This window comes from Rhizorhapis sp. (assembly GCF_035276005.1).
GTDB lineage: Bacteria > Pseudomonadota > Alphaproteobacteria > Sphingomonadales > Sphingomonadaceae > Rhizorhapis.
On record NZ_DATEMB010000056.1, the window covers coordinates 1 to 55897 of the forward strand.

Genomic DNA, 55897 nt, shown 5'->3' on the forward strand with positions numbered 1-55897 from the left:
AAGTCGAATGCTTCTTCAACAAACTCAAACGCTTCCGACGCATCGCCCTGCGGTGCGAAAAAACTCTCACCGCCTTCATGGGCTTCGTCCATCTCGCCTGCGCCATGATCTGGCTACGCTGAATGCAGACAGCACCTAGGGCACCCGTCGTCCCTGCGCAGGCAGGGACCCTGCTGCCTTATAGCGGGAGGGCCTGCCTTGCAGGCGGTCGAGGGTTCGACACGGACGGAAAATAAAAAGGCAGGAAATGTCAGGCAGCAGCCCCGACAAGCCGCTGCGTGGCCAGATGGGCAGGCCGCGCGATGAGCTGCTCGAAGGCGCCCTGTTCCACGATCCTGCCGGCCTCCATCACGGCGACCCGGTGACATAGCCGCCGCGCTGCAGCGAGGTCGTGGGTGACGAAAAGCAGCGATAAGCCCTTGCTCCGCTGCAATTCAGCCAGCAGGGCCAGAATGTCGCCCCCCGCCAGCACGTCGAGCGCCGATGTGGCTTCGTCGAGCAGCAGCATGTCCGGCTCCGCGGCCAAGGCCCTTGCAATGGCGACGCGCTGGGCCTGGCCCCCGGAAAGCGATCGCGGGGCGCGTTGGGCGAAGCTCGCGTCCAGACCCACCTGGCCGAGCACGGCGCTGACGCGCGCGCTCCTGTCCGTTCCAAGCATATCCGGCTGAAGGTGACGGAGCGGCTCGGCGATAATGCTGCCGACCGTCCAGTGCGGGTCCAGACTGGCGAGGGGGTCCTGGAATACCGGCTGGATGAGGCGGCGTTCGGCCAGCGTCCGCCGATGGGACGGCGCGAGCGTCGTCCCTTGCCATGACAGCATCCCTTCATCCAGTGGCCCGATGCCTGCCATGGCGCGGGCCAAGGTGGATTTTCCCGATCCCGAGCCCCCGACCAGCGCCACCGCCTCGCCCCGATGGATGGTCAGGCTCACATTATCGACGGCCTGGATGCGGCCTCGCCGCCAACCCGGCCTTCGGAAGCTGACGGAGAGCGAGTGGCCCTCCAGAACGGGTTCACCAATAGGGGGAAGGATGGGCGCAGCTTCGCTGAGGCGCGGGGTTGCTGCCATGAGCCGTCCTGTATAGCGTTCGGCGGGCTGATCGATGACCCGGCGGGACGGCCCGGTTTCGACCATTTGTCCCGCATCCATCACTATCAGGCGGTCCGCATGCGCCGCCACTGAAGCCAGATCATGGCTGACCAGCAGGAGGCCGAGCCCTTCCTCCCTGCGAAGCCGGTCGAGCAGTGCCATGATTTCCGCCCGCAACACGGAATCGAGCGCGCTGGTCGGCTCATCGGCAATCAGCAGCCTTGGCCGATGCGCGATGGCGGCGGCGATCAGCACGCGCTGCCGCTCTCCGCCTGACAAGCGATGGGGGAACTGGTCCAGCCGCTCGTCCGGCCGGGACAGGCCCACCCGCTCCAGCATGGCGGCAAGGTCCCGCCGAGCGGGACGCGGAGCACCCCCCTGCATCGCGGCCTCTGCTAGCTGGCGGCCCACCGTCAGATGAGGGGTGAGCGCCGTCAGCGGCTGCTGGAACACAAATCCGGCCTTCCGGCTGCGCAGATGCCGCAGGGTCTTTTCCGGCCTGCCGACCAGCTCCTCTCCCTCGAGCAAGGCCGAACCGGAAGCCTCCCCCGCCGACAGCCCGAACGGCGTCATGCAGCTCAGGCTCTTGCCAGAGCCCGATGCGCCCACAAGCGCCACGCATTCTCCCGCCGCGATGCTGAAGGACAGCCCCTCGACCAGCCGCTTTCCGTCTATGCCGACCGACAGTTCGCGCACGGCGTAAAGGGTCATGCGAAGCGGTCCCGCAGCCGCTCGCCGGCATAGGTGAGGCAGACAAGGATGGTCACCAGCACTGTGCCGGGCAGCAGCAATCCAAAGGGGGCGATGTCCATCTCATCGGCGCCCTCCTTCACCAAAATACCGAGCGAGGTCAGCGGCTCCTGCACGCCAAGTCCGAGGAAGGAAAGGAAGCTTTCCACCATCACGACCTGCGGCACGGTGAGCAGCAGATAGGCGATGGCGATTCCCGCCACATTGGGCAGCATATGTTCAATGACGATCCGGTGCGCCGGGGCTCCCGCCGCGCGCGCGGCCAGGATAAAGGGACGTTCCTTGAGCGCCATAACCTGCGCCCTGATGATCCGCGCCATGGTCAGCCATTCGACGGCGCCAATGCCGAGGAAGACGAGCAGGATCGACCGGCCGAAGAGAACCATCAGCAGGATCACGACGAACATGAAGGGGAGGGCGTAAAGCGCATCGACGACGCGCATCATCGCCTCGTCGACGCGTCCGCCGCACCAGCCCGCAATCGCGCCCCAGGCGACGCCGATCAGGAGCGCCACCAGCGCCGCGGCCAAGGCCACGGCCAGGCTGATCCTCGTCCCGATCAGCAGCCTTGCCAGCCTGTCCCGGCCGATGCTGTCGGTGCCGAGCAAATGACCTTCGCTGAGCGGCGGCAGGCGAAGGCCGTTCCAGTCGATGGCGTCATGGCTCCACGGAAGAAAGGGCGGAATGGCGATGGCGGCGGCCGCTATCAGCGCAACGATGACGAGCGGAACAATGCCTCTCCTCATCCGCGCATCCGGGGATCAAGCCAGCCATAGATGAGATCGGCAGCCAGGTTGAAAAGGATGATGAGCCCTGCATAGAGCGTGACCACGCCCAGCACGAGCGGATAATCGCGGTTGAGCGCGCCCTGGACGAAATAGCGCCCAAGGCCGGGAAGGGCGAAGATTGTCTCGATGACCACCGCTCCGGTCAACAGGCCCGCCGCCGCAGGGCCGATATAGCTCGCGACGGGAACGAGGGCGGGACGGAGGGCATGGCGCAGCAGGATGGTGGCGGGCGCAATTCCCCGCGCGCGCGCCGTGCGGATATGGTCCTGTGTAAGCGCGGCGGCGAGCCCCGCCCTGGTGAGCTTGGCAATGGCTCCAGCCACCGGCAAGGCAAGGGCAAGGACCGGCAGCACCAGATAGACCGCCTCTCCGTCTCCCAGGCCCGACACCGGAAGCCATCCGGCCCAGAGGCCAAAGATCAGCACCAGCAGCGGCCCGGTGACGAAAGTGGGCAGTGCGGTCGTCAACGTGGCCCCCAGCATCAGCGCTTCGTCCAGCCATCCACCCGCGCGCACCGCCGCGAAAAGGCCAGCGGCAATGCCAAGGATCAGAGCCAGAACCAGGGCGAGGCCGCCCAAGGTCAAGGATATGGGAAGGCCCTGCCGCACAAGTTCGGTAACCGTGAAGTCGCGATAGACGAGGCTGGGGCCGAAATCGCCCTGCAGCAGCCGTCCCACATAGAGCAACACCTGATCATGCAGCGGCCGGTCAAGGCCATAGCTTGCCTGCAAGGCCTGTCTGGTTGCCGGATCGAGCGGCCGTTCCCCGTCAAAGGGGCCGCCCGGCGCCACCCGCATCAGCAGGAAGGAAAGGAGGATCACGCACAGCAACGTCGGAAGGGCAGTCATCAGGCGACGAAGCAGCAGGGCGAGCATGTTGCTGTCATGGCGGAATTTCCCTTGCCCGTCATCCCGCAATTCCCCGACCCGGCGGCGAGGGAGAAAGCAAAGCGTTCCGTCGTCCCGGCGAAGGGGGAAGCTTTGCATGAATCCCATTGCCCCCGCCGGCGCAGGGGACGACGGCTTTTTCCTTTTATGGCAGCAAAAGGCCCGTAGCTTCCTAACCGCAAGCCATTTTTATCCAACCTCTTGGTCTTCCTTTCCCCATCCTCTATGCAGGCGCAAATCGCTGGGGAAAGAGCCTTGATCGAAACCTTGCTTGCCGCCGCCGTGGCCCATGTCCGTTTTGAGAATCTGGGTCTTGACCCGGTCGCCATCGACCTCGGCTTCTTCACTATCAAATGGTACAGCCTAGCTTATCTCGCCGGCATCCTGATCGGCTATTGGTATCTGCTGAAGCTGATCGCGCAGCCGGGCTCGCCCATGGCGCGGCGTCATGCGGACGACATGATCTTCTATGCGACGCTCGGGATCATCCTTGGGGGCCGGCTGGCCTATGTCTTCTTCTACCAGCCTGCGATCCTCCAAAATCCGCTCGACATCTTCAAGCTGTGGGAAGGCGGCATGTCTTTTCATGGCGGCGTGATCGGCGTCTCGCTCGGCATATTGTACCTTGCGCGCAAGAACGGGCTCAGTTGGCTGAGGGTCCATGATTATGTCGCCTGCTGCGTCCCTTTCGGCCTGTTCTTCGGCCGCCTCGCCAATTTCGTGAACGGCGAGCTGTGGGGAAAGGCGAGCGATGTGCCCTGGGCCATCGTCTTTCCGACCGGAGGCGAGGTTCCCCGCCATCCGAGCCAGCTTTATGAGGCGGGACTTGAGGGGCTGGTGCTGGGCCTCATCCTCTGGTTTGCCTTCTGGAAAACGCGGGCACGTTACCAGCCGGGCATGCTCGTCGGCATTTTCCTGCTGGGCTATGGCGTTGCGCGCTTCACCGTCGAATTTTTCCGCGAGGCAGACGCGCAGCTTATGGAATTTGCCGAGCGGACCGGGCTGCACATGGGACAGTGGCTGACCTTGCCCATGATCCTTGGCGGTCTTTATCTTATCCTCACCGCCCGCAGCCGCGCCGGGCGGGTGGCGGCGCCGGACGGGAGCGCGCGTGCCGGCTGACGACCTGCCGCTCGCCGACCGCCTTGCGCGCCAGATCGATGCGGGCGGACCGATCTCCGTCGCGCATTTCATGGCGGAGGCGAACGCGCATTATTATACCAGCCGGGACCCCCTTGGCGCGGCGGGCGACTTTATCACCGCGCCTGAAATCAGCCAGATGTTCGGCGAGCTGGTGGGCCTCTGGCTGGCCGACATCTGGATGCGCAGCGGGCACAAGGCCAATCCCCTTTATGTCGAATTGGGGCCGGGCCGGGGCACGCTGGCGGCGGATGCGCTGCGCGCCATGCAGATGGCGGCTCTCGCGCCCAAGGTTCATTTCGTCGAAACCAGCGAGACGCTGCGCGACCGGCAAAAGGCCAATGTGCCGCATGCGGTGTGGCATGATGATCTGGATACCCTGCCGCTGGGCGGCCCGATCCTGGCCGTCGCCAATGAATTTTTCGATGCGCTTCCCGTCCGGCAGATGGTGGCGACGCCAAAGGGCTGGCGAGAAAGGGTCGTGATCCGCGCGCGGAACGGCCAGCCCGGCTGTTTCGAGCCCATGGCCGGCTTCCGCCCGATGGACAGCGCGGTTCCGCCCAGCCTTCGCCACGCGCCGGAGGGAGCGATACTCGAAAGCTCACCCGCCAGCGCCACCATTGCCTATGCACTGGCACTGCGCATAGCAAAGCAGGGCGGTGCCGCGATCATCATCGACTATGGCTATGAGGGCCCGGCGCTCGGCGATACCTTGCAGGCGGTGCGCGGGCACAAGGCGGCCAATCCCTTCGCCGGTCCGGGCGAAAGCGACCTCACCGCCCATGTCGACTTCACGACGCTCGGCAATATGGCGCGGCAGGCGGGGCTCAGGGTGTTTGGGCCGGTGGGCCAGGGGGGGTGGCTCAAGGCGCTTGGCATTGATGCGCGGGCGGCAATGCTGGCGCAAAGCGCTCCTGAACGCGCGGAAGAGATTGAATCTGCACGATCCCGGTTGACCGCAGAGGATCAGATGGGCACCCTTTTCAAGGCGATGGCCCTTGTTCATCCGGACTGGGCATCGGCAGAGGGGTTTAACGAGTGATTGAGATTTTGCGCAGCGGCGCCCTGGGCGAGGTGCCGCACGGCTTTCTCGGGCGGCGGGGGGGCGTGTCCATCGGCCTTTATGGCGGCCTCAATGTCGGGCTTGGCTCGGCCGACGACCGTACGGCCATAGCGCAGAACCGTATCCTGGCGCGCGAAGCGGTGATGGCGGGTTCCACGCTGGTGACGGTGCACCAAGTGCATTCGCCCGACGCCATCACGGTAACGGAACCTATAGCAGAGGACGCCCGGCCCAGCGCCGACGCGATGGTGACTGCCCGGCCGGGTTTGCTGCTTGGCATCCTGACCGCCGACTGCGTGCCGGTGCTGTTCGCGGACAGTCAGGCGGGGGTGGTCGGCGCGGCTCATGCGGGGTGGAAGGGGGCGCTGGCGGGCGTCACCGATGCCGTGCTCGCGGCAATGGAAAAGCTGGGCGCCCGGCGCGACCGCATCGGCTGTGCGGTCGGTCCCTGCATTTCGCGTGCTTCCTATGAGGTCACGGACGAGTTCGCGGCCAACTTCCTGCGTGCCGATCCCGACAATGAGCGCTTCTTTTCCGCCGGGCGGCCCTTTCACCAGCAGTTTGACATAGAGGCCTATGTGGTGGCGCGGCTCGCCCAGGCCGGCATCAGCCGTATCGAGGCGCTGGGAGAGGACACCTATTCCCAGCCCAGCCGCTTCTACAGCTATCGCCGTTCCTGCCACCAGGGTGAACCGGGCTATGGGCGGCAGATTTCCCTTATCGGCCTTTCGGCGGAATGACCAAAAGGCTGGGCCTTTGGGGCGGCCTGATAGCCTTTCTTGCGCTGCTCGCACTGCCTGCTCCAGCGGGGATGAGTGCGGATGCCTGGCAAATGGTGGCTCTCATCGTCTTGATGGCGTCATGGTGGATGACAGAAGCGCTGCCGCTGACCGCGACCGCGCTCCTGCCCTTTCTCCTCATTCCGCTAATGGGCATGATGACGCCCAAGGAAATTGCCGCGGCCTATTATTCGCCAATTCTCTTCCTGGTGCTGGGCGGCGCCTTTCTGGCGCTTGCGATCGAGCGGACCGGCCTGCACCGCCGTCTGGCGCTTGCCGTCGTGACGCGGGGCGGGCGGACGCCGGGCGGCTTGCTCTTTGCCTTCATGACCGCAACGGCGATCATCAGCTTCATCGTCTCCAACACCGCAACGACCCTGATCATGATGCCTATCGGCCTCGCGGTCATTGCAGCGGCGGGGATCAAGGAGGGGGAAAGTGAGGGTTTTGCCGGAGCGCTCGCCATGGGCATCGCCTTTGCGGCAAGCATCGGTGGCCTTGGCACACTGGTCGGATCGCCGACCAATGCCATTGCGGCGGGCCTGATTGAACGGCTTTTGGACTATCATGTCGATTTCCTGACCTGGGCCAGCTTTGGCTTGCCGGTGGTGATCATAGGCATTCCGATTTGCTGGTGGATCCTGATGCGAGTGCAAAAGGTCCATGCCGAAACTTTTGACGGCCGCACCCTTCATGCCGCCATAGGTGCGCCCGGGCCCTGGTCACTGGCTGAAAAGCGGCTGGTGCCCTTGCTGATCGCCGTGGTTGCCCTGTGGGTGCTGCTGCCGGTCCTGCCCTCTGGGCTGCTGAACGAGCGGGTGGAGGATGGCTCCATTGCAATCGCTGGCGCATTGCTGCTTTTCGTCATTCCCGATGGAACGGGACGCCCCCTGCTCAATTGGCAGGAGGCCAATCGCGCACCTTGGGGCGTGATCATGCTATTTGGTGGCGGGCTGGCGCTTGCCGAAGGGGTCACCGCCTCGGGCCTGGACATATGGCTCGGTTCCGCGCTCAAGCCGTTGGGCGGGGTGCCGCCAGTCTTGATTGCCCTTGTTCTTGTGGCGCTTGTCATTCTGGTGACGGAATTCGCCTCCAACGTCGCTTGTGCCAGCGGCATGCTACCCGTGGTGGCGGGCCTTGTGGCCGCGACGGGAACCGATCCCGTCACGCTCGCCCTTCCGGCGGCCTTTGCCGCAAGCTGGGGCTTCATGCTTCCATCCGGCACCGGTCCCAATGCCATCGCCTGGGCGACAGGGCATATCGCGCTGCCGCGGATGTTGAAGGCAGGGCTGTTGCTGGACGTGGTCGGCGTAGCCCTTATCGTGCTTACCATCTTTGTCTTGGCACCTGTGGCGGGGTAAAGTGTTCCCATAGAGACAGCCGCGAGATTCAAGCGGTTGCAGCCAAAGGAACGACATATGAGCGGTGAAAAGAAGGACTCCGTCCACCACACGACTCCGCGCCGGCGTCCCAAGCCAGACATTTTAGAGATCAATGGACGGCGGCTGAAGCCGTCCACCTTGATGATGGGCCATGGCTTTGACCCCGGCCTTTCGGAGGGCGCGTTGAAGCCGCCCATTTTCCTGACCTCCACCTTCGTCTTCGAAAGCGCGGAGGCGGGGAAGCGGCATTTCGAGGGTGTGACGGGCATTCGGCCCGGTGGCGCCGAGGGCCTGGTCTATTCCCGCTTCAATGGTCCCAATCAGGAAATCGCCGAGGATCGCCTGAGCGTCTGGGAAGATGCGGAGGACGCACTCACTTTTTCAAGCGGCATGTCCGCCATCGCGACCACCCTCCTGACCTTCGTTCATCCGGGCGACGTCATCCTGCACAGCGCGCCGCTCTATGCGGCGACGGAGGCGTTGATCGGCCGGATCCTCGGCAAGTTCGGCGTGCATTGGCTGGATTTCCCGGCAGGCGCAACCCGCGAGGAAATCGACGCGGTGCTGAAGCGGGCAAAGGGCATGGGCCGCCTCGCCATGATCTATCTCGAAAGCCCCGCCAACCCGACCAATGTGCTGGTCGATGTGGATGCGGTGGTTGCGGCGCGGAACAGCCTGTTTGAGGCAGGCGCCGAAACCCCGCCCATCGTCATCGACAATACTTTTCTGGGGCCCCTCTGGCACCAGCCGCTGAAGCATGGCGTGGACCTCGTCGTCTATTCGCTGACCAAATATGCGGGCGGCCATAGCGACCTTGTCGCAGGCGGCGTCCTCGGCGCGAAGAGCCTGATCGACAAGGTGCGGTCGATGCGGAACACCATCGGCACGATCCTGGACCCGCATAGCAGTTGGATGCTGCTTCGCAGTCTTGAGACGCTGGAGCTGCGCATGACGCGCGCCGGGGAAAATGCCGCCCGCATCTGCGCCTGGCTGCGCGAGCAACCGCAGGTCGAACGCGTCGTCTATCTGGGCTTCCCGGACAGCGAACGTCAGCGCGACATTTATGAGCGGCACTGCACGGGCGCGGGCTCCACCTTCTCGCTTTACCTCAAGGGCGGGGAGAAGGAGGCCTTTGCCTTCCTCGACGCATTGAAGATCGCGAAGCTTGCCGTAAGCCTTGGCGGCACCGAGACGCTGGCGAGCCACCCTGCCGCCATGACGCACCTCTCCGTGCCGCGCGAGCGGCGTCAGGCGCTGGCGATCACGGACAATATGGTGCGCATCTCGATCGGGGTGGAGGATGCGGACGACCTGATCGCCGATTTCGCGCAGGCGCTGAAGATGGTGGGGTAAGGCTCACCGCCCGAAGCAATGACTCGTCGTCCCTGCGCAGGCAGGGACCCCGCTTTTTACAAGAGCATCGGAAAAGGCAGCGGGGCCCCTGCTTGCGCAAGGGCGACGGTGTCAAAGCAAGAGACGCAGCAGACCGGTTGCATTGACGTCACCCAATCCCCTTCAGTGCTTCCGCCCGGCTGATCAGGATTCGTCCGGCATCCACCTTGACGGGGATCACGCGCGTGCACCCCTTGTCCTCGCCCAGTGCTTCGCCCGTGATGAGCGAGATGCGCCAATTGTGGAGCGGGCAGGTGACCGTGGTGTCATGGACGATCCCCTGGCTTAATGGGCCGTCCTTGTGCGGGCATTTGTCGACCAGCGCGTGGACGCCGCCATTGGCGGTGCGGAAGATGGCGATCTGGTCACCCCCCTGCACCAGCAATGTGCGCGCGCCGAGGGCCGGCAACTGATCCACCGGGCCGATGTCGAGCCATTCAGCGTGCATGGATCAGCGGCCTCCCGCAATGGCGACGGCGAAGGGCCGGATTTCGGCGATATGCTGGTGCAGTTCCTTCTCCGCGCCGCTGGCCCGCTCGGCCCAGGGGTCCTTTTGCAGGAAGCTTTGCGCATAATGGAAGCGGGCGGTCAGCGCCTCACGGCCGACCTCGTCCTCGACAATCCGCTGCTTGATATAATCGAGCCCCACGCGTTCCACCCAGGGAGCGGTGCGGTCGAGATAGCGAGCTTCCTCCCGGTAAAGCTGGACGAAGGCCGCGCAATAATCCAGCGCCTGCTGCTCGGTCTCGACTTTGCAGAGCAAATCCGTGCCGCGCAGATGGATGCCGCCATTGCCGCCGATATGCAGTTCATAGCCTGAATCCACGCAGATGACGCCGAAGTCCTTGATCGTGGCTTCGGCGCAATTGCGCGGGCAGCCGCTGACGGCGATCTTGAACTTGTGCGGCATCCAGCTACCCCAGGTCATCTTTTCGAACTGGATGCCAAGGCCGGTCGAATCCTGCGTACCGAAGCGGCACCATTCGGAGCCGACGCAGGTCTTCACGGTGCGAAGCGCCTTGCCATAGGCATGGCCGGAAACCATGCCCGCCGCATTGAGATCAGCCCAGATGGCGGGCAGGTCCTCTTTCTTGATGCCGAACAGGTCGAGCCGCTGGCCGCCGGTCACCTTCACCATGCGGGCATTATATTTTTCCGCGGCATCGGCGATGGCGCGCAGTTCCTGTGGCGTCGTGACGCCGCCCCACATGCGCGGAACAACGGAATAGGTTCCGTCCTTCTGGATGTTCGCGTGCATGCGTTCATTGACGAAGCGGCTCTGCGGGTCTTCCTCATGGCTCTCCGGCCAAGCGCAGAGCAGATAATAGTTGAGCGCGGGGCGGCAGGAGGAGCAGCCGTCGGGCGTGGTCCAGTGCAGTTCCTGCATGACCTCCGGGATCGCCTTCAGCTCCTTTTCCTTGATCAGGCGGCGGACATCCTCATGAGTGAAGCTGGTGCATTTGCAGACCGTCTTTTCCGCGCGCTCGCCGGCATAGTCATCGCCCATGGTGATGGCGAGCAGGCTTTCGACAAGACCGGTGCAGGAGCCGCAGCTTGCCGATGCCTTGGTGCAGGCGCGAACAGCGTCCAGCGTGCAGGCTCCGTCTTCGATTGCGGCGACCACCGTGCCCTTGGAAACGCCGTTGCAGCCGCAGATTTCCGCATCCATGGAAAGCGCCGCAACGGCCGCATTAGGGTTTGCGGACGCGCCCCCTCCCGAGGCGAAGGCCTGCCCGAAGATCAGGGCGTCGCGGACATCGGAAATGTCTTCCTGCCGCTTCAAAAGGTCGAAGTACCAACTGCCGTCGGCGGTGTCGCCATAGAGCACCGCGCCGACGATCTTGTCCTCCTTCACGATGACGCGCTTGTAGATGCCGCGCGATGCGTCGCGCAGCACGATGTCTTCGCAGCCCTCTCCGCCGGAAAAGTCGCCCGCAGAAAAGACGTCGATGCCTGACACCTTGAGCTTGGTCGATGTGACCGACCCTTCATAGCCGCTGGGCGAAGCCACCAGGCCATCGGCGAGCGAACGGCACATCTCCCAGAGCGGAGCGACCAGGCCATAGCAGGTGCCGCGATGCTCCACGCACTCACCGACCGACAAGATGTCTGGATCGGATGTCACCATATGGTCATCGACATGAATGCCGCGTCCGACGGCCAGTCCCGCTTCCCTGGCGAGCGTGGTGCTGGGCCGGATGCCGACCGCCATGACGACGATGTCGGCGGGAATTTCGCGCCCGTCCTTCAGGCGGACACCCTCCACCTTGCCATTGCCATAGATTTCCTGAGTATCCGCCTGGGTAAGGATCGCCTGGCCACGCGATTCCAGTTCATGCTTCAGCAGCCAGCCCGCCGCCTCGTCAAGCTGCCGTTCCATCAGCGTCGGCATCAGGTGGATGACCGTCACCTTCATGCCCCTGAGCGAAAGGCCATGCGCCGCTTCAAGACCCAGCAGACCGCCGCCGATCACCACCGCATTGCCGCCCCGGCCAGCGGCATCGAGCATCTTATCGACATCGTCCAGGTCGCGGAAGGTCACCACACCCGGCAGGTCCTTGCCGGGGACCGGAATGATGAAAGGATCGGAACCCGTCGCGATCAGCAGCTTGTCATATTCGACCGCGCGGCCCGACCGCGCCGTCACCTGCTTCTTTTCCCGGTCGATCGCCACGACCGGATCGCCCGAGATCAGATCGATCCCGTTGCTGCTGTACCAGACGGCGTCATTGATGACGATCTCTTCGAAGGTCTTTTCACCTGCCAGCACGGGGGAAAGCATGATGCGGTTGTAATTCACCCGGGGCTCCGCGCCGAAAATGGTGATGCGGTAGCGGACGGGGTCGCGGGCGAGGATCTCCTCGACGGCGCGGCAACCGGCCATGCCGTTGCCGATAACCACAAGATGTTCGCGGGCGATGATGCTCATGAGGATATTCCTTGTAACTTTTCCTGGTCTTGATTTCAGATGCGGACATTCTGGATCGCGGCGCCCCAGGTCGTCCGCCACCGCGTCTTTACCGATGTAAGGCCAAGCAGCGCGATCAGCGCCAGGCCAGCGAAGATGAGGAAGCCAAGCTGCGGGCTGCCGGTAAGCTGCTTGGCAAAGCCGAGCGAGGACGCCAGGTAGAAGCCGCCGACGCCGCCCGCAAAGCCGACGAGGCCGGTCATGACGCCGATCTCATGCCGGAAGCGCTGGGGCACAAGCTGGAACACCGCGCCATTGCCGACGCCGAGCGCGAGCATGGCGAGGACGAACAGGGCAAGAGCGAGCGGGATGTTGGAGGGGCCGGTGCTGATCGCGACCATGGCTGCCGCAGCGACGGTATAGACGAGCGAGAGCGTCTTGATGCCACCGAAGCGGTCGGCGAACGCGCCCCCCATCGGCCGGACCAGCGAGCCCGCAAAGACGCAGCCTGCCGTGAAATAACCGGCGGTGATGGTCGAAACGGCGAACTGGTCGGTGAAATAGATGCTCAAGGAGGCGGTGAGGCCGGAAAAACCGCCGAAGGTTACGCCGTAGAAGAGCATGAACCACCAGGCATCCTTGTCCTTCAGTGGATCGAGATAGGCGTTCAGCGGCTTGGCGGGCGGCTGGTCAGGCGAATCCTTGGCCATGATCATATAGGCGACGAAGACGATGGCGAGCGGGATGCAGGCAAGGCCAAGCACGGCGTTCCAGCCGAAGAGCTTGGCTAGACCTGGCGCAAAAAGGGCCGCAAGAACGGTTCCCGAATTACCCATTCCTGCAATGCCCATCGCCTTGCCTTGATGCTCGGGCGGATACCAGCGGGAAGCGAGCGGCAGTGCGACAGCGAAGCTCGCCCCGGCAAAGCCCAGGATGACGCCCAGCACCAGCGTACCGGTGAAGCTGTCCACCCCGACCATCCAGGCAGTGAACAGGCCCGCCATGACAATCACTTGCCCGATCGCACCGGTCATCTTTGGACCGATGCGGTCGACGAGAAGCCCGTTCACGAGACGAAGGACGGCGCCCATCAGCGTCGGCACCGCCACCATCAGGCCCTTTTGCGCAGGCTCAAGCGCCAGTTCCTTGGAAATATCCGGCGCCAGCGGGCCCAGCATGACCCACACCATGAAGGCGAGGTCGAAATAGAGGAAAGCGGCGATCAGCGTGGGCCGATGACCGGCCTGCCAGAAACTTTCGGTCTTCATCCTATGTCCAATGAGTTGCTGGCGGCAATTTGCGCCAGGGGTTGACGGGCAATGCTAAGTTTGTGTCCCCTCGCGCGCATATGCGAGAGACGGGGGAGGGAAGAGGTTCGATGGTTCCGAGCGGAAGCCTTGTAATTGCGGCGGGTTTTGCCAGCGAAAGGGGCAAGCGCCCCGACAATCAGGACTTTGCGGCGATCTATGAAGGGACGCCCCTTGAACGCATGAACCATGGCATTGTCGCTGCGGTGGCCGACGGCGTCGGCGGCGCCAAGGGCGGGCGTGTGGCGGCGGAACTTGCCGTCCGCTCCCTGATCGACGGCTACTATGCCCAGCCCGATACGATCGGCGTCACCCAGGCCGCCGGCCGGGCCATCGACGGGTATAACCGCTGGCTCAACGCCCAGGGTCAGACCGACGCGCGGCTGGAGGGGGCCGCAACCACGCTGACGGCGGTTATCCTGCGGGGGCGGCGCGCCCATATACTGCATGCCGGAGACAGCCGCGCCTGGCATTATCGCGACGGCGTGCTCACCCGCCTGACCGACGATCATGTCCTGCCCCAGCCCGACCTTCGCCATGTGCTGTTCCGCGCCATCGGCATCGAAGCGCATGTCCGCCTCGACGAGCGCAGTCAGCCGCTTGCAGAGCATGACCGCATTCTGATCACCAGCGACGGGGTTCATGGCAGCCTTGGCGACAGGGCTCTGGCAAACCTTCTCGAACGGCGCGGTTCGGCGGAGGCGGATGCATCCGCCATCGTCCAGGCGGCGCTGGTGGCGGGAAGCCAGGACAATGCGACCGCCGTGCTGATCGACATCGTTTCGCTGCCCGCCCCGGATCAGGCGACCATCAGTTCCGTCGCGCAAACCCTGCCCGTCCTGCCGCCGCCCAGGGAGGGGGAGAGCGTCGACGGCTACCGGCTCGACCGGCTGTTGGGCGAGGGGCGCTACACCCGCATCTTCCTGGCGCGTGACGGGGAAAACGGGCCCGAGCTGGTGCTCAAATTTCCCAAGCCCGCCGTTCTCTCCGAAAGCGGTGCGCGCCTTGCCTTCACGCGCGAGGCGATTGTCGGCGCCCGGGTGCACAGCCCCTTCGTCGCCGAAGTGATCGACGTTCCGCGTGAAAGGCAAAGCAGGCTCTATGTCGCCATGCCCTTCTACCAGGGGGAGACGCTGGAGCAGCGGATCGGCCGCCACGCTCCAACTATCGCGGCGGGCGTGACCGTGGCGGCGCGGCTGACAAGGGGCGTGGCCGCGCTCCACCGGCTGAATATTGTGCACCGCGACATCAAGCCGGAAAATGTGATCCTGACCGAGGACAGCGGCTTGAGGCTCATCGACCTCGGCGTGGCACGGCTTCCGCGAATCGAGGAGTTCGAAGCGCGGGAGATTCCCGGCACGCCGAGCTACATGGCGCCCGAACTTTATGATGGGGAGCTTGGCAGCGAGGGATCCGATCAATTTGCCCTGGGCGTCACGCTCTACCGCCTGTTCACAGGCCGCTATCCCTATGGCGAGGTAGAGGCGTTCAGCCGTCCCAAATTCGGCAGGCCGGTTCCGCCGTCCCGCTATCGTCCCGACATGCCCGCCTGGCTCGAATCGGCCCTCCTTCGCGCGATCGCGGTGAAGCCGGACGAACGGTTCGGCGATGTTGTGGAGCTGCTCAGAACGCTGGAAGACGGCGGTACACGGGCCATTGGTGCTCCGCAGCCCCGCTCGCTTTACGAGCGCAATCCGCTGCGTTTCTGGCAGGCCATATCCGCGCTGCTGTTCATCGCGCTGATGTTCGCGCTGGCCAGCCGCTGACAGGGGCGATTGCCCCTCAGCCAATGGATATTCAAACTGGAAGACTCGCTTCCGCACGTACATTCACCTCCGACAGTTAGGCTCGATGTGGGGGGCGAAAGGCCCCCGACAGCGCCGTTGCTGCCGATTGAGAATGCCGCACCCTTGAGGCGGCCACGAATTTCATGATGACCGCAGCGTCGTTGCTGCGATGCAACAGGATTAAATCGAAGCGGCCCCAATGTCAATCTCGGCGATGGTTCTTGCTGCCGATCAGCAGGAGATCCGTTACCCAGCCGGAACCTTCGCCAATATATGCGGGTTGTTCCATGTAGATGCCGGGAGAAACGGAATGAAACGGTACGCCTATGCGTGGATCACAATCGCTTTCTTTTTGATTTCCATATTGGGGCATTGGATTTTCGGCTGGTACGCCTTTACCGAGGAGGCGGCGGAGCATGGCCAGAGGCCGGAATTCAACCAATATCTGGTGGAAATGGGCCGTGACACATTCGAAAACTGGCAATCGGAATTCTTGCAACTCCTCTGGCAGGTCGTGGGCCTAGCCTATTTTCTCTATGTGGGATCGCCTTCCTCGAAGGAAAATGATGACCGCCTTGAGGCCAAGGTCGATGAATTGTTGAAGTTCGCGGCCGGAGACAAGGCGGAGGAACTGATCAGCCAACTGGACCACCGTTATCTGCGAACCCACGGCCATGCCAAGCCGCATGGGTATGAGGCATGACAGGCAGTCCGCTTTCAGAGCGCTCGCAATGCCCGGGAAGGCGGTACAGACATCAGGGGCAGTGAGCCGAGAAGGCCGATCCCCAGCGTCATGATCGCGCCTGCCGCAAGGGTTCCAAACACTATCCACCAGTCCGGCGCCCAGCCGAACTCGAAAATGCGCGCGATCACATACCAGGCGGCGAACATCCCGAGCGTCAGCGAGACCGCCGCCAGCACGATGGCCAGAATCACATATTCCAGTGCCTGGGCTCCCAGGATCTGGAGACGCGTCGCGCCCAGAATCTTCATGACGACGCTATCGTAGCTCCGCGCTTGACGGGATGCAGCGATGGCTCCGATCAATACCGCTATGCCTGCCAGAATGGCCACGGAGGCCGCCGCGACGATAGCGCCCGACATCTGGCGGAGCAGCGTGCTCACCTGCGTGACGATCTCGCTCACCGCGATGACCGAGACAGAAGGGAAGGCCGTCAGCAATGCCCGCTGCACGGTGGCGTCGCGGCTCTTGTCCATGGTGATGGTGGCGGCCAGACTGTGGGGCGCCGTTTTGAGCGTATTGGGCGAAAAGACAAGGATATAGTTGAAGCCCATTGTGTCCCAGTTGACTTGCCGCAGCGATGCTATCCGGGCCTCGATCTCCCGCCCGAGCACGCTCACCGTGAGCGTGTCGCCAAGGCGGAGGCCCATGATCCTTGCGGCTTCCCTGTCCAGCGACACAAGCGGCGGTCCCTTATAGTCGCGGGGCCACCATTGGCCTTCCACCAGATCGCTCCCCTCCGGCAGCACATCGCTATAGGTGACGCCCCTTTCGCCGCGGAGGAACCAGGCGCCCTCGGGCAGTTCCTGAAGGTCGGCGACCCGCTGTCCGCCATAGGCCACAATCGTCCCCCGCAGCGCCGGAACGATATTGAGCTCGGCTCCGGGCGCGCGGGTTTCGACCAGTTGGCGGAAACGCGCTTCCTGCTCTGCCGGAATGTCGAGCACGAACTGGTTCGGCGCGCGCTCTGGCACGGTGCGCTGGATCTCCGCGTCAAGGCTGGTCTGCACGCCTGCAAGCGTGACGAACAGCGTCAGTGCCAGGCCAAGTGCAATCACCAGCGCAGGGGTCTGCGACCCTGGACGGTAGAGGCTGGCGATGGCCAGCCGCCAGAGCGGCCGCCTGGGGCTCGGAAGGCGCGTGGCTATCCACCTGACGGCCAAGCCAAGACCAAAAAGGAGCAGCAGCACCGCTGCCGTAGCGCCGAGCACTGTGGCCGAGAAAAGCGGCTCGTCCGTTGTGCCGATTGCAAGGCCCGCCACGGCGGCGAGAGCGGCGGCGCTTCCCGCAAGGCTGCGCCAGCCGGCACGCGCCCGGCGCTCCACGAGCGCCCGGAACAGGGCCGCTGCGGGTTCCGTCCGGGCCCGCCCAAGCGGAGGCAGGGTGAAGACAAGCGCGATCAGGAGGCCGTAGGCAGCACTTGTCAGCAGTGGCAGTGGATGAACATTGAAGCCCGGCTGGACCGGCAACACATCGCCCGCCAGCCAGATGATGGCGGGAGGCAGCAGCGCGCCCAGCACCAGACCGCAGCCGATGGCGAGCAATGTGACCGTGCCGATCTGCAACAGATAGATGCGCGCAATATCGGCCGAGGTCGCGCCGAGCACCTTGAAGGTCGCGATGCTGCTTCGCTTCTGTGTCAAATAGGAGGACACGCCATTGCTGACGCCGATTCCAGCAATGAGCAGCGCGGTAAGGCCGATCAGCGAGAGAAACTGCCCCATCCGCTCAAAGAAGCGATTGGCGCCCGGCGCGGCGCGGTCGCGGTCCTTGAACTCCCATCCGGCGGAGGGAAACTGGCTTTCCAACATCTCGCGCCGCTGCCGTGCATCTTCGCCAGGGCGCAGCTTGATGCGATATTTGCTTTCGAAAAGGCTGCCGGGCTGGATCAGCCCTGTGCGGCGGAGACCCTCCATCGACGTGATGGCGACGGGACCCAGGGTGAAGCCTTCGCCGACCCGGTCCGGCTCTTCGGCAATTACGCCGCGAATGAGGAAAAGGGCGTTGCCGTAACGCAGGCGGTCGCCGGTATGGAGGCCGAGCCGGTCGATCAGGGACTGGCCGACGACCAGCTCGTCCGGTCTCAATGAGCCTTTGAGCGCGCCTTGCTGAAGCAGGAGCGAGCCGTAGAGCGGATAAGCAGCGTCCACGCCCTTCAATTCCGTCAGTACGGCGGGCGGTGCGTCCCCGCCTTGGCCAATGCGCTGCGCCATCGCGCCCATCCGAATCGTTTCGCTGACCTGCCCCGCACGGCGCAGCCCAGCCTTCTCTGCTTCGCTCGCCTCGCGCTGCATCATGGCGACTTCGATGTCGCCGCCCAGCAGGGCGCGTCCTCGCTCGGACAGCTCGCCGGTGATGGAAGCGGTCAAGCTGCCGATGGCCGCCAGCGTCGCCACGCCCAGGAACAGACAGATGAACAGCAGCCGCAAGCCCCGGAAATTGGCGTGCAGGTCACGGCGCGCAATGGGCCAGCAGGCCCGCCAGCCAAGCGCCTTCACTGCAGGCGGTCCGAAATGATCCGGCCGTCGCGCATCTGCACGATCCGGTCGCACCGCTCCGCGAGCGAAGGGTCATGGGTGATGATCACCAGCGTCGCGCTGGCCGCCGCCTGCCGTTCGAACAGCAGGTCGATGATGGTTGCCCCAGTGGAGCCGTCCAGATTGCCGGTTGGCTCGTCGGCAAAGATGATGTCCGGCCCCGGCGCCACGGCCCTGGCAATCGCCACGCGCTGCTGTTCGCCGCCCGAAAGCTGCGCTGGATAGTGCCGCAGACGATGGCCAAGGCCGACCGCCCGAAGCTCCGTCTCCGCTCGCGCGAAGGCGTTGTGAAAGCCCGCAAGCTCCAGCGGAACTGCCACATTTTCAAGGGCGGTCATGGTCGGCAGCAAGTGAAAGGATTGCAGCACGATGCCGAGGCGGCCCCGCCGCGCGCGGGCAAGATCGTCCTCGTCAAGGCCGCCGAAGTCGAGCCCCGCCACGATGATTTCGCCGCCGCTCGCCCTTTCGAGCCCCGAAAGCGTGGCCATCAGCGAGGACTTGCCGGATCCAGAGGCGCCCAGAATGGCAAGGCTCTCCCCCCGCATGATGTCGAGGTCGATGCCGCGCAATATCTCCACCGGCGCATCCCGAGTGCCGAGGGAAAGCGTGACATTGCGGGCACGGATCGCGATAGTGGACTGGTCGGTTGTGCCATGCATGAGGGAAGGACGCTCCTTGGCCGGAAAGATATTATATTATGCGCTCGCGCTGCTCTCTGCCCAATTGGTGGCGGCCTGCTCGGATGACAAGCCCGCCGCCGACCGGACCAAAGCCGAACAGGCGGCGGCTGCGAAGCCTGAACCGGCCGCAAGGCAACATGCGAAGCTGATCGTCGCGTTTGGCGACAGCCTTTATGCGGGATATCGGCTGAATCAGGGAGAAGGCTTCGCGCCGGAACTGCAGCGCGCGCTGATTGCCCAAGGCGTTGACGCATCGGTGCATAATGCGGGCGTTTCCGGCGATACGAGCGCTGCGGGATTGCAGCGGCTTGCCTTCACGCTCGACGGGCTTCCGCGCAAGCCCGACCTTGTGATTGTCGGCCTTGGCGGCAACGATATGCTGCGCGGCATTAGCCCCAGCGAGACCCGGGCCAATCTGGACGCGATCCTGGCTGAACTCGACAAGCGGGAAATCCCGGCGGTCCTGACCGGCATGCTGGCCGCGCCCAATCTGGGCAAGGATTATGCGGAGGCTTTCAACGCCATTTACCCCGATCTCGCCCGGAAACATGACGTGCCGCTCTATCCCTTTTTCCTGAAAGATGTGGTGGGCAGGCGGAATTTGATGCTGGAAGATGGCATCCATCCCAATGCTCAGGGGGTCGATCTGATCGTGCAGCATGTGGCGCCAGTCGTGGCGGGCAGGCTTGCAGGGGCCGTGGCACAAGCAGGGAGTTGACAATTCTTTCGTCATTCGCGCGAAGACGGAATCCATCTCCGGGCGTAAAATCAAGCGGATAGCTCAGGAAATGCACCGCCGTCGCCGCCGGGATAACGGCACGAGGGAATCTCGCGATGATCTCTTGAAGCTGGTCAGGCGTGCATCGGGCGGAGCTGCAATATGTCCGCGTCGCGGGCCATCAGGTTTCTGATGGCCTGAAGCGCTGCATTCCGCATCAGCGGCTTGTTCACCAGCGGCGCCTGGCGGAAAGCTTCGGGCAGCGCGTCCGCACCATAGCCAGTGACAAAGGCAAAGGGCTTGCCTCGGCGGGTCAGGGCCGATGCCACCTCGTCCACCGGCTCGCCCCCGAGGTTAGCGTCAAGCAGCGCCGCGTCAAATTCGGTCTCGCTGATCAGCCGCAGGGCTTCGGGCACCGAGACGGCGGTTCCGACGACAATGCAGCCTGCTTCCTCCAGCGTATCGGACATGTCCATCGCAATGAGCGGCTCATCTTCGATCAGCAGCACGCGCGCTTTGCGAAGCGACCCTTCCGGCGGCCGGGGCGCAACCGAAGCCCGGGCGGGGGACAGTGAATTGCGGGAGAGCATAGGTGCCGTCTGACGGTCGGGAAGCGGCAGCATGATGTCGCATTCCAGCCCTTGTGACCTGTACCGTATGGAAACGTCGCCGCCGTCCGCCGCCAAGCTTCTTTCGATGAGCGTGGTGCCAAACCCCCGCTCCGTGGGTGCGGCGACTTCCGGGCCGCCGCTTTCCTTCCACCACAGCAGCAACTGCCGCCCTCCTTCCGAGCGGACTTCCCAATCGATGGAGAGCCGTCCCTCCGGTACTGACAGCGCGCCATATTTGCGCGCGTTGGTGCCAAGCTCATGCAGCACCAGGGCGAGATGCAGCGCCGGCTGAGGCTCCAGTTGAACGGATGGCCCGCTGAAGGAAATGCGGCTGTCCTCTACCCCGTCAACCAGCAACTGGTCCCGGATCAGCGGCAGCATGGACGCACCCTGCCAAGCGCTTTGGGTCAACAGGCTGTGGGCATGCGCGAGCGCCTGGATGCGCCCGGAAAACACTTCCGCAAATCTCGCGGGCGACCGGCTGTTCCGGGCCATCTGGTTGGCGATCGACTGGACGGTCGCCAGGGTGTTTTTGACCCGGTGATTGAGCTCCTGCATCAGCAGGCATTGCATCTCCTCCGCGCGCTTTCGTTCGGTGATGTCGCGCGCTACCTTGGAGGCGCCGATGATACGGCCTGTCTTGTCGTGAACGGGCGAGACGGTCAGCGATACATGGACACGCTCTCCGCCCTTTGTGACCCTCTGGGTCTCGAAATGTTCGATCCGCTCGCCGCGGCGCAGCCGAGCAAGGATCTCTTCCTCTTCTGCATGGAGTTCGGGCGGAATGATCTTCAGGATCGGCTGGCCGATCATCTCTTCGGGTTCATAGCCAAAAAGGCGAGTGGCGCCCGCATTCCACGACCGGACGCGGCCGTCCAGCGTCTTGCTGACGATGGCGTCCTGGGACGAGGAGACGATCGCTGCCAGATGGGCCGATTCCACCTCGGCTGCGTGCCGGTCCGTGATGTCGATCAGCATGTTCACGGCTCCCGTCATTTCACCATCGGCATCGAACAGGGGAGTCGGCCATGGAGCGAAGCGTACCTGGCTTCCGTCGGGCCGCTCGGCAATGGCTTCCTCCCCGCGGACAGGCGATCTTTCCCTGATCGTCATCGCCATTGGACATTCATTATGGGGCAGGGGGGTTCCATCCGGCCGGTACAGCTTCCAGGTGACGCACCATTCGTCACTCAGCAGCGTTGGCGTCCGGCCTGAAAAATCAACGCAGGCATGGTTATAATAGGTGATCCGGCCCTGAGGATCGGTCATGTAAACCGCAGCCGGCAATGTGTTCAGCACGTCGCGAAAATATTGCTCGCTGCGGCGGGTGCGTTCCTCCGCCATCACCAGATCGGCAGTGCGGCTTTCCAGCGCTTCCCGCGCCCGCGTCAGGTCGGAAATATCCTGGAAGCAGTTTATGGCGCCCGCAAGCTGTCCCTGCTCATCGAACAGTGGGTCGATATTGACGAGCACCAGAAGGCGTTCGCCATTGGGTTTTTCAATGACAATATGCCGGTCCCGGATGGGCTTTCCCGTGCGCAGCACTTCGGCCATCGGTGCCTGCTCCGGCGCCATCGGTTCGCCAGAGGGGGTGAAAAGCTGCTTAGCAGGATTGAAGCGACGGACCGGATCTCCAATTCGGGGCTCCAGGCCCCAAAGCTCGGTTGCGCGGCTGTTATAATGGCGGATGATGCCGTCCCGGTCGCAGCAAAATACCCCGATTGGCAGGGAATCAAGAAATACCGGATTGCTTATCGCCCGTTCAAAGGCTTGTCTGGCGCTATCTGAAGGCATCGCCATGTTTTGCTTCATAAAACATCCCTGCACCTCTCCGATATGCAAGAATGACTGAAGACGGGCAGAGTTCCGTCCCGGAACCGACCGTGCGGAACCGGACAGTCGAGGCGGGCATTATAGCGGCTTGGAATCTCATCTGGCGGGCGGACGGAAAGATCATGCCGAAGACCTGGACGGCCTTGTCGCTGTGGTCCGATATGTGGACAAGCGGAATGAATTTGACCGCCGCGGGACTGAAGTTCGGGGAGATGATGGGTGCGTCGGCCCATGTCTTCGGCAGCCGCTGCGGATCGATAGCGGAAGTTGCTCGTAATCCGCTGGAAGGCGACTATGCTGAACTCGGGCGCATGGTTCCCGAAAAAGTCGACGCATTTTCTCGAGCAGGCCGGTCTGCTCTTGCCGATCTTTACGCGATTCACACCGGTGCCATTGCCAATTGGATGCAGCTTGGGACCATCATGGCGGCGGGCCGGCTTCCCACCTCGGCAGAGGCCGCCCGCATGACCGGGCGTTCGTCGCGCTTGGGCTCGCGGGCCGCGGCGTCGGCTGGAAAAGCCCTGGCGCCAGTGCACCGGCGCGCGACCGCCAATGCGAAGCGGCTCAGGCGCAAGAAGCGCGCCTGACGCCTTACCCTCCCGGTAAATAAGACGGATCGAAGGAACGAAGCCATTACCTCCGGCTTTTTTTGAGCAAGCGGGCGGCCAACCGGAGGATAAGGAAATGCCCACCAGGAAATTGGATGCGATCGCGATGCTGAAAGAGGACCACCGCAAGGTGGAGGAGCTTTTCGAACAGTTCGAAAAGGCCAAGGGCGATGATCGCAAGAAGAAGCTGGCAGAAGAAATCTGCATGGAACTGATCATCCACACGATGATAGAAGAAGAAATCTTCTATCCCGCGCTGCGCGGCAAGATCGAGGGCGATACGCTGGACGAGGCCTATGTCGAGCATGACGGAGCGAAGTTGCTGGTCGCGGAATTGCTGCAGGGCGATCCATCGGCCGACTTCTTCGATGCGAAGGTGACGGTCCTGTCGGAAGAGATCAAACATCATGTGAAGGAAGAAGAGCGGCCCTCAAGCGGCATGTTCGCGCAGGCACGGGCCGCCGATGTGGACTTGGCGGGGCTTGGAGAACGGCTCAAGGAACGCAAGCAAATGTTGAAGGCCGAATTCCAGTCCAAGGGTTTGCCAACCCCTGTCACACGCTCGCTGAGTGGGGCATCCCTGGAATTCGGACAGCCGGTAGCCGCCATGGCATGAAGGCCGCGATATGACCGCGTCCTGACAAAGAAGCCCGCCATTCCGGTATCTCCGGAATGGCGGGACTGCTCGACGGACCCTCGGCAGCCGCTTCGGACGGGCTCGTCATAATTCCTTAGCATTAGCCACTTTGCCCTGACCCTAGCACCCCAATATCTTTTGCCCAGCCGCGGCGAAAACGGGAATATCGGCTCCCCAGAGAACGGCAGGGTTCCGCAATTTCGCTGCTCAGTCTCGGCCCGCCTTGTCGATTTAACATCAGGACTGAAGTGGGGAGCAGGCAGTGAGCGGAATCCAGAAGAACAGTCATATGCCGCACGGGGGGCATCAGGAACGGCCTGGTCGTTATTTCGCGCGTGGGGGCGCGGCTGCGGAGGGGTGGGGGCGATGACCGCACTGGAACTGGAATTGCCTGGCAGACAGGCGGGGCGGCACAAGGAGGGGGGCGATAGCGTGCGTGTCCTGCTGGTTGATCCCTCCCCCTTGAGCAGAAGCTGCCTTCTCGCCGGCTTTGGCGAAAACCAGGCCATATCGATCACCGGCTGCGGCCATGTCGAAGATTTGCAGCAGGACCCCTTTCCGGAAGGCGATCCTGACGTGGTGATCCTCCAGGCCGGGGGGCAGGATATTGCGTCCAGGGAGTTTGGCGACCGCCTGAGGGCGCTGACGCAGCGCTTCCCCGGCGCCGCCACAATGCTGCTGTCGGGGCCGGAAGATATCGGCCAGATGCTGGCGGGGCTTCAGCTTGGGGTGGGTGCCTATATCACTGGCGACATCGCGCTGGCGCCCACCATCGCCGCGCTGCAGCTCATGCGGGAGGGGCTCATCATCTATCCGCGCGCAACCCTTAATGGGCTGCACGGGAATATGGGTCCGCTGTCCAGGAACACGGCGCTTCCCGACAGCCTGGAAATGCGCTCCACCGACACAGCACTCACCCCCAGGCAACTGGATGTGCTTCGCCTTCTGGCGCGGGGGCTGTCAAACAAGGCCATAGCGACTGAACTGGACATCAGCGAAAGCACGGTGAAGGTCCACATCCGCGCCATCATGGAACGGACCGGCATGCTCAACCGCACCCAGATCGTGGCCCACTTCTTCCGTGAATGGCATTAGGGGTGTCGAGATTCAGGTGATGCCTGCCTGAATCTCGACACGCCAATCCCCAAATATGCAAGGCGAACGGTATTATTTCAGGCTCTTCGCTCGGGGCGGAACGAGTCTACCACAGATCGATGCCAGCATCGCTACGGAGCGAGCTTCAATGAAGCCCGCTCCAATTGCATCATGCAGCGCAATCCGAGAGGAGCTCGAAGCTGTTCTCGTCGTCGTTGAGAACGGTACGATCCTTGGGCTGCGCGACAAGGTGCGTCTCAAGGCCCCGCTTGACGGCCCAGATCGCTGCCTGCGTGCGGTTCGACACCCGCAGCTTGCGAAGAATGGCCTTCACATGGACCTTCACGGTCGCCTCACTGATGTCCAGGCGCCGGGAAATGACCTTGTTGGCATAGCCAAGGATCAGGCATCTCAGAATCTCCACTTCCCGGTCGGAAAGGTTCACGTCTGCGATGCTTTCCCGCCAGTTGCGCCGTGGCATGGCTCCATTGCCATTGGCCAGCGTGCCGGCGAGCTGCGAAGGCATGACCTTTTCGCCCATCGAGACGAGATGCAGCGAGCTGATGAGCGGCTCGCAAGAAATCTCCTTGACGATATAACCGTCAACCCCGGAGCGAAAGGCTTCCGCCACTTCGTCATATTCGAACTCGTCCGCAAGCAGGACGAGCCGGGAGCCGGGAAAGCGCTGCTGCAGCTTGCGGCAGTTTTCCAGTCCGAACTGATCTGGTCCGTTATCGATAATGATAATGTGGCTGCGAGCGCCGTTCTGGTCATTGGCCGGTGCGCTAAGTTGCGTGGAATCTTCTACTGAAGCGATTACCTGGAAATTTTCTTCCGTGAGAATCCGCCGCAAACCTTCGCGCACTATTTCGTTCCGTCCCAAAAGGGACACTTGTATATCGTGAGTCACAGCTTACCCCTCTTCTGCAATCGACAGCAAAACGAGGCGACCCAAATTTACGAAAATTCCCCGCTGGTCGGTGGAAACCAGAAGGAAAGAGACTTGCATCATGCCAATGTGGCGCGAGTTGTTCTCGTCATCACAAGGATAGGGTTATATCATCATTTACCACTTTGCGCAGCTTCAAACGAATTAGCCATAAAGGCGTGTCCCGGAATGCGCCACTGAATGCTGCGCTGCGGAAAAGCAAAGGCTTTCCATAAACTTATACCTAGTCTCGTTCCGTACTCGTAACTTATTCAGTACGACAAAGGTATTAGACCACCAATCTTTCGGCCGTCCAAATTTCCCCCGATGGAGCACTTCGGCGGGATAATCTTACCCGATTCGGACAGGACAGCGATTCTCTTTCTCCGGCCGGACCTTGTTCATTGATCCCCCTTCATCACCAGAATGGCACGACATATCCCTCAAGCGGGCAGCAGCCATAGCCAAGCGGGCTGAGGCGGGGTTTAGGTATGATGGCTGCTTGGGCAAATTCATCTGCTTCTTGCCTGCGCTACATATCAGATTGGTCTTTGCCGCATAGCATGCAGCCGGCCAGCGATGGAGAAGGATCAAGGGTGTCGCACGACGGCATTTCATCATTAATGAGCTGTAGATCTCAGAGCGCGGCCCTATGAGCGGGCTCCACATTCTTCCGCAATTCATTCTCCTTGGCGCCGTCAAGGCGGCAACGACCTGGTTGGCATTCCAGTTGCGCCACAATCCAGCGCTCTACCTGCCTCATGTAGAGCCGCATTTCTTCAGCAGTCAATTTTCCCGCGGCTTTGTCTGGTACAGCCAATTTTTCAGGGATGCGGGACCGGCTCAACGGCCGGGAGAAAAATCGTCGGATTACTTTGCGCATCCCGATGCGGCCCGGCGCATCGCGGACCTGCTGCCCGATGTCCCCCTGATCGTGCAGCTCCGTAATCCGGTCGACCGGGCCTATTCCGAATACCGGATGCAGTATCGTCACGGACGCATCGAGGGGCCTCCCGAGGAATATCTGATGCCTTCAGCCACAGCTCTGCCGCCGATGCTGGAGTCGGGTCTCTATTTCCAGCACCTCAAGCGCTGGCTGAACCATTTTCCCCGCGAACAGATCAAGATCTTGCTTTACGACGATGTTCGGGAACGGCCCGTATGGGTCGTGGAGGAGGTCTGCGCCCATATCCGCGTCCCCTTCCATTTCACCGAAAGCCGCCGGGAACGCGAACAGGCGCATGAGCATGCCGCCCATGCACAGCGGCTTCAGAAGCTTCTCGCTCCCATCCGGCAGGCAGTGAGGCCCTTGCATGGCAATCGCCTGTTCGAAGCAGCGCGGAGCAAGCTGAACCGCTCCACCGGCCATTGTCCTTCCCTTCACCCCGCCCTGCGGACACATCTGGAAGACTTTTATGCTCCCGAGGTCGAACGGCTAGGCAAGCTGATCCGCCGCGATCTGTCCCATTGGCTGCCCGTTGCGCGGCAGGCAGCATGAAAGAGGGATCAAAAGCGCCAATTAGGGGTTTGTGCTGCTTCGTGGATCATCCTGACGTCGGGAAAATGGGGGAATCCACCGATTGAGACACCCGAAAGGGGTTGAAGGTCATGCCGGAATCGCCAAAGCTCCGGCTAGTTCCTTTGGGTAGGGTAGGGAGCAGTTTTGTGGGAGCACGCTATGATTGAACTGGGGCGGATATGCCGGAAGCTGATTCAACAGCTAATGCTGACCATCGCAGCCGTGGGCATATTGACCGGATGTGCCACGGGAGGTTCGGCGGCGGATATGCCGGGGTCCTCGGCATCCACGCCGCAGTCGACGCTCTACCGGCTCGATGCTGGTGACGAGGTGCGCATCACTGCCTATGGGCTTGATGCGCTCAATAATGTTTACGTGGTAAGCGACAGCGGTGTGATCTCCCTGCCGCTCATCGATAATGTCCAGGCTCGCGGCAAGACCGTTGGCGAACTGCAGTCGGACATCGCCAAAGTCCTTTTTGAAAGGCAGATCCTGCGCTCTCCCAGCGTGAATGTGCAGGTCACCAAATACCGGCCCTTCTACATATTGGGCGAAGTGAAAAGCCCTGGCGAATATCCCTACCGGCCCGGCATGTCGGTGTTGACCGCCGTGTCGATGGCGGGCGGCTTCACTTTCCGTGCCGACCAGAAAAGCATGACGATAACACGTGTGATCGAAGGTCGCGGCATTACTGGAAAAGCGAGGGAAAATACGCCTGTACTCCCCGGCGATACTATCCGTATCAAGGAAAGTTGGTTCTAGGCAGCGTGATTTAACGCTGGTTTTTTCCTTATGCACATATCATTACTATGGTAGTGCACCTGAGCGGGGGCACGAAATCAGAACGCTTCAGGGAGTTTACCATCATGCAAAAGCAACGTGGGATTGCCACTGGATCGCTGTGGCCGGTACTGGCTGCGGTAGCGGGTGTCGCCGGGCCGGTAACGCCAGCCCTCGCGCAATTGGAACCGGACAATTTCAAGGCCGAACGGGAGATGCCGGAGGGTTATGAGCCCCGCACCATTCGTTCCGGCAATCTGATAATCCGGCCGGAACTCGACGTTACCGGCTATTATGACAACAATATTTATGCCGAGGAAAGCGGGAAGGATAACGACGTCGTCATCCATGCGGTGCCGCGCATCGCGTTCGACCTCGATAATCAGAAAATGGCATGGACCACGCAGGGCTTTGTGGCGCTGCGACGGTATATTGACCATAGCGAGGAAAACAGCACCACTTTCGGCGCCATGTCGCGCCTGGTCGCGCGCCCGTCGGAGCAGATGCAGTTCGGCGGTTCGGCCCGCTTCGTCCGGTCCGCGGAAGAACGCGGCGATCCTGAAGCGCGGACGGATACAAGCGTCGGGCCTCGCATCTACAATGATTATGGGGGCGACCTGTTTGCCGGCTTCCGTGGATCGCGGCTCGGCGTGCATGTCAGGGGCGAAGTCGAAAAGCGGGACTATCGCAGTTCGGAAGACAATGAACGTGACCGGACCACCTATACCGGCACCGTCCGGGGACTTTACCGCGTCTCGGGCTTCATCAATGCCTTCGCCCAGGGTCAGGTCCGGCGCCGCGATTATAGGCTGGGCATAGCCGAGCTTGGCATCGACCGCGATTCCACCAATGTCAGCGCCACCGCCGGTCTGCAGATCGATCCGGGCGGGAAACTGCGGGGCGATATTTATGCCGGCGCCTTCTGGTTCAATCCCGACGACAATCTGCTGCGCAAGGACACTGGCGTGGAGTTCGGCGCGGGGCTGAACTATGAACTGACGCCACGGACGGAAATCGAGTTTACCGGCTTCAGGGGCGATGTCGCGACCGTGCAGCCTGGCGTCACCGGCCGTACCGATACCCGGCTCAGGCTGGGTGTCGTGCAGGAAATCCGGCACAATATCCACTTCAATGGCGGCGTCGAATATCGGGACACCCGCTATCGCGGCATTTCCGACATTGATCAGGACCGCGTGATCGTCGACGGCGAGCTCGAATATCTGATGAACCGGCTCATCGCCCTTGCCGTGGTGGGCCGCTATACTGGCCGTCAAAGCCAGGTGGAGGGCGAGGATTACAACCGCTGGCAAGTGGGTCTGGCGGCGCGCCTCAAATATTGAACCACCGGACGGGGTTGTCCACCTGATGTGCCACCCCAACATCTTGACGGACCTTGTGATCCGTTCATAGCCAGTATGTTGCTCCCTGACGGACGCTGTGCCAGCCGTGCCGCCGTCGGGGAGCCAACTGGAGGACCTTATCAATGACGATCATCGTGACCGGCGCCGCCGGCTTCATCGGACATGCCGTTGCTCACCGGCTGCTCGACCGGGGGGAAACGGTGATCGGGGTCGATAATTTCAACGACTATTATGATCCTTCGTTGAAGGAAGCGCGGGCTGCGACCCTTGTGGAGCGCCCAGCTTTCACCATGGAACGCATGGACATTGCTGATGCCCCGGCGATGGCCGCGCTGATACGGGACAATGGCGTTCGCCGCGTAGTTCATCTCGCGGCGCAGGCAGGCGTGCGCTACAGCCTCGAAAATCCCTTTGCCTATGAGAAATCAAATCTCGCCGGTCATTTGTCGGTGCTCGAAGCCTGCCGCCATGCCGAAGGGTTCGAGCATCTGGTCTATGCCTCGTCAAGTTCGGTTTACGGCGACAAGCCGCTGGGCGGCGAGGGCTTTACGGAGGACGAGCCCGCAGCAAGCCCGGTTTCCCTTTATGCCGCAACCAAGCGCGCGTGCGAGTTGATGAGCGCGGCCTATGCCAATCTTTATGGTTTTCCGCAGACGGGCCTACGTTTCTTCACCGTCTATGGGCCTTGGGGCCGCCCTGACATGGCCTATTTCAGCTTCACGCAGAAGATCATGGCCGGGCAGCCGATCGAGGTTTACGGCGAAGGCAAGATGGCACGGGACTTCACCTATATCGACGACATTGTCGATGGCGTGGTGGGGGCGCTCGACAATCCGCCGGAACGGTCGACCCAGCGCATATTGAACATCGGCGACAGCCATCCTGTGGGCCTGATGGACATGATTTCCACCCTTGAAAAGGCGCTTGGCCGCACAGCGGAAAAGGTCATGCGGCCGATGCAGCCGGGGGACGTGACGGCGACCTATGCCGATGTTTCGCAGCTTCATGGCCTGACCGGCTATCGCCCCAAGGTGATGCTGGAGGAGGGGCTTCATCGCTTTGCCGACTGGTATCGCAGCTATTACGGACAGGGTTGAGCCTTTTCAGTGTTCCCATAATGTTCTAAATGTCCGCGCATGAACGGACATAATATGGGACTCGACGGCTATCTGGCGAATGCCGGCAATCCGATGGCCGACGGCACGGCGGGCGCAGTCACTCGCGGGATCATGCGGCTTTTCCACCGGCATGATATTTTCGGCATGGCTGAGGTGCCCCTGCCCAATGGGCGCAGGGCCGACGTCATGGCGGTGGATGGCAAGGGCCATATCCTGATCGTGGAGATCAAGTGCAGCCGCCAGGATCTGCTGGGTGATGCCAAGTGGACGGACTATCTGGACTTTTGCGACCGTTATTTCTGGGCGGTGCCCGCGGGGTTCGACCTGATGCTGTTCGAGGGCGAAAATCTGCTTCCCGGCCGGACGGGCCTTATCTGCGCTGATCAATATGATGCAGAGATCATCCGCCCGGCGCCGACGCAGCCACTGGCCGCCGCTCGGCGAAAGGCGGAAATATTGCGCTTCGGGCGGAGGGCGTCCCGGCGGCTGATGGCAATGGCCGATCCTGATTATATCAGGGAATTCACGGCTACATGACGGCTCAGGACGTCTTGAGATTCAGGTGATGCCGCCCTAGCCCGCTTATTTGGGCCCCTGTATCTCTCCGGTCCCTTGCGCAGGCTTGGACGTGTCAAGCGCCGCCAATATCGCGGGAGTGCGAGCATCGCGCTTGGCATAGTCCCGGGCCGACATGCCGGCCATGGTGTCTGCCTTGTCCGGGTTCGCGCCATTGGAGACCAGCAGCCGGACCATGGCCAGGTCGCGAAGCTGCACCGCACGTATCAACGGAGTTTCGCCTCGCTCATTGGCCTTGTCGACCTGCGCTCCTCCGGTCAGGAGCAACCGCGCTCCGTCCAGGAAGCGTATCTGCGCGGCCAGCATCAGCGGTGTCGTGCCATTATTGTCGGTCAGGTTGGGCTTTGCGCCCTTCGCCAGCATGAAATTGACCCAGACCGGGTCCCGCCGCGCGACCACGATGTGCAGCGCGGTTTCGCCCGAGCTGCTGTCGCGCGTGTTGATGACGGTCGTGCCCGGCTGGTCGACAAATTCGGTAACTTTGGCGCCGTCGCGATCCCGGACGGCCTTGAGGAAATTATAGCTGTCGGAGAACTGCGCCTGCGCCAGGGAGGGCACCAGCAGAGCCGCAGCGAGGGCAAGCCCAACCGCGCGTCTGGAGAATGAACGCCTACCACTTCCACCAATCATGTCTGCCACCCTGTTCATTCCAAGCGGAATCGATTGAATTTCGCTGCCTAGCAAGGCATGGCTGGCTATGCCATGAACAATGCCCTTATTTCCATCGCCATTCTTTCTGTTCTGCCGCTAACCGCTTGTGGTGGCTCATCCCAACCGGGAAAGGACAATGGCCGTCCCCCGCTTGAGGGCGCCAGCATCGGCGGCCCGTTCACCCTTGTGGACCAGAATGGAAAGAAGGTTTCCTACAGCGACTTCGACGGCAAATATCGTTTGGTCTATTTCGGCTATACCTATTGCCCCGACATCTGTCCGCTCGACCTGCAAAAGCTGATGCAGGGCTATCGCTTGCTGGAAAAGGAGAACCCTGACCGGGCGGCGAAGGTGCAACCGATCTTCATCACCATTGACCCCGAACGCGACACGCAGACGGTGGTAAGAAATTATGTCACCGCCTTTCATCCAAAACTGGTCGGCCTCACCGGTACCCCACAGGAAATTGCGGATGTCGCGAAGGAATTCGCAGTTTATTATGCGAAGGATGGAAAAGGTGGCGGCAACGAATATCTCATGAACCACAGCCGTACTCCTTATCTGATGGGGCCGGACGGGAAACCGATCGCCATCCTGCCGACGGACCAGCCGGGTACGGAGGCGGACGAAGGTTCGCCCCAGCTCGTGCTCGCCGAACTGGATCATTGGGTGAAATGACCGAGACCCCATTCTGGGAAAGACCGCTCAAGGAGCTCGACCGGGCCCAGTGGGAAGCTCTTTGCGACGGATGCGGAAAATGCTGCCTGCACAAGATCGAGGATGAGGATAGCGGGCGCATCTATCCGACCAACGTCGCCTGCAAGCTGCTCGACCGGCACAGCGCCCGCTGCGCCGATTATCGCAGGCGGCATGCCTTCGTGCCGGACTGCCTCCGCCTCACGCTCACCCGTCTGAAAGACATCACATGGCTGCCGGAAAGTTGCGCCTACAAATTACGAGCCGCTGGCAAACCGCTTCCTTCCTGGCATTATCTGATCTGTGGCGACCCCGAAGCAGTCCACCGGGCGGGGCAGTCGATTCGGGGATGGACAGTATCGGAGATTGAGGCGGGCGATCTGGAAAATCATGTGGTGGAACGGGAACTCTGACGATCGGCTGACCATAGGGGGCGTTGCCTATCCGCTGAAGGTAAGGCGGCACGCGCGCACCCGCGCTTTCCGCCTTTCGGTCGATCCTGCTAAGGGAGAAATTCGCCTGGGCCTGCCGCCCGGTGTGAGCCTGCGCAAGGCCATCAAATGGGCGGGGGAGCAGCAGGACTGGCTGGAGCGCCAACTGGCCACGGCACCAAGCACCATCCTTCTCGTACCCGATGCCGTGTTCCCGCTGGAGGGCAGGGAAGTGCGCATCGACTGGTCGCCCAAGCGGCCACGGAAGGTGGTGCGGCACGCCGATTGCCTGCAACTCGGCGGCCCGTTTGACTCGATCTCGCCGCGCCTGCTCCGCTGGCTGAGGGAATTGGCGAGGGAAACCCTGGTACGTGAAACGGAAGAATATGCGGGAACGGCAGGGTTGAACCTTGGCACGGTTAGCGTGGGTGATCCTCGGTCACGCTGGGGAAGCTGCTCCTCCAACGGCAATATCCGTTATAGCTGGCGGCTGATCTGCGCGCCGCCATTCGTGCGGCAGGCAACGGTTGCGCATGAAGTCGCTCACCTTGCCCATATGGACCACAGCGCAGCATTTCATGCGAAACATGCGGAAATCTATGGAGGGGACCCCCGGCCCGCCCGGAAATGGCTGCGGCAGAATGGGGCCATGCTGCACCGGATCGGCGTGTAGCGGATCAAGCGGGAATGCGGCCCCGGAACAGGCCTTCGACCGTCTCGATGAACTTCATGACCGATATGGGCTTTGACACATAGGCCTCTGCACCGGCCTCGCGTATGCGTTCCTCATCGCCCTTGCCGGCATAGGCGGTCACCGCCATGATCGGGACAGGCGAGAGCGCTTCGTCCTTCTTCAGTGCTTCGATCAGTTCCAGTCCGCTCACATGCGGCAATTGGATGTCCATGATGACCAGGTCAGGGGAAAAACTGCGGGCACGTTCCACGACCTCGCGCCCATCGCGCACCGGCTCTGTCACATGTCCATGGGCACGCAACAAATCACAGAATAGCTTCAGGTTGAGTTCGTTATCCTCGACAACGAGAACTCTTTTTGCCACTTACAGTCCTTAAACAAATCACCCTACGCGCGGCATTGCCGCCCCCGCTGGATGTATCCGATGAAGCCGAAGAGTACAAACGCCGATGACCCGGAAATGGTTGCATTGGCGGCGCTTGGCTGGATCCTGGGCGATGACCGCCGGGCCGAAAGGCTGCTGTCCGTAACGGGAATGACGCCTGAGGGATTGCGGGCCGGCGTGAACGAGCGAGCGGTTCTGGGGGCCGTCCTTTCTTTCCTTTTGGGGCATGAGCCGGATCTTCTTGCCTGCGCGGAGGCAATGAACATGCGGCCCGAAGATCTCGCGGCAGCGGGGAGGGACCTTGAATGACCGCACCGAAGCCCCTGCTCGTTGTCGATTGCGACGAGGTGCTGCTCCACATGGTGGTGCCATTCCGGCAATGGCTGGATGAAGAGCATCATATCCATTTTGATTTCAACAGCGGTTTCGCTGAGGCATTGCGCCATAAGCAGACAGGGGAACTGGTCGCCAGCCCTCTGATCTGGCAGTTGCTGAACAGCTTTTTCCAGACGCAAATGCACCGCCAATATCCCATTGAGGGCGCTGCAGAAGCGCTGAACCTGCTGGGGGAGCAGGCAGACGTGGTCATCCTGACCAATATCGGCGAATTCACCACTGCAAGTGGCCGGACGGAGCAACTGCGCCGAGTGGGAATCGACTTTCCCGTCGTCGCCAACCGCGGTGGCAAGGGACGGCCGCTCGCGGGGCTGATAGACCAATACCGGCCAAGCCTTACCATCTTCGTTGATGATCTCGCCGAAAATCATGCTTCTGCCGCTCGCCATGCCTCATCCGCCTGGCGGCTGCACATGGTGGGAGAACCAGAGCTCGCCCCCAATATCCAGCCCAGCCCAGATGCCCATGCCCGCATCGATCGCTGGAGCGAGGCCAGGCGATGGGTGGAGGAAATCTTCGCCAAGGGTAAGCCTTTTTCGCAGTAGCACAATAGTTCTTGACCTCCATGGCCTCCTCATGTTTCTGCCGGGGCCATGACCATCGAAGAAAAAATTGCCGAGCTAGGTCTTTCCCTCCCGCAAGCGGCGGCTCCAGTGGCAGCCTATGTACCGGCGGTGGAGGCGGGCGGGCTGCTTCATATTTCCGGGCAACTGCCTTTCGACGATGGCGTGTTGATGACCGGCCGGTTGGGCGAGGACCGGGATCTGGAATTTGGCGTCAAGGCGGCGGAACGCTGCGGCTTGATGCTGATCGCCCAGATGAAGCAGGCGCTCGGCGATCTTTCCAGGATCGAGCGAATCGTGAAGCTCGGCGCCTTCGTGAGCAGCGCAGCGGACTTTACCGATCAGCCGAAGGTCGCCAATGGCGCTTCGGAACTGATGCAGAAGCTGTTCGGTGAAGCCGGGCGCCATGCCCGTAGCGCCGTTGGTGTGCCGGTTCTTCCGCTCGGTGCCGCCGTCGAGATTGACGCGATTGTCGCTGTTCGCCCGGCCTGACGCGATTTTCGCCCCTGCGCCCGACCAGGCGCGAGTGGCTTTCCTGTACGACCAGCCCTTCGCCCATCGCGGTCTCCATGGGCTCGGCCTTGTGGAAAACAGCCGTGCTGCCTTTGATGCGGCGCTGGCGGCGGGACATGGCTTTGAATGTGATGTCCAGGCGAGTGCCGATGGCATTCCCTTTGTCTTCCATGATTATGATCTTGACCGGCTGACGGCGGAGACGGGACCGGTCGCGGACCAGATGGCGGCCGTGCTCGACCATGTCCTGCTCACGGGCACGGACGAACATCTGCCGCGATTGACCGATATACTGGCGCAGGTTGCCGGACGTTCGCCGATCCTCATTGAAATCAAATCGCGGGACCGCAATATCACCGCCATCTGCCTTGGCGTCCGGCGGGCACTAGAAGGCTATAGGGGCAAGGCCGCCATCATGTCTTTCAACCCGATGGTCTTGGCATGGTTTGCGGCTCATGCGCCCCATATCGTGCGAGGGCTGGTGGTGAGCGAGGGGGACAAGGAGGGATTGAAGGGCCGGTGGGAAAGGACATTATCGCTCTGGCGCTCCCGGGCGGAATTCCTGGCCTACGACATCAGGGATCTGCCTTCCTCCTTTGCATCGCGCGCCCGAAGCCGGGGGCTGCCGCTACTGACCTGGACCGTCCGGGACGTAGGCCAGGAGCGGGTGGCTTTGCGTGAAGCGGATCAGATCATTTATGAGAAGAATGGCTGACGGACCAATTCATGGCTGACCGTGATCCTCACGAGATCATTGCCCGGATTGCCGAGGGCGTGGCGACAGTGCCCAAGGCGGACTGGGACGCCTGCGCCGGGATAGCCAATCCTTTCGTCTCTCATGACTTTTTGAGCGCCCTTGAGGATTCGGGCAGCGTCGGTCCCGGCACCGGCTGGCAGTCCGTTCCCATCGTCGTCGATGGCCCCGATGGCCGCATTGCTGCTGCTCTTCCCGCTTATGTGAAGAGCCACAGCAAGGGCGAATATGTGTTCGATCATGCCTGGGCCGATGCCTATATGCGCGCGGGCGGGCGCTATTATCCCAAGCTCCAGATCGCATCCCCCTTTTCGCCGGTGCCAGGCCCCAGGCTATTGATGCGGGATGCGGCGCTCGCTCCCGCCTTGCTTGCCGCCGCCGAAATGGTGGTGGGACAAAATGGATTGTCTTCCGCGCATGCGACCTTTGTGGAGCAGGCGCAATTGCCGCTGTTCGAAGCCGCCGGGTGGCTGATCCGGGAGGACAGCCAGTTCCACTGGACCAACAGGGACTATGCCTCCTTCGACGATTTCCTTGCCGATCTGTCGAGCCGCAAGCGCAAGGATATCCGCAAGGAAAGGGCAGCAGCAGTCGCAGGGCTGGACATCATTCATCTGACCGGAGCGGAGATCACTGAAGCCCATTGGGATATATTCTGGGAATTCTACCAGGATACAGGGTCGCGCAAATGGGGGCGGCCCTATCTGACACGATCCTGCTTTTCGCTGCTCGGGGAGCGGATGGCCGGCCGGTTGCTCCTCATTCTCGCGCTGAAAGCGGGTAAGCCTATTGCGGGGGCGCTCAACATGATTGGCGCCGACACGCTTTACGGCCGCTATTGGGGCTGCGTGGAGGACGTGCCGTTCCTCCATTTCGAGCTATGCTATTATCAGGCGATCGATATCGCCATCGCGCTTGGCCTCAAAAATGTGGAGGCGGGCGCCCAGGGCGGGCACAAGCTGGCGCGGGGCTATGGGCCGGTCCCGACCTATTCGGCACATTATATCGCCGATGCCGCTTTCCGTTCAGCGGTGGAAGATTTCTTGGCGCGCGAGCGAGAGGCGGCGGCCCAGGAACGGGGATGGCTGGCGGAAAGAACGCCTTTCCGCAAGGGGTGAGGGAGTGGATCGAAGCGGTCGTTAAACCGTCGCCCCGCGCAGGCAGGAGCCTCTGTCGCTTCAACCATGCCAGAGAGAAGCCGGGTCCCGGCCATCCAACGGACGACGGACATCGGGTCAGATGAAGGGTCTCACTCTACCCATTCCTGACCCGCCTCAGGCCGCGCGTCTGCCGGTCTCGTACAGCCAGGCGCGGGCCTGGCGCTGTGCTTCGGCGATTTCGCGGGCCGTCATTTCCTCGGAAATTTCGGCGCGGCAGGCCTGGCCTTCCTCACTGCCTGCAAGTGCGGCGAGATTGAACCATTTATGCGCCTGGACAAGATCGACCTCCCGGCCCGAGCCCGAGGAATAGGCGATGCCGAGTTCGAAATAAGCGTTGGGATCGCCGCGCGCCGCATCGGCAAGCCGGCTTTCAATCAGGAATGCAGCACTTTTGATACTGTTACCCATGACATGCAACCCTTCGGTTCTCTTCAGGGTCAACTTTTGAAGCACGGCTGTGAAAAAATGGTTAACGATCAAAATACCATGCGATCAGCCGTAATGGGGTACAGGTTACGGCTGCAAAATTATTTCGCCTTTACTTCAATATTGTCGATCAGTCTTGTTCGCCCGATCCTGGCAGCGGCCAGCAAACGGGCCGGTTGTTTCGCGTTCGACACCGGCTGCAACGTCGCCGCGTCCCGCAACTCCACATAGTCGATAGGATCAAAGCCCGCGGCCGCCAGCGAGGCCTTTGCCTTCTCTATCGCCTTGGCGGCATCTCCCCCCTTTTCGATTCGCGCTGCCGCCTGACCCAGGGCGCGGGGCAGCGCATGCGCGGCCTTGCGCTCCTCATCGGTCAGATAGGCATTGCGGGAGGAGAGAGCGAGCCCGTCCATGTCGCGCTGGGTCGGAACCCCGATAATGTCGATATCGAAGTTGAGATCGCGAACCATCCGGCGAATGACCGCGAGCTGCTGATAATCCTTTTCGCCAAAGACCGCGACATCGGGTTGGACCTGGTTGAAAAGCTTGGCGACGATTGTGGCGACTCCGTCGAAATGGCCCGGCCGCGCGCCCCCGCACAAGCCCTCGCTGATACCGCTCACCGAAATGGTGGTCGCGAAGCCGTCCGGATAGACCTCTTCCACGCTCGGCGTCCAGAGCAGGTCGCAACCGCGGTCGGTGAGCAGCTTGACATCCGTGCCCTCCCGCCGGGGATAGAGTTCCAGATCCTCATTGGCGCCAAACTGCTTCGGATTGACGAAGATCGAGGCCACCACATGATCCGCATGGGTCCGCGCTTCGTCGACAAGCGCCAGATGCCCCTCATGCAGCGCGCCCATGGTGGGCACCAGGGCGATCCTTCTCCGCCCGCCATTTCGCAAGTTGCTGACCGCTTCCCTGAGAAGCGCAAGTTCACGGATGATTTGCACGTTGATCAAGGCTCCGATAAGGGGCGGTCCATGCCCTGTGATGTTGCTATGCAGCGACAAGATGACAGGATCAAGATCGCGAATCGAACGGGGGAAGAGGCGGGATCATGCCGAACGGACAGCCGCATTATATCGTTTTCGCCAATGAAAAGGGCGGCACCGGCAAGTCGACCACGGCTGTGCATGTTGCAGTTGCGCTCACCATGCAGGGGCATAAGGTCGCCGTGCTGGATCTTGACCCGCGGCAGCGGACCGTCACCCGGTATCTGGAGAATCGTGAGGAAACGGTGCGCCGGCGGCAGATCGACCTGCCAACGCCAGTCTATGCCGTTCACCAGGGCGATGTTCTCGCTGAGCTTGAACAGCGGGTGGAATCGCTGGCGGAAGGAATGGATTTCCTGGTGGTGGATACGCCGGGACGGGATGACCGCTTCGCCAAATATATGGCGGCCCGGGCGCATACTCTGGTGACGCCCATGAACGACAGTTTCGTCGATTTCGATCTGATCGGCCAGGTGGACCCCGAAAATTTCAAGGTCCGGAAGCTGAGCTTTTATTCGGAACTGATCTGGGAAGCGCGCAAGACCAGGGCCAAGGTCGATGGGGTGACGATCGATTGGGTACTGCTCAGGAATCGCCTGCAGCATATCGAGGCGCGCAACATGCGCCGCGTCGGCGAGGCCCTGACTGAATTGTCCAAGCGCGTTGGTTTCCGGGTCATTCCGGGTCTTTCGGAACGCGTGATCTATCGCGAACTTTTCCCCTCCGGCCTTACGCTTCTCGACAAGGGCCATCTGGGCGAGCTGGGCGTCAGCCATATCGCCGCGCGGCAGGAATTGCGGGAAATGGTTTCCGGGCTGTCGCTGCCGCTGGCGACGGAGCATGGCCTTTTCTGATGAGTCTGCTTGTCCTTGCCGCCATAGCGCTTGCGGGCTGGATGTGGTGGACAGGCCGGCTGCAACGGGTGACAGGGCAGGATGCCGTGGCGATCGGCGTGGGATTGCTGGGCCTGATCCTGCTGGCCAAGGGAAAGCCGCTGCTGGGGGTTGCGCCCGCGCTGTTGACTGGGCTTTACGCGCTCTGGCGCTTTAATCGAGGCGAAAAGGAGCGTAAATCCCGTGAAATTCCGCCAGGACCGATGGATGTGGCAGAAGCGCGGGCTTTGCTCGGAGTCGATGAACACGCCGATGCGGAGGCAATCCGTGCAGCGCACAGGCGCTTGATTGCGCTAACCCACCCCGATCGGGGCGGCACAGAAGCATTAGCCCGCAAGATCAATGCGGCACGTGACGTGCTGTTGCGTCATCATGGCGAAAAATAGATGTCAGAATGAAGGTGTTCATCCAATGAGTGCTCCTGCGAAATGGGTGGCGTTATCTTCCACTTTCGCAAGAGCAGATGAAAAGCAGAAGGACAGAATATGACCCACCAGTTCCACCCTACCTCCCTTCGTGAATATGACATCCGGGGCATTGTCGGGGAAACGCTGACTGAGAAGGATGCTTATGCGATTGGACGGGGCTTTGGCACCCTGATCGCGCGGGCGGGCGGAAGCCGGGTTGCGGTGGGCTATGACGGGCGGCTCAGCTCCCCAAAAATGGAAGCGGCGCTGGTCCAGGGCCTTAATGAGAGCGGCATTCACGCCGTCAAAATCGGCCTGGGGCCGACGCCGATGCTATATTATGCCGAAGCAGTGCTGGACGTTGATGGCGGCATCCAGATAACCGGCAGCCATAATCCCGCCAATTATAATGGCTTCAAGATGGTATTTCAGCACGCCCCATTTTTCGGCGCTGACATTCAGAAGCTCGGCAAGATGGCGGCCGAAGCAGACTGGGTGGAGGGGGCCGCGGACTCCGAACAAATCGACATCATGGATCGCTATGTCGAGCGGCTCGTCGAGAATTTCGACGGCGCGGCCTACCGCATCGGCTGGGACGCGGGCAATGGCGCCGCCGGCCCAGTGGTGGAGAGGCTGGTCAAGCTCCTGCCGGGAGAGCATCATCTGCTTTTCACCGAAGTCGACGGAAATTTTCCCAACCATCATCCTGATCCTACCGAAGAAAAGAATCTGGCGGATCTGAGAAAGCTTGTCGCGGACAAGAGGCTCGATTTCGGCCTCGCTTTTGACGGCGATGGCGATCGTATCGGAGCGATTGACGGCGAAGGGCGGATCATCTGGGGCGACCAGTTGCTCGCCATATTGGCCGAGCCCGTGCTCAAGGACGAGCCGGAAGCCACGATCATCGCCGACGTGAAGGCTAGCCAGGCGCTTTATGACCGCATTGCCGAGCTAGGCGGCAAGCCGTTGATGTGGAAGACCGGCCACAGCCTTATCAAGTCCAAAATGAAGGAAACGGGCAGCCCGCTCGCGGGTGAAATGAGCGGCCATATCTTCTTCAAGCACCAATATTATGGCTTTGACGACGCCATTTATGCAGCAGTCCGCTTGATTCGCGCGGCGACGGCTCTTGGCAAAAGCGTCACTGAGTTGCGTGGCAGCATGCCTGAGATGGTGAATACGCCCGAAATGCGCTTCCAAGTGGATGAAAGCCGGAAATTCGCGGTGATCGGCGAAGTGCTGGACCGGCTGAAAGCCGCCGGGGCGCAGGTGAACGACACGGACGGGGCGCGGGTGAATACGCCCGATGGCTGGTGGCTGCTGCGAGCGTCCAACACCCAGGACGTTCTCGTCGCCCGCGCGGAGGCCAAGGATCAGGCCGGACTTGACCGGCTGATGGCTCAAATCGACGAACAGCTTGCCCTCTCTGGCCTCGAAAGGGGACCGCAAGCGGCGCACTGAGTGATTTCGAGCCAGATGGAATCATCTGGCGGCTCGGAAATCACGGAGAACATATTAGACTCGTTCCGGTTCGATCAGAACCGGAACGAGTCCAAAAAATTCGAGGGCGAAGGCTGTTGACAAAGGCAAGCTTTCCGTAACGTCATTTGAGTCGTTGCATTTTTTGCAAAGCAGTTTTCGTCTTTCGCAATTGCAAAGAATCACGCTGCGATGCACAAAGAACCTGCCTTTCAGGCATCCTCTCCTAAAACTTCCGGCCGCCCCTCGGGGCGGCCATTTTTTTGTTCACGCAAGCAGTATGCGGGCGGCGGAGCTGGGCGGCAGACCTGCAGGTCTGATAAGCGCAATCTGTGAAATGCCGGGAATCAGCCAGGTTCCATGATCCACATGATGATTCGGAATTGATTCGGGGTGGCTCCCAGGCCGCTGTGGCGCAATCGAAATATGACATGGCGGTGAAGATCCAGAGCGGCGGAATATGTCAAAACCGAAAAAAATTTGAATTTTGTACTTGCAATCCGCTTTGCTGCAGTGCAGAAGGAAAAGGCCTTTCAGGCATCCTCTCCTAAAACTTCAAGCCGCCCTTCGGGGCGGCTTTTTTTCGGATAGCTTCCCGCTCCCGTTCGTTGTTGCCCTATCGCAATGGGTAAAGACGGAGGATGACATGGGCGGCCTTTGGGCATTGCTGACGATCCTGGGGCCCATCTTGCTGGGCTTGGTGCTGATCTATGCGGTGGTCCGCAACCGGACCCGCGCCGGGCGGCGTGGTATCCAGCATACCGAGCGTGCAACCCGCCGGCTTCGCGAAGAGATTGCCCGAGAGGAGCAGGACGAACGCGGTTAGGTCCATCTGGAAAGTTTCTCGCATTCGAGCGGCCCCGGCCCTAAATCCGCTTGATGCTTCACAGCGGCCTTCCTCCCTCATTGCAGCGGTGGTTCGATCACCGGGGATGGGTAGTTCGCCGCCATCAATGGGAAATGCTGGAGGCGGCGCAATCTGGCCGCCATGCCTTGCTGGTGGCGCCGACCGGGGCGGGAAAGACGCTGGCCGGTTTCCTCCCGGTGCTGACCGACCTCATGGAACGGCCCGCCGACGGGCTCCATACCCTTTATATTTCGCCGCTGAAAGCGCTGGCCGTCGATGTCCAGCGCAATCTGCTGACGCCCATATCGGAGATGAAGCTCGATCTTCGGGTGGAGACGCGCACCGGCGACACACCCGCTGACCGCAAGGCACGGCAGCGCGCCCGGCCGCCGCAGATCCTGCTGACCACCCCCGAATCGCTGGCGCTGCTGCTAAGCCATGAAGACAGTTTCGGGATGTTCGCGGATTTGAAGACGGTGATCGTTGACGAGGTGCACGCCTTCGCCACGCAAAAGCGCGGTGACCTGCTCGCCCTGTCGCTCGCCCGCCTGCAGTCCATAGCACCCCGAATGCGGCGCGTGGGCCTGTCGGCCACCGTGGCGGATATCGACAGCTATCGCGCCTGGCTCGCTCCGCACGGGGATATCGATGCCGTGACGCCAGTGATTGGCGATCCGGGTGCCGATCCCAATATCGCAATCTTGCTTCCCGAAGGAAGCGTGCCCTGGTCAGGCCATAGCGCCGTCTATGCCGCCAGGCAGGTAATGGCGGAAATCGAGCGCCATAAAACCACTCTGGTGTTCGCCAATACGCGGGGGCTGGCCGAGCTGATCTTTCAGCAATTATGGGCCGCCAATGACGGGAACCTGCCTATCGGCATCCATCATGGCAGTCTTTCCCGGGAAGCGCGGCGGAAGGTCGAGGCGGCAATGGCCGCCGGCAAGCTGCGCGGTCTTGTCGCCACCGCTTCGCTGGACCTTGGCGTGGACTGGGGCGATGTGGATTGCGTCATTCAGATGGGCGCCCCCAAGGGCAGCTCGCGCCTGCTGCAGCGGATCGGCCGGGCCAATCATCGCCTGGACGAACCAAGTGAAGCCATCATCATTCCCGGCAATCGTTTCGAATATCTGGAGGCGCGGGCGGCGCTGGACGCCGTCGAGTCGGGCGAGCGCGATCCCGACATCTTCCGTCCGGGAAGCCTGGACGTGCTTGCGCAACACATCATGGGCATTGCAAGCGCCGCCCCCTTCCAGGAAACAGAGTTGCTGGAGGAAGTGCGTTCGGCGCTGCCCTATGGCGCGCTTGCGCAAGCGACTTTCCGGGAGGTGCTCGGCTTCATCGAAAATGGCGGCTATGCCCTTAAGGCCTATGATCGTTTCCGCAGGCTGACCCACGACGCAGAAGGCATGTGGCGGGTTTCGCATCCCAAATTCATCCAGCAACACCGGATGAACGCAGGCATCATCGTCGATCAGCCGGTTCTGGACGTCCGCTTCGCCAATGGCAGGAAGCTGGGTACGGTGGAGGAGGGGTTCGCCGCCACCCTGTCGCCTGGCGACCGCTTCTTTTTCTCGGGCCTGTCGCTGGAAGTGGTGAGGATGGACGCCACGGATCTTTTCGTGCGCGCTTCGGCCAAATCGGCGCAGATCCCAAGCTGGGGCGGCACGCGCATGGCCATGTCGACGAACTTGGCGAAGCGGGTGCGGGCCTTCCTTGGCGACTCTGCCCAATGGTCTCGCTTCCCCCTCGATGTGCGCGAATGGCTGGAGGTGCAGGCGTTGCGCTCCTGTCTGCCGGAACCGGGGCAGCTCCTTGTCGAGACCTTCCCGCATGAAGAGCGGCATTATATGGTCGCATACAGCTTTGAAGGATGGAATGCGCACCAGTCGCTTGGCATGCTGCTCACGCGGCGGATGGAGGACAGGGGGCTGCTGCCCATCGGCTTTGTTTCCAACGATTATGCGCTGGGCGTCTACAGCCTGAAACCCGTTCCCAATCCGGCGGAGCTGTTCTCCGCGGATATCCTGGAGCATGAATTTGTCGAATGGGTGGAAAAAAGCTCGCTGCTGAAGCGCGCCTTTCGCGATGTGGCAGTGATCAGCGGCCTTGTCGAACGGCAGCATCCGGGGAAACGCAAGACCGGACGCCAGGTCACCTTCTCCACCGATCTCATCTACGATGTGCTGCGAAAATATGAGCCGGACCATTTGCTGCTAAAGGCCGCGTGGGAGGACGCGAGAGCACGGATGACCGACGTCGGCCGCCTCGCGGGCCTGCTGGAACGCGCATCGGGTACGATGCTTCACATGGACCTGCCGAGGGTCAGCCCGCTCGCCGTGCCGGTACTGATCCTCATTGGCCGCGAACATGTGGCCCAGGCCAGTGCCGAGGATGCGCTGCTGATCGAGGCCGAGAACTTGGCCGCCGAAGCGATGCGGCGGGATTAGCTAGAGCATCGTGCGCAAACGTGGGAACCGGTTTTGCGCGAAAAACGATGCGACAACAAAGAATTAGAGCGCGCGCCCGCGTCAGATTAAACGCAGCGCGCTCTAAACCCTGCATCCCGGACCAAGCTGGCAATCCCCGGCATCGCTCAGTTCCACCTGGATGGTCGCATGGCCGATATGGAACTCGTGCTCCAGCCGTTCCTGAACATCGAAGAGGAAAGCATCTCCCGGATGTCCCGCCGGCATGACAAGATGAACCGTAAGCAGCGTCTCGGTTGTGCTCATCGGCCAGATGTGCAGGTCGTGCACATGGTCCACCCCTGGAAGGGCGGACAGCATGGAGTGGACCGCCTCTACGTCGATTCCTGCCGGAACGGCGGCCAGCGACATCTTCACTGCGTCGACCAGCAGGCCCCATGTATTCCACAGGATGATGGCGGCAATGACGAGGCTCATCACTGGATCGATCCAGCCATAGCCAGTGCCCATCATCACCAGCGCGCCGATCACCACACCTGCCGAAACCGCTGCGTCGGCGGCCATGTGGATGAAGGCGCCCCGGATATTGATGTCGCCCTTGCGCCCGCGCGCAAAGAGCAGGGCAGTTGCGGTGTTGATGACAATGCCGATGGCGGCAACGATGATGACGGTCCGGCCCGCGACCGGCTGCGGATCACCCAGGCGGTTGACCGCCTCCAATGCAATTGCCCCGATCGCGACCAGAAGCAGCAGCGCATTCAGCAGGGCCGCCAATATGGACGACCCGCGCAAGCCGTAAGTGAAACGGGGCGACGGCGAGCGCTTGGCCAGATTTGCTCCAACCCAGGCAATGACGAGCCCCAACACGTCGGAAAGATTATGGCCGGCGTCGGCGAGCAGCGCCATCGACCCTGCGATCAGGCCATAGGAGGCCTCGATCGCCACGAAAATTCCATTAAGGATAATGCCGGTGGCAAAGGCGCGTCCGAAGTCCTGCGCACCATGGCCATGCCCGTTGCCCTGCATGGGCGAATGATGATGGCTTCCGTGCATTCGACCTGACCCTGCCAGCTTATGGAACGGATCTGTATCAGGCGAGATGGAGGTAATGCTAGGACATGCCGTAAGAAAAAGGCGCAGTCGGGGGAAGATGCAGCCTGATTCTGTTTGCAGAAAAGCGGGAAGCAATTACCTTCGTTGTCATTCCTCCCAGTCGCTCAGCATATCGCGAAGCTTCATCAGTGCTGCCTTCTTGATCTGGCAGACCCGCGCTGCCCCGATGTCCAGCGTCTGGCCAATTTCCTCAAGGTTCATTTCCTCGACGAAGTAAAGTTGCAGCACCATTGCCTCCCGCTCGGGAAGCTTGCCGATGCCGTGGGCGAGCGCCTTTTTCAGGGACTCGCGCTCCATGGCATCGTCCGCGCGGTCTTCGACATCGGCGAACCACATGCTCTGGTCGGAATAGACCTCATCCATGCTTTGGTGCTGCGCGATTTCGCTGCTGTCCACGATCTGCCGGTAATCGGCAGGGGAGAGGCCCATCTCCACCGACATTTCGGCGTCGGTGGGCGACCGGCCGAGCCTTTGCTCCAGCCGGTTGCGGGCAGCATTGAGCTGCTTGCGGCGAGCCATGGCCGAGCGGCAGATCGTTGCATGGCGGCGCAGATGATCGATCATCGCACCCCGGATTCGCATCTGGGCATAGCTTGCAAAGCCGAAGCCGCGATCCTCGAAGCTGTTGGCGGCTTCGACGAGAGCCACCATGCCGATCTGCAGCAGGTCCTCAATATCGATGGCGTTGGAAACGCGGCCATGCACATGCCAGCCGATCTTGCGCACCAGCGGCATATATTTTCGCGCCAGCGCCTCGGGCGTCACCGCAACCGCGCGCCGGCCATAGGTCAGGCCATCTTCCTGTGCCCGAATGTCTTGCATCATCATCGTTCAGTCCCCCGACTTTCAGAAGGTTTTTTCCGACGCATTGGGCGTCATGTTGTCCCGCCGGTTCCCCGGTGCCTCGCCTCCGACGACCGCAACCACCTCCACGGGCTTGCTGTCCGGTATCTCCAGGAAGGACAGCACCGGTGTTTCTGGCAGATGCGGCTTGAACAGCCGGGCGAGCGCCCGCCGCGCCACTGGCGACGTGACGATTGCGAAGCTGCGCGCCTGGCCCATAATCGGCCGGGCGGCGGCCAGCACAGCCTCGACGATACGGTTGGCAAGCGCCGGTTCGATGGGATGCTGCGCGCCGCCTGAGACGCGCATCGCCTGCGCCAGCATGGCTTCCAGGTCTCCGTCCAGCGTAATGACGGGTAGCGGCATCTTCACTGGAACCAGGTTCTGGATGATGAGCGATCCTATCCGCTGGCGAATGCCTTCGACGAGCTGATCCGGGCCCGTATCGGCCGCCGCGACATCGATCATTGCCTCGCAGATCCGGCGGAAATCCTTCAGCGGCACGCCTTCGGCAAGAAGCGAACGGCAGACAGCGGCAATGGCGGCGAGCGAAAGCGGATTGGGCGTCAGGCCATCGACGAGCTGCGGCGCCTTTTCCTTGAGCGCGTCGAGCAGCTTGCGCGCCTCATCAAGGCCGAACATTTGCGATGCATTGAGCGCGATCAGGTGATTGAGATGTGTCGCGATGACCGTTGGCGGATCGACGACGGTATAACCCGCGACCACGGCTTCGGACCGCTTGTCCGACGTGATCCATACCGCGTCGAGGCCGAAGGTCGGGTCCTTCGCCTTCCGGCCCGGCACCTCATTTTCCAGGTCACCGCTGTCGAGCGCCAGCAGATCCTCAGGCCAGACCTCGTCCTCGCCCACGATCACGCCTGCGATGGTTATGCGGTAGCAATTGGGCTCCAGCGCCAAATTGTCCTTCACCCGAACCATCGGCACGACAAAGCCGAGTTCACGCGAGAGCTGCTTGCGGATGCCGGTGATCCGCGCCATCAGCGGCGCGCCCTTGCGTTCGTCGACAAGGCCGATCAGGCCATAGCCGATCTCAAGCCCCAATATCGCGCCGTCGGACACGTCGTCCCAATTGATATGGCTGGGGTTCTCCGCCTTTTTCTCTTCGATGAGCGGTTGTTCGGTCGCCTTCTGCTCTGCCTTGCGGAGGCGCCAGGCGGCATAGCCCGCAACACCCGCTGCTGGCAGGATGATCATGTGCGGCATGCCGGGCAGCACGCCCATGACGGTCAGGATGCCGGCCACCGGCGTCCATGCCTTGCCCGAACCAAATTGGCTGGAAATCTGGCCCGAAAGGTCGAGCGGCGAACTCACACGAGTGACGATACCGGCTGCCGCGATTGACAGCAGCAGGGCCGGAACCTGCGCCACCAGCGCGTCGCCAATGGCGAGCAGCACATAGGTCTGCGCCGCTTCTCCCAGCGAAAGGCCATGGCTGACGGTGCCGAGAACGATGCCGCCCACGATATTGATCACAAGGATCAGCACGCCCGCGACCGCGTCGCCCTTCACGAATTTCGAGGCGCCGTCCATCGAGCCGTAGAAGTCCGCCTCGGTCGCGACCTCCTGCCGCCGGGTCTTGGCGTCTTCCGGCGTGATGAGGCCGGCGTTGAGGTCGGCGTCGATCGCCATCTGCTTTCCAGGCAAGGCGTCCAGGGTGAAGCGCGCCGACACTTCCGAGACGCGGCCTGCGCCCTTGGTGATGACGACCAGGTTGATGATCATCAGGATCGCGAAAACAAAGATGCCGACGACATAGTCGCCGCCGATCAGGAAATTGCCAAATGCCTCGATCACATGACCTGCTGCGCCCGGCCCGCTATGGCCGTCGACCAGCACGACCCGGGTGGAGGCGACATTGAGCGACAGCCGCAGGAGCGTCGCGAAGAGCAGCACCGTGGGAAAGCTGGAAAAGTCCAGTGGCCGCGCTGCATTCAGCGCGACCATCAGCACGGCAAGGGAGATCATGATGTTGGTGATGAAGCCGATGTCGAGCACGACCGCTGGAACCGGCACCACCATGAACATGACGAGCATCAGCGTGGCGACCGGCAAGATCGCTCCCTTGGCTGCGCCGATCCACAATTTGCCGTTGACTTCCGTGCGCGTCATTGAGGCCTTACCTTCCAAAAGTCGCCAGCATCAGATAGGCGAGCCGCGCCGTTTCCGGCTGCGGCGCAATAGTGGGGTACCTGCGGCTTTCCAGCCGCGCGGTTTCGATCCGGACATAGTCGGCTGGCTGGACCGGCTGCCCCTCTGGAATTTCCGGCAATTGCTCGCGGGAGGAGGCCGGCAGATAATTGCCGTCGCCGCCCAGTTTCTCGGCAAAGCGCTGCCGCACTTCCGCCAGGCTGCGCGGCGCGCCATTCCGGTCATAGAAGACCCAGCGGTTGGCGGCGGCCGCTGAAGGTAACACCGCCGCAGCCGAGGCCCCAGGGTTCTGGTCATGGGCGCGCAGGAATTTTGCTGCCCCGCCAACACCCAGGAAATGCGCGAGGTAAAGATCGGTCGCGGTAACGGCCCGGCCCAATCGGCTTTCCAGAGTCTCCTGATTATCGGCGGCATGTTCGGCCGCCATGATAGAGGCGACCTCCGGCTGCGTGCGCAGGTCCATGATCTGCTGGCGCAGCGCAGGGTCAGTGACATAATAATGCCCGCCGCTCTTGCCGATCGCATCCGCCGCCCAGCCAAGGCCGTGCTTTGCGCCATGATCGTTGATAACGCCGAGCCAACTCTGATCGATGAATTGATAAAGACCGGTTGCGCTGGACGTGCTCGCGCGCGCATTGGGATTGAGGCTGCTTTCGATCTTCGCCTGATTGAACAGATAGGTGAAGTCGACACCTGTGCGCCGGCTGGCCGTGGCAATGGCATTGGTGACGCGATTGCCGCCTCCTACCCCTCCAATGTCCAGTTCGCCAAATGACGGCACGATCTTTCCTTTAACAGTGGGCAGCAAAAAGCCCCCGATCTCTCGGGGGCTATCAGAGCAATATCCGTGCCAGTTTTACCGCAGCGGCGGAGCGGCAGCGAATATCAGCGTTTGTAGGTGCTGAGCGTCATCCGTCCGCCATGGCGCGCCAGCATATCGACGCGCTGACGGTTGAGGTCCGTCAGGAAATTGACGCGGATGCGCGCGGCTTCTACCAGCGGCATGATTTGCTGGATGCGGCCCGTGACTTCATGCGTATCGCGCCAGGCGCCCTCGGCCCGCACATCCTCCAGCGCCACGCGCACTTCGGCGATCACGGTTTCCAGCCGCTCGATGTCGTCGCCATCCAGCAGTTCGATAAGCTCGGAAAATCCGTTCCCGAGCCGGTCCAGTGCCTGTGCGGTCATTATCGGCTTTCTTTGCCCGGCAGATCCAGATCGATCATCTTTTCCGCGATCTTTTCGGGATCGACCGGATAATTGCCGCTGGCGATCGCCGCCTTGATGTCGGCCACCTTGGCGCTGTCCACAGGCGCGCCTTCAGCAGCCATGCGCGTGGCCGGGCTCTGGGTTTCGGCCGTTTCCGGCGCTTCGGCATTCAGGCCGACGGACGATGACGCCTGACCTTTTGCAGCCTCACGAAGCTTGATCGAATTCAGTGCTGACGCCCGTGCCTGTCCGATGGGTTCAACCATTGATCTCTTCCTTTGCTCGTCCCGCTACGCTCTATAACGGCGGGAGTAAGAATTAATTAAATCCTGGGGCGCTGACCACGCCAACATCAACCACCCGGGCCACGACAGGCGCGGATTTCCGGTCCGCACGAACCCGGATCATGTCTCCCCGGCCGCCATCTTCATCGGCCATCATCTGGGTTGAGACCGAAAAGCTCGATCCCTGAGCGACCATTTCCACCGGATCGCCCTTGCGTACCAGCATGGCCGACCTTGCCGCCGCCGCAGGCATTATCGCCGCGCGGAGCGGCACCCGTATGCGCCAGCCAATTGCTTCGCAACGAACCACCGCGGCTCCCATCACCGGCCCTTCGATGACCGGCGTTCCGGGGCAGGCCGCCAATTTCAGGCGGCGATCGATCGGCGCCACCGGGCCGCCGGGCTGTCCGACCGCCGCGCCGATCCTTGCGATCACCAGCGCCTCAAGGCCGTTGATATCCTCGAAACGCTGCGTCTGGGCCTGGGTCGGCATATTTGCCAAACCGGCCATCAGGGCCGCTGCGGCCATTGCTTTACGCACAATATACTCCTTTGGCATTCCTATCCCATAACGGGTAAGCAAAATATGTGCCAAAGAAGGTCAATCCCTGCTTAATGGCCTATGCTTTTGCCAGATGACGAGTTGCTGGCCTGCAACCGAAGTGGTGCCGCCACGCTGCGCCTCGTCCAAGCCACGGAGTTCTATGTGGGTCTCGGGCAAACCAGCTTCCTGTAGCCCCCTGGCCGCAGCGGCAAGCCGAGCAGCCGCCAATTCCCATCGGTCGAAACGCCGGCCGGCCTTGTCTTCTCCGACTGACGCGATGCGGACAAGCCGCTGTTTCCTATGAGCTTCCGCGCCAATGCGATGAAGCTGAGCCCTTCCCGCCGGCGTCAGCATAGCTTCGCCGCGCTGGAACAGGCGGGATGCAGGAATGGACTGGAAGGCGCTATCGTCCTTGACGGGTCCGAAATAGCGGGAAAGCTGCAAGGCGGCCTCTTCCGCACTGTTGCCGCTGGCATTCAGCAGCACGAAGAAACCAAGTAGCAGCAGGCAGAGATCGGCGAAGCTGAGCGCCCAGCGGCCCCGGCGAAGAGCGGTCATGCCGCTTCCCTGACGCTATTTTGACGGGGACGTGCGACGTCCGCTTGACGCAGGGCGGGTTGAGGACTGACCAGTTCCGCTCGCGCCAGGTCCAGCATCCGGTCCAGTACTTCCAGCTGCCAGCCGATTTCCATTTCCGAGAGCAAAGCCAAGCGCGCGGCAATCGGCCCCGCCACCATATTGGCGAGCACAAGGCCATAAAGGGTGGTCAGCAGGGCGAGCGCCATGGCGGGACCAATGGCGCCGGGATCATCCATGGCCGCGAACATGCGGATAAGGCCGATGATGGTCCCCGCCATGCCAAGTGCTGGCGCCGCATCGGCAATGGCGCTCCATGCGCGGATGACGCCTTGATGGCGTTCCGACCGCGCGGCGAGCTCATCCCTCGCCCAGCGTTCGAATTGAGCTTCATCAGGGGCGTTGGCGAGTTGATCGATGGCGCGCTTGAGGAAGGGGGCGGTTGTGGAGACCCGGTCGGCGCAGCCAATGCCTCTCAAATGGGTCACATGTTCCACACGAAGCATGGCCCGGCGCGCAGCATCCCTGTCGGCGCAGGGGTGCGCGTGCAGCAGGGGACGTAACGTGCCCGGCAAGCGCCGCATATTGTCAGCACCTACCTGAATGAACGCGACCAGCAGCGAACCGGCAAAGACCAGCAGCAAAGCGGAAGGGTCAAAGGTCCTGCCGAGGAAGGCCAGCAATTCCGCCACTTTTCGCTCCATTCCGGCAGGCGGCGGCAAGCCATTGCCGCCGGGCGGCAAAAATTTGCCGCCTTGCTTGCCGCCGACATGGAGAACCGCAGAAAAGCGCACCTCTGGCAGCCCGGACGAGTGGGTATCGCCAAATTGGCACGGCCTTTGCTTTGGTGCTGCCGTTAACCAGCCGCATCGCCTGCAAGGGCAAGAACGGCAATGGGACGGAAAGTTTTAGCGGAGGCCTTCAATGGCGTTGGAAGACAGTTTGTTCGGAGTGCATGGAAAGGCGCTGGCTCTGCGTTCGCAGCGCCTCAGCCTTCTCGCCTCCAACATCGCCAATGCCGCCACGCCCAATTACAAGGCGCGCGACATTGACTTCGACAAGGCGCTGGCAGCCGCGACGCAGCAGGGCGTCAGTACCGATCGTGCCACGACCGCCGCGATGGGCTATCGCGTGCCCCTGCAATCTTCGCTCGACGGCAACACCGTGGAGCTTTCGACCGAGCAGACGCTCTTTGCCGAGAACGCCGTGCAGTACCGGACCACGCTGTCCTTCCTTGAAGGGCGGCTGAACACGATCACGCGCGCGCTGAAGGGAGAATGAGCGCCATGGCCGGTCCCATGAACATCTTCGATATCGCCGGACGCGCCATGTCGGCGCAACTGGTGCGCTTGAATGCGACGGCTTCCAACCTCGCCAATGCGGGAACCGTGACGGGCGATGCAAGGACCGCTTTTCGCGCGATCAAGCCGGTCTTCCAGACGATCGCTGATGAACCCGGCGTCGCCACCGTCAAGGTCGACAAGGTCGTCCAGTCCGACGTCCAGCCCGTCAAGCGCCACGATCCCGGACACCCGCTCGCGGATGCCAATGGCGACGTCTGGGAAGCGGGCGTGGATCAGAGCGCGGAGCTGGTCGAGATGATCGAAACGGCCCGCCAGTATCAGAACAACGTGCAGGTCCTGCAAACCGCCAAGTCGCTGCTGCTCGACACGATAAGGATGGGCAAATGACCACGATAGCCAATGACTATATCTCCAGCCTGACCACGCAGAATAGCGGCGCGAAGACAACAGGTTCGCAGACGATGGACCAGTCGAGCTTCCTGAAGCTCATGTCGGCGCAGCTAAAGATGCAGGATCCCTTTCAGCCCATGGATAATACGCAGATGGTGGCGCAGATGGCGACTTTTTCCCAGGTTGCGGGCACTGCGGAAATGAATGTGTCGCTGAAGAACATCAGCAGCCGGCTCGACGCCATGGCCAACTCCACTTCGCGCATTTCGGACGCGGCCAACTGGATCGGCAAGTCGATGCTGGTCGACGGCGACATCGTCACGCCCGACCGCTACGGCGTCTATGGCGGCGAAGTGAAGCTCGCCGAGGCTGCGGATGGCCTGTCCATCGAGCTGATCGATGCCAGCGGCAATGTCGTCAAGAGCATCGACATGGGAGCAAGGCCGGCTGGCTCGACGGTGCCCTTCTATTGGGACGGCACGGACGAGAACGGCAACATGATCGACAGCCAGGCGCTGCAGGTCGTGGTCAAGGGGGCGAACACCTCCTCCATATCCACCTGGGCCGCGATCGCAGGCGTGCAATCGCCCGCCGATGCAAGTTCGGCCCGCCTCATCACCGCCATTGGCGAATTTTCACCCAGCGATGCGCAGAAGCTGAGCTGAGCGGTTTCACGAAGGAGTAGCAACGCATGTCATTCTACATCTCTCTTTCAGGATTGAAGGCGGCGCAGTCCGACCTCACCACCATTTCCAACAACGTGGCGAACGTCAGTTCCACAGCCTTCAAGAAGAGCCGCGCCGCTTTCGGCGACATCTTCTCCTCCTCGGCGCTTCAGACCTCCGGCACCGTCGCCGGGCAGGGCGTGCGCTTGAATGGCCTGACGCAGCAGTTCACCCAAGGTACGCTGGAAACCACCGACAAGACACTGGATCTTGCCATTACCGGCGAGGGCTTCTTCACTGTCGCCACTGAGTCCGGGCAGATCGGCTACACTCGTAACGGCGCGTTCAGCCTGAACGAGGACCGCTATATCGTGGACACCACGGGCAGCCGGATACAGGCTCTCCCTGTCGATGCGAGCGGCACCGTCACTAGCACGGCTGCGGCGGATCTTACCGATGTGCAGGTTCCCACATCCTATACCAATGCGGCTGGCGAAGTCGTGGACCTGTCCAGCCTCGGCATTTCCAAGACGGGGCTTATCACCGCCACCTTCGCCGATGGCACCACGCAGCCGCTCGGCAGCGTCGCACTTGCCAGCTTCCCGAGCCAAGAGGGCCTGCGCCAGAGCGGCGATGCCCATTGGGAAGCCAATAATGATAGCGGCGGGGCCGTCTATGGCACCGGCGCTTCGGGCCTGTTCGGCACGATCCAGTCGGGTGCGCTCGAACGGTCCAATGTCGACATCACCGAGGAACTGGTCGCTCTCATCTCCGCCCAGCGGAACTTCCAGGCCAATGCAAAGGCCATCGAGTCCGCCAGCACGATGACTCAGGCCATCGTCAACCTGCGGACCTGATAAGAGCGGCTGGGGCAAGGGGCGCTGATCCATGGACAGGCTGGTTCACACGGCTATGACGGCGATGCGGGGTGCGATGGCGCGTCAAACCGCGATCGCCAATAATCTCGCGAACGCAGCTACCATCGGCTTTCGCGCGGAAATTGCCAATGCGAACACGACCTGGCTCAATGGCCCTGGCCTCAACGCTCGCGCCCAGGCGACCGAACAGGTGATCGCCGCCGACATGGCATCGGGATCGGTTACGCAAACAGACAATCCGCTCGATGTCGCGATGAACGGCGACGCCCTGCTTGCCGTGCAGGCCCCGGATGGGGACGAGGCCTATACACGGCGGGGCGACCTGAAGCTCAGTGACAGCGGGCTGCTGACGACGGGCGACGGCAATCCGGTGCTTGGGGACGGGGGCCCCATCACCCTGCCGCCCGCCGACAGCATCACCATCGCCAAGGATGGCGGCATCTGGATCGTACCCCAGGGCGGCGATCCTGCCCAGCCGCAGCAGGTCGACCGGCTGAAACTCGTATCGCCCAAGGGATCGCAGATCGCCAAGGGACTGGACGGCCTGTTCCGCGAGAAGAATGGCGGAACCCTGCCCCAGGATCCTGAGGGCGGCGTCACCGCAGAGGCGCTGGAAGGCTCCAATGTCAACGCGACCCAGGCGCTCGTTCAGATGATCGAGGCGAGCCGCGCCTGGGAGACACAGATCAAGCTCGTCAGCACCGCCAAGGAGCTGGACGATGGCGGCGCCAGCCTGATGCGGCTGCCGGATTGAAGATGAAACTGAGGTACGCGCATATATAAATTGGCACGGTTTGTGCTTGTTGGAACATAGGCTCCTGCTTTCGCTGGAGCGACAATGCGAATGGAATAAAGGGGACCGACCATGACCAATGCTGCTCTGCATGTCGCCCGCACCGGGCTGGACGCGCAAAATCTGAAGATGCAGGTCATCGCCAACAACCTCGCCAACGTGAACACCACGGGCTTCAAAAAGGACCGGGCGAATTTTGAGACGCTCGCCTATCAGCAGATCGTGGCGCAGGGCGCCTCTTCGGACGGGCAGAACCAGTTTGCAGTCGGCCTTTCGCTGGGTTCGGGCGTGCAGATGGCCGGAACCGCCCGGATGGAATCGCAAGGATCGCTGACCACGACCGGCAATGGCCTGGACCTCGCCATTGAAGGCCAGGGCTATTTCCAGGTGCAGATGGCCG

Annotated in this window: 58 protein-coding genes and 1 pseudogene (1 of these 59 cut by a window edge); 36 read left to right on the forward strand and 23 right to left on the reverse strand. The window is 62.0% G+C overall.

Annotated elements, in window-relative coordinates:
• A pseudogene (locus tag VJS46_RS11925) lies at positions 1 to 122 on the forward strand (IS5/IS1182 family transposase); the annotation flags it as partial.
• A 128-nt stretch (positions 123 to 250) separates the two neighbouring features.
• Here the strand turns inward: VJS46_RS11925 and nikE are convergent.
• Genes nikE through VJS46_RS11940 form a run of 3 tightly spaced genes read right to left on the reverse strand, consistent with a single transcriptional unit; the run spans position 251 to position 3614 of the window.
• On the reverse strand, positions 251 to 1801 hold the full coding sequence (gene nikE / locus VJS46_RS11930) for an ABC transporter ATP-binding protein (protein ID WP_324060280.1): 1551 nt from the start codon (positions 1799 to 1801) through the stop codon (positions 251 to 253).
• The gene (locus VJS46_RS11935) at positions 1798 to 2586 is read right to left on the reverse strand and encodes an ABC transporter permease (RefSeq protein WP_324060281.1); all 789 of its coding nucleotides are present in this window, start codon (positions 2584 to 2586) and stop codon (positions 1798 to 1800) included. The genes nikE and VJS46_RS11935 overlap by 4 nt, the downstream gene beginning before the upstream one ends.
• Complete coding sequence (locus VJS46_RS11940) at positions 2583 to 3614, reverse strand: ABC transporter permease (RefSeq protein WP_324060282.1); 1032 nt, start codon at positions 3612 to 3614, stop codon at positions 2583 to 2585. The genes VJS46_RS11935 and VJS46_RS11940 overlap by 4 nt, the downstream gene beginning before the upstream one ends.
• A gap of 126 nt (positions 3615 to 3740) precedes the next feature.
• Here VJS46_RS11940 and lgt point away from each other — a divergent pair, with 126 nt between their 5' ends.
• The 5 genes from lgt to VJS46_RS11965 are packed head-to-tail and all read left to right on the forward strand — an operon-like array spanning position 3741 to position 9232.
• Positions 3741 to 4637: a prolipoprotein diacylglyceryl transferase gene (lgt, locus tag VJS46_RS11945; RefSeq protein ID WP_414708012.1), complete on the forward strand. Its 897-nt coding sequence runs from the start codon at positions 3741 to 3743 to the stop codon at positions 4635 to 4637.
• Positions 4627 to 5697 (forward strand): class I SAM-dependent methyltransferase, encoded by a 1071-nt coding sequence (locus VJS46_RS11950; RefSeq protein WP_324060283.1) that lies wholly within the window; start codon positions 4627 to 4629, stop codon positions 5695 to 5697. Before lgt ends, VJS46_RS11950 begins: the two co-directional genes overlap by 11 nt.
• Complete coding sequence (gene pgeF / locus VJS46_RS11955) at positions 5694 to 6458, forward strand: peptidoglycan editing factor PgeF (protein ID WP_324060284.1); 765 nt, start codon at positions 5694 to 5696, stop codon at positions 6456 to 6458. Before VJS46_RS11950 ends, pgeF begins: the two co-directional genes overlap by 4 nt.
• The gene (locus VJS46_RS11960; protein ID WP_324060285.1) at positions 6455 to 7858 is read left to right on the forward strand and encodes a DASS family sodium-coupled anion symporter; all 1404 of its coding nucleotides are present in this window, start codon (positions 6455 to 6457) and stop codon (positions 7856 to 7858) included. Before pgeF ends, VJS46_RS11960 begins: the two co-directional genes overlap by 4 nt.
• Positions 7859 to 7915: 57 nt before the next feature.
• The gene (locus VJS46_RS11965) at positions 7916 to 9232 is read left to right on the forward strand and encodes a cystathionine gamma-synthase family protein (protein ID WP_324060286.1); all 1317 of its coding nucleotides are present in this window, start codon (positions 7916 to 7918) and stop codon (positions 9230 to 9232) included.
• Positions 9233 to 9380: 148 nt separating this feature from the next.
• Here VJS46_RS11965 and nirD read toward each other — a convergent pair whose 3' ends face one another.
• Genes nirD through VJS46_RS11980 form a run of 3 tightly spaced genes read right to left on the reverse strand, consistent with a single transcriptional unit; the run spans position 9381 to position 13447 of the window.
• Positions 9381 to 9719 (reverse strand): nitrite reductase small subunit NirD, encoded by a 339-nt coding sequence (gene nirD, locus VJS46_RS11970; RefSeq protein WP_324060287.1) that lies wholly within the window; start codon positions 9717 to 9719, stop codon positions 9381 to 9383.
• A gap of 3 nt (positions 9720 to 9722) precedes the next feature.
• Positions 9723 to 12200: a nitrite reductase large subunit NirB gene (gene nirB / locus VJS46_RS11975; protein WP_324060288.1), complete on the reverse strand. Its 2478-nt coding sequence runs from the start codon at positions 12198 to 12200 to the stop codon at positions 9723 to 9725.
• 35 nt (positions 12201 to 12235) lie between these two features.
• Positions 12236 to 13447: a nitrate/nitrite transporter gene (locus VJS46_RS11980; RefSeq protein WP_324060289.1), complete on the reverse strand. Its 1212-nt coding sequence runs from the start codon at positions 13445 to 13447 to the stop codon at positions 12236 to 12238.
• A gap of 110 nt (positions 13448 to 13557) precedes the next feature.
• Between VJS46_RS11980 and VJS46_RS11985 the strand changes: the two genes are divergently transcribed.
• Together VJS46_RS11985 and VJS46_RS11990 are read left to right on the forward strand one after the other, a co-directional pair.
• A complete protein-coding gene (locus tag VJS46_RS11985; protein WP_324060290.1) occupies positions 13558 to 15252 on the forward strand; it encodes a bifunctional protein-serine/threonine kinase/phosphatase in 1695 nt (564 codons plus the stop codon).
• A 331-nt stretch (positions 15253 to 15583) separates the two neighbouring features.
• Positions 15584 to 15976: a DUF6766 family protein gene (locus VJS46_RS11990; protein ID WP_324060291.1), complete on the forward strand. Its 393-nt coding sequence runs from the start codon at positions 15584 to 15586 to the stop codon at positions 15974 to 15976.
• A gap of 14 nt (positions 15977 to 15990) precedes the next feature.
• Here VJS46_RS11990 and VJS46_RS11995 read toward each other — a convergent pair whose 3' ends face one another.
• Together VJS46_RS11995 and VJS46_RS12000 are read right to left on the reverse strand one after the other, a co-directional pair.
• Positions 15991 to 18513 (reverse strand): ABC transporter permease, encoded by a 2523-nt coding sequence (locus VJS46_RS11995; protein WP_324060292.1) that lies wholly within the window; start codon positions 18511 to 18513, stop codon positions 15991 to 15993.
• Positions 18510 to 19211, reverse strand: coding sequence for an ABC transporter ATP-binding protein (locus tag VJS46_RS12000; protein ID WP_324060293.1), 702 nt, complete (start codon positions 19209 to 19211; stop codon positions 18510 to 18512). Before VJS46_RS12000 ends, VJS46_RS11995 begins: the two co-directional genes overlap by 4 nt.
• Between VJS46_RS12000 and VJS46_RS12005 the strand changes: the two genes are divergently transcribed.
• Positions 19210 to 19950: an arylesterase gene (locus VJS46_RS12005; protein ID WP_324060294.1), complete on the forward strand. Its 741-nt coding sequence runs from the start codon at positions 19210 to 19212 to the stop codon at positions 19948 to 19950. The genes VJS46_RS12000 and VJS46_RS12005 overlap by 2 nt on opposite strands.
• Before the next feature lie 134 nt (positions 19951 to 20084).
• Here VJS46_RS12005 and VJS46_RS12010 read toward each other — a convergent pair whose 3' ends face one another.
• Entirely contained in the window at positions 20085 to 22361 is a 2277-nt protein-coding gene (locus tag VJS46_RS12010; RefSeq protein ID WP_324060295.1) for a PAS domain S-box protein, read from the reverse strand.
• A 44-nt stretch (positions 22362 to 22405) separates the two neighbouring features.
• Here VJS46_RS12010 and VJS46_RS12015 point away from each other — a divergent pair, with 44 nt between their 5' ends.
• The 3 genes from VJS46_RS12015 to VJS46_RS12025 all read left to right on the forward strand — a co-directional run bounded on the left by VJS46_RS12015 (position 22406) and on the right by VJS46_RS12025 (position 24734).
• The gene (locus VJS46_RS12015) at positions 22406 to 22981 is read left to right on the forward strand and encodes a hypothetical protein (protein ID WP_324060296.1); all 576 of its coding nucleotides are present in this window, start codon (positions 22406 to 22408) and stop codon (positions 22979 to 22981) included.
• Positions 22982 to 23078: 97 nt separating this feature from the next.
• Entirely contained in the window at positions 23079 to 23618 is a 540-nt protein-coding gene (locus VJS46_RS12020) for a hemerythrin domain-containing protein (protein ID WP_324060297.1), read from the forward strand.
• Between the two features lie 387 nt (positions 23619 to 24005).
• Complete coding sequence (locus VJS46_RS12025) at positions 24006 to 24734, forward strand: response regulator transcription factor (protein WP_324060298.1); 729 nt, start codon at positions 24006 to 24008, stop codon at positions 24732 to 24734.
• Positions 24735 to 24903: 169 nt separating this feature from the next.
• Here the strand turns inward: VJS46_RS12025 and VJS46_RS12030 are convergent, their stop codons facing one another.
• A complete protein-coding gene (locus VJS46_RS12030; RefSeq protein WP_324060299.1) occupies positions 24904 to 25599 on the reverse strand; it encodes a response regulator transcription factor in 696 nt (231 codons plus the stop codon).
• A 715-nt stretch (positions 25600 to 26314) separates the two neighbouring features.
• Here VJS46_RS12030 and VJS46_RS12035 point away from each other — a divergent pair.
• From VJS46_RS12035 to VJS46_RS12055, 5 genes are all read left to right on the forward strand, one after another.
• The gene (locus VJS46_RS12035) at positions 26315 to 27160 is read left to right on the forward strand and encodes a sulfotransferase domain-containing protein (protein WP_324060300.1); all 846 of its coding nucleotides are present in this window, start codon (positions 26315 to 26317) and stop codon (positions 27158 to 27160) included.
• Positions 27161 to 27385: 225 nt separating this feature from the next.
• Positions 27386 to 27943 (forward strand): polysaccharide biosynthesis/export family protein, encoded by a 558-nt coding sequence (locus tag VJS46_RS12040; RefSeq protein ID WP_324060301.1) that lies wholly within the window; start codon positions 27386 to 27388, stop codon positions 27941 to 27943.
• Positions 27944 to 28047: 104 nt separating this feature from the next.
• Positions 28048 to 29301, forward strand: coding sequence for an outer membrane beta-barrel protein (locus VJS46_RS12045; protein WP_324060302.1), 1254 nt, complete (start codon positions 28048 to 28050; stop codon positions 29299 to 29301).
• 143 nt (positions 29302 to 29444) lie between these two features.
• On the forward strand, positions 29445 to 30419 hold the full coding sequence (locus tag VJS46_RS12050; protein WP_324060303.1) for an NAD-dependent epimerase/dehydratase family protein: 975 nt from the start codon (positions 29445 to 29447) through the stop codon (positions 30417 to 30419).
• 39 nt (positions 30420 to 30458) lie between these two features.
• The gene (locus VJS46_RS12055) at positions 30459 to 30977 is read left to right on the forward strand and encodes an MmcB family DNA repair protein (RefSeq protein WP_324060304.1); all 519 of its coding nucleotides are present in this window, start codon (positions 30459 to 30461) and stop codon (positions 30975 to 30977) included.
• A gap of 45 nt (positions 30978 to 31022) precedes the next feature.
• On the opposite strand, the gene VJS46_RS12060 is transcribed toward VJS46_RS12055, so the two are convergent.
• On the reverse strand, positions 31023 to 31646 hold the full coding sequence (locus VJS46_RS12060) for an ankyrin repeat domain-containing protein (RefSeq protein WP_324060359.1): 624 nt from the start codon (positions 31644 to 31646) through the stop codon (positions 31023 to 31025).
• A gap of 72 nt (positions 31647 to 31718) precedes the next feature.
• On the opposite strand from VJS46_RS12060, the gene VJS46_RS12065 reads away from it, so the two are divergent.
• The 3 genes from VJS46_RS12065 to VJS46_RS12075 are packed head-to-tail and all read left to right on the forward strand — an operon-like array spanning position 31719 to position 33467.
• Positions 31719 to 32345, forward strand: a complete 627-nt coding sequence (locus tag VJS46_RS12065) for an SCO family protein (protein WP_324060305.1) — start codon at positions 31719 to 31721, stop codon at positions 32343 to 32345.
• On the forward strand, positions 32342 to 32776 hold the full coding sequence (locus tag VJS46_RS12070) for a YcgN family cysteine cluster protein (protein WP_324060306.1): 435 nt from the start codon (positions 32342 to 32344) through the stop codon (positions 32774 to 32776). Before VJS46_RS12065 ends, VJS46_RS12070 begins: the two co-directional genes overlap by 4 nt.
• Positions 32754 to 33467 carry a M48 family metallopeptidase gene (locus VJS46_RS12075; RefSeq protein WP_324060307.1) on the forward strand — a complete coding sequence of 238 codons (714 nt, stop codon included), beginning with the start codon at positions 32754 to 32756 and terminating at the stop codon, positions 33465 to 33467. Before VJS46_RS12070 ends, VJS46_RS12075 begins: the two co-directional genes overlap by 23 nt.
• A 4-nt stretch (positions 33468 to 33471) precedes the next feature.
• Here the strand turns inward: VJS46_RS12075 and VJS46_RS12080 are convergent, their stop codons facing one another.
• Positions 33472 to 33852, reverse strand: coding sequence for a response regulator (locus VJS46_RS12080; protein ID WP_324060308.1), 381 nt, complete (start codon positions 33850 to 33852; stop codon positions 33472 to 33474).
• A gap of 60 nt (positions 33853 to 33912) precedes the next feature.
• Here VJS46_RS12080 and VJS46_RS12085 point away from each other — a divergent pair, with 60 nt between their 5' ends.
• Genes VJS46_RS12085 through VJS46_RS12105 form a run of 5 tightly spaced genes read left to right on the forward strand, consistent with a single transcriptional unit; the run spans position 33913 to position 37217 of the window.
• Entirely contained in the window at positions 33913 to 34182 is a 270-nt protein-coding gene (locus tag VJS46_RS12085) for a DUF3572 domain-containing protein (RefSeq protein WP_324060309.1), read from the forward strand.
• Positions 34179 to 34814, forward strand: coding sequence for an HAD family hydrolase (locus tag VJS46_RS12090; RefSeq protein ID WP_324060310.1), 636 nt, complete (start codon positions 34179 to 34181; stop codon positions 34812 to 34814). Before VJS46_RS12085 ends, VJS46_RS12090 begins: the two co-directional genes overlap by 4 nt.
• A 48-nt stretch (positions 34815 to 34862) precedes the next feature.
• A complete protein-coding gene (locus VJS46_RS12095) occupies positions 34863 to 35324 on the forward strand; it encodes a RidA family protein (RefSeq protein WP_324060311.1) in 462 nt (153 codons plus the stop codon).
• The gene (locus tag VJS46_RS12100; protein WP_324060312.1) at positions 35293 to 36060 is read left to right on the forward strand and encodes a glycerophosphodiester phosphodiesterase family protein; all 768 of its coding nucleotides are present in this window, start codon (positions 35293 to 35295) and stop codon (positions 36058 to 36060) included. Before VJS46_RS12095 ends, VJS46_RS12100 begins: the two co-directional genes overlap by 32 nt.
• Before the next feature lie 11 nt (positions 36061 to 36071).
• The gene (locus VJS46_RS12105; RefSeq protein WP_324060313.1) at positions 36072 to 37217 is read left to right on the forward strand and encodes a GNAT family N-acetyltransferase; all 1146 of its coding nucleotides are present in this window, start codon (positions 36072 to 36074) and stop codon (positions 37215 to 37217) included.
• Positions 37218 to 37373: 156 nt separating this feature from the next.
• Here VJS46_RS12105 and VJS46_RS12110 read toward each other — a convergent pair whose 3' ends face one another.
• Entirely contained in the window at positions 37374 to 37667 is a 294-nt protein-coding gene (locus VJS46_RS12110) for a hypothetical protein (protein WP_324060314.1), read from the reverse strand.
• Positions 37668 to 37786: 119 nt separating this feature from the next.
• Entirely contained in the window at positions 37787 to 38635 is an 849-nt protein-coding gene (gene panC, locus VJS46_RS12115) for a pantoate--beta-alanine ligase (protein WP_324060315.1), read from the reverse strand.
• Between the two features lie 107 nt (positions 38636 to 38742).
• Here panC and VJS46_RS12120 point away from each other — a divergent pair, with 107 nt between their 5' ends.
• The 5 genes from VJS46_RS12120 (at position 38743) to VJS46_RS12140 (ending at position 44750) form a co-directional block, all read left to right on the forward strand.
• The gene (locus VJS46_RS12120; protein WP_324060316.1) at positions 38743 to 39531 is read left to right on the forward strand and encodes a division plane positioning ATPase MipZ; all 789 of its coding nucleotides are present in this window, start codon (positions 38743 to 38745) and stop codon (positions 39529 to 39531) included.
• On the forward strand, positions 39531 to 39956 hold the full coding sequence (locus tag VJS46_RS12125) for a J domain-containing protein (RefSeq protein ID WP_324060317.1): 426 nt from the start codon (positions 39531 to 39533) through the stop codon (positions 39954 to 39956). Before VJS46_RS12120 ends, VJS46_RS12125 begins: the two co-directional genes overlap by 1 nt.
• A 99-nt stretch (positions 39957 to 40055) precedes the next feature.
• On the forward strand, positions 40056 to 41438 hold the full coding sequence (pgmG, locus tag VJS46_RS12130; RefSeq protein WP_324060318.1) for a phosphoglucomutase/phosphomannomutase PgmG: 1383 nt from the start codon (positions 40056 to 40058) through the stop codon (positions 41436 to 41438).
• Positions 41439 to 42102: 664 nt separating this feature from the next.
• Positions 42103 to 42282 (forward strand): hypothetical protein, encoded by a 180-nt coding sequence (locus VJS46_RS12135; RefSeq protein ID WP_324060319.1) that lies wholly within the window; start codon positions 42103 to 42105, stop codon positions 42280 to 42282.
• 53 nt (positions 42283 to 42335) lie between these two features.
• Positions 42336 to 44750 (forward strand): ligase-associated DNA damage response DEXH box helicase, encoded by a 2415-nt coding sequence (locus VJS46_RS12140; RefSeq protein ID WP_324060320.1) that lies wholly within the window; start codon positions 42336 to 42338, stop codon positions 44748 to 44750.
• 102 nt (positions 44751 to 44852) lie between these two features.
• Here the strand turns inward: VJS46_RS12140 and VJS46_RS12145 are convergent, their stop codons facing one another.
• The 9 genes from VJS46_RS12145 to VJS46_RS12185 form a co-directional block, all read right to left on the reverse strand.
• Positions 44853 to 45782 (reverse strand): cation diffusion facilitator family transporter, encoded by a 930-nt coding sequence (locus VJS46_RS12145; protein WP_324060321.1) that lies wholly within the window; start codon positions 45780 to 45782, stop codon positions 44853 to 44855.
• A 147-nt stretch (positions 45783 to 45929) separates the two neighbouring features.
• Positions 45930 to 46664, reverse strand: coding sequence for a FliA/WhiG family RNA polymerase sigma factor (locus VJS46_RS12150; protein ID WP_324060360.1), 735 nt, complete (start codon positions 46662 to 46664; stop codon positions 45930 to 45932).
• A 24-nt stretch (positions 46665 to 46688) separates the two neighbouring features.
• A complete protein-coding gene (gene flhA, locus VJS46_RS12155; RefSeq protein WP_324060322.1) occupies positions 46689 to 48815 on the reverse strand; it encodes a flagellar biosynthesis protein FlhA in 2127 nt (708 codons plus the stop codon).
• A gap of 7 nt (positions 48816 to 48822) precedes the next feature.
• Positions 48823 to 49635 carry a lytic transglycosylase domain-containing protein gene (locus VJS46_RS12160; RefSeq protein WP_324060323.1) on the reverse strand — a complete coding sequence of 271 codons (813 nt, stop codon included), beginning with the start codon at positions 49633 to 49635 and terminating at the stop codon, positions 48823 to 48825.
• A 104-nt stretch (positions 49636 to 49739) separates the two neighbouring features.
• Positions 49740 to 50042 (reverse strand): hypothetical protein, encoded by a 303-nt coding sequence (locus VJS46_RS12165; protein ID WP_324060324.1) that lies wholly within the window; start codon positions 50040 to 50042, stop codon positions 49740 to 49742.
• Entirely contained in the window at positions 50042 to 50329 is a 288-nt protein-coding gene (flgM, locus tag VJS46_RS12170; protein WP_324060325.1) for a flagellar biosynthesis anti-sigma factor FlgM, read from the reverse strand. The genes VJS46_RS12165 and flgM overlap by 1 nt, the downstream gene beginning before the upstream one ends.
• A 52-nt stretch (positions 50330 to 50381) precedes the next feature.
• Entirely contained in the window at positions 50382 to 50891 is a 510-nt protein-coding gene (locus VJS46_RS12175) for a flagella basal body P-ring formation protein FlgA (protein WP_414708013.1), read from the reverse strand.
• A 57-nt stretch (positions 50892 to 50948) separates the two neighbouring features.
• Positions 50949 to 51449, reverse strand: coding sequence for a flagellar motor protein MotB (locus VJS46_RS12180; protein ID WP_324060327.1), 501 nt, complete (start codon positions 51447 to 51449; stop codon positions 50949 to 50951).
• Positions 51446 to 52150, reverse strand: coding sequence for a motility protein A (locus tag VJS46_RS12185; protein WP_414708014.1), 705 nt, complete (start codon positions 52148 to 52150; stop codon positions 51446 to 51448). The genes VJS46_RS12180 and VJS46_RS12185 overlap by 4 nt, the downstream gene beginning before the upstream one ends.
• Before the next feature lie 241 nt (positions 52151 to 52391).
• Between VJS46_RS12185 and flgB the strand changes: the two genes are divergently transcribed.
• From flgB to flgG, 6 genes are all read left to right on the forward strand, one after another.
• The gene (gene flgB / locus VJS46_RS12190; RefSeq protein WP_324060328.1) at positions 52392 to 52748 is read left to right on the forward strand and encodes a flagellar basal body rod protein FlgB; all 357 of its coding nucleotides are present in this window, start codon (positions 52392 to 52394) and stop codon (positions 52746 to 52748) included.
• Positions 52749 to 52765: 17 nt separating this feature from the next.
• On the forward strand, positions 52766 to 53158 hold the full coding sequence (gene flgC, locus VJS46_RS12195; protein WP_414708015.1) for a flagellar basal body rod protein FlgC: 393 nt from the start codon (positions 52766 to 52768) through the stop codon (positions 53156 to 53158).
• Complete coding sequence (locus VJS46_RS12200) at positions 53155 to 53826, forward strand: flagellar hook assembly protein FlgD (protein ID WP_324060330.1); 672 nt, start codon at positions 53155 to 53157, stop codon at positions 53824 to 53826. The genes flgC and VJS46_RS12200 overlap by 4 nt, the downstream gene beginning before the upstream one ends.
• A 26-nt stretch (positions 53827 to 53852) precedes the next feature.
• The gene (locus tag VJS46_RS12205) at positions 53853 to 54683 is read left to right on the forward strand and encodes a flagellar hook-basal body complex protein (RefSeq protein ID WP_324060331.1); all 831 of its coding nucleotides are present in this window, start codon (positions 53853 to 53855) and stop codon (positions 54681 to 54683) included.
• Between the two features lie 31 nt (positions 54684 to 54714).
• Positions 54715 to 55458, forward strand: a complete 744-nt coding sequence (locus VJS46_RS12210) for a flagellar basal body rod protein FlgF (protein ID WP_324060332.1) — start codon at positions 54715 to 54717, stop codon at positions 55456 to 55458.
• Positions 55459 to 55569: 111 nt separating this feature from the next.
• On the forward strand, positions 55570 to 55897 hold the start of the coding sequence (flgG, locus tag VJS46_RS12215) for a flagellar basal-body rod protein FlgG (protein WP_324060333.1). 461 nt of this gene lie beyond the right edge of the window; the window shows 328 of its 789 coding nt (coding positions 1–328); it begins with the start codon at positions 55570 to 55572; the stop codon falls past the right edge of the window.

Coding starts and splice junctions, on each gene's coding strand:
- nikE (WP_324060280.1), bottom strand. CDS start 1,801: ATGACCCTTTACGCCGTGCGCGAACTGTCGGTCGGCATAGACGGAAAG.
- VJS46_RS11935 (WP_324060281.1), bottom strand. CDS start 2,586: ATGAGGAGAGGCATTGTTCCGCTCGTCATCGTTGCGCTGATAGCGGCC.
- VJS46_RS11940 (WP_324060282.1), bottom strand. CDS start 3,614: ATGCAAAGCTTCCCCCTTCGCCGGGACGACGGAACGCTTTGCTTTCTC.
- lgt (WP_414708012.1), top strand. CDS start 3,741: ATGCAGGCGCAAATCGCTGGGGAAAGAGCCTTGATCGAAACCTTGCTT.
- VJS46_RS11960 (WP_324060285.1), top strand. CDS start 6,455: ATGACCAAAAGGCTGGGCCTTTGGGGCGGCCTGATAGCCTTTCTTGCG.
- VJS46_RS11965 (WP_324060286.1), top strand. CDS start 7,916: ATGAGCGGTGAAAAGAAGGACTCCGTCCACCACACGACTCCGCGCCGG.
- nirD (WP_324060287.1), bottom strand. CDS start 9,719: ATGCACGCTGAATGGCTCGACATCGGCCCGGTGGATCAGTTGCCGGCC.
- nirB (WP_324060288.1), bottom strand. CDS start 12,200: ATGAGCATCATCGCCCGCGAACATCTTGTGGTTATCGGCAACGGCATG.
- VJS46_RS11980 (WP_324060289.1), bottom strand. CDS start 13,447: ATGAAGACCGAAAGTTTCTGGCAGGCCGGTCATCGGCCCACGCTGATC.
- VJS46_RS11985 (WP_324060290.1), top strand. CDS start 13,558: ATGGTTCCGAGCGGAAGCCTTGTAATTGCGGCGGGTTTTGCCAGCGAA.
- VJS46_RS11990 (WP_324060291.1), top strand. CDS start 15,584: ATGAAACGGTACGCCTATGCGTGGATCACAATCGCTTTCTTTTTGATT.
- VJS46_RS12005 (WP_324060294.1), top strand. CDS start 19,210: ATGAGGGAAGGACGCTCCTTGGCCGGAAAGATATTATATTATGCGCTC.
- VJS46_RS12000 (WP_324060293.1), bottom strand. CDS start 19,211: ATGCATGGCACAACCGACCAGTCCACTATCGCGATCCGTGCCCGCAAT.
- VJS46_RS12010 (WP_324060295.1), bottom strand. CDS start 22,361: ATGGCGATGCCTTCAGATAGCGCCAGACAAGCCTTTGAACGGGCGATA.
- VJS46_RS12015 (WP_324060296.1), top strand. CDS start 22,406: ATGACTGAAGACGGGCAGAGTTCCGTCCCGGAACCGACCGTGCGGAAC.
- VJS46_RS12020 (WP_324060297.1), top strand. CDS start 23,079: ATGCCCACCAGGAAATTGGATGCGATCGCGATGCTGAAAGAGGACCAC.
- VJS46_RS12025 (WP_324060298.1), top strand. CDS start 24,006: ATGACCGCACTGGAACTGGAATTGCCTGGCAGACAGGCGGGGCGGCAC.
- VJS46_RS12035 (WP_324060300.1), top strand. CDS start 26,315: ATGAGCGGGCTCCACATTCTTCCGCAATTCATTCTCCTTGGCGCCGTC.
- VJS46_RS12040 (WP_324060301.1), top strand. CDS start 27,386: ATGCTGACCATCGCAGCCGTGGGCATATTGACCGGATGTGCCACGGGA.
- VJS46_RS12045 (WP_324060302.1), top strand. CDS start 28,048: ATGCAAAAGCAACGTGGGATTGCCACTGGATCGCTGTGGCCGGTACTG.
- VJS46_RS12050 (WP_324060303.1), top strand. CDS start 29,445: ATGACGATCATCGTGACCGGCGCCGCCGGCTTCATCGGACATGCCGTT.
- VJS46_RS12055 (WP_324060304.1), top strand. CDS start 30,459: ATGAACGGACATAATATGGGACTCGACGGCTATCTGGCGAATGCCGGC.
- VJS46_RS12060 (WP_324060359.1), bottom strand. CDS start 31,646: ATGATTGGTGGAAGTGGTAGGCGTTCATTCTCCAGACGCGCGGTTGGG.
- VJS46_RS12065 (WP_324060305.1), top strand. CDS start 31,719: ATGAACAATGCCCTTATTTCCATCGCCATTCTTTCTGTTCTGCCGCTA.
- VJS46_RS12070 (WP_324060306.1), top strand. CDS start 32,342: ATGACCGAGACCCCATTCTGGGAAAGACCGCTCAAGGAGCTCGACCGG.
- VJS46_RS12075 (WP_324060307.1), top strand. CDS start 32,754: ATGTGGTGGAACGGGAACTCTGACGATCGGCTGACCATAGGGGGCGTT.
- VJS46_RS12085 (WP_324060309.1), top strand. CDS start 33,913: ATGAAGCCGAAGAGTACAAACGCCGATGACCCGGAAATGGTTGCATTG.
- VJS46_RS12090 (WP_324060310.1), top strand. CDS start 34,179: ATGACCGCACCGAAGCCCCTGCTCGTTGTCGATTGCGACGAGGTGCTG.
- VJS46_RS12095 (WP_324060311.1), top strand. CDS start 34,863: ATGACCATCGAAGAAAAAATTGCCGAGCTAGGTCTTTCCCTCCCGCAA.
- VJS46_RS12105 (WP_324060313.1), top strand. CDS start 36,072: ATGGCTGACCGTGATCCTCACGAGATCATTGCCCGGATTGCCGAGGGC.
- VJS46_RS12110 (WP_324060314.1), bottom strand. CDS start 37,667: ATGGGTAACAGTATCAAAAGTGCTGCATTCCTGATTGAAAGCCGGCTT.
- VJS46_RS12120 (WP_324060316.1), top strand. CDS start 38,743: ATGCCGAACGGACAGCCGCATTATATCGTTTTCGCCAATGAAAAGGGC.
- VJS46_RS12125 (WP_324060317.1), top strand. CDS start 39,531: ATGAGTCTGCTTGTCCTTGCCGCCATAGCGCTTGCGGGCTGGATGTGG.
- pgmG (WP_324060318.1), top strand. CDS start 40,056: ATGACCCACCAGTTCCACCCTACCTCCCTTCGTGAATATGACATCCGG.
- VJS46_RS12135 (WP_324060319.1), top strand. CDS start 42,103: ATGGGCGGCCTTTGGGCATTGCTGACGATCCTGGGGCCCATCTTGCTG.
- VJS46_RS12140 (WP_324060320.1), top strand. CDS start 42,336: ATGCTTCACAGCGGCCTTCCTCCCTCATTGCAGCGGTGGTTCGATCAC.
- VJS46_RS12145 (WP_324060321.1), bottom strand. CDS start 45,782: ATGCACGGAAGCCATCATCATTCGCCCATGCAGGGCAACGGGCATGGC.
- VJS46_RS12150 (WP_324060360.1), bottom strand. CDS start 46,664: ATGCAAGACATTCGGGCACAGGAAGATGGCCTGACCTATGGCCGGCGC.
- flhA (WP_324060322.1), bottom strand. CDS start 48,815: ATGACGCGCACGGAAGTCAACGGCAAATTGTGGATCGGCGCAGCCAAG.
- VJS46_RS12165 (WP_324060324.1), bottom strand. CDS start 50,042: ATGACCGCACAGGCACTGGACCGGCTCGGGAACGGATTTTCCGAGCTT.
- flgM (WP_324060325.1), bottom strand. CDS start 50,329: ATGGTTGAACCCATCGGACAGGCACGGGCGTCAGCACTGAATTCGATC.
- VJS46_RS12180 (WP_324060327.1), bottom strand. CDS start 51,449: ATGACCGCTCTTCGCCGGGGCCGCTGGGCGCTCAGCTTCGCCGATCTC.
- flgB (WP_324060328.1), top strand. CDS start 52,392: ATGGCGTTGGAAGACAGTTTGTTCGGAGTGCATGGAAAGGCGCTGGCT.
- flgC (WP_414708015.1), top strand. CDS start 52,766: ATGAACATCTTCGATATCGCCGGACGCGCCATGTCGGCGCAACTGGTG.
- VJS46_RS12200 (WP_324060330.1), top strand. CDS start 53,155: ATGACCACGATAGCCAATGACTATATCTCCAGCCTGACCACGCAGAAT.
- VJS46_RS12205 (WP_324060331.1), top strand. CDS start 53,853: ATGTCATTCTACATCTCTCTTTCAGGATTGAAGGCGGCGCAGTCCGAC.
- VJS46_RS12210 (WP_324060332.1), top strand. CDS start 54,715: ATGGACAGGCTGGTTCACACGGCTATGACGGCGATGCGGGGTGCGATG.